This window comes from Pseudomonas mosselii (assembly GCF_003205295.1).
Classification (GTDB): domain Bacteria; phylum Pseudomonadota; class Gammaproteobacteria; order Pseudomonadales; family Pseudomonadaceae; genus Aquipseudomonas; species Aquipseudomonas mosselii_B.
In genome coordinates this window covers 1-56,115 of record NZ_QJRP01000026.1, presented here as the reverse complement: position 1 = coordinate 56,115, position 56,115 = coordinate 1, and the positions used below count along the sequence as shown (strand labels likewise).

The following is a 56,115-nucleotide window of genomic DNA, read 5'->3' as shown; positions in this document are numbered from 1 at the left end:
CTTTCACCGGCATCTGGACGCGCGCAGCGACACCTTGGTCGGCCATAGCCTGGGCGCCGCCATCGCCCTGAAGCTGGCCGCCCAGCGCCCCAGCGTGCGCAAGCTGGTGCTGATCTGCCCGGCGGTCTACCCCGACGCAGCCCATGCAACGCCCTTCGGGCCGGCCTTCAGCGAGGCCATCCGCAAGCCTTTTGCCTTCCTCGACTGCGACAGCTACGCCTTCCTGCGCCAGTTCCAGGGCCGGGTACTGCTGGTGATCGGCGAATACGACGGGCTCAACTCCAAGGTCCACGGCCAGGGGCCCGGAACCTCGGCCGGTACCCGGCGGCTGGCGGGCGTCGAGCGCTACAGCCCGATTCCCGAGGAGGTGACCCACACCTTGCTGCGCTCGGTGCCGGCGCCCCATGTGGAATGCCTGATGCTCACCGACTGCGACCATGGCATCGCCGCGCACCTGCGCGACCGGCCCGAGGTGGCGGACCAGGTGGCAGAAGCGGTGGCGGCGTTCATTCTCGACTAGCCCTGCGGCGCCCATCGCAGGGCAAGCCCGCTCCCACGCATCAATGCGCCATCAATGCTGGCTCACTCGATCTCGAACAACCCGTTGCTGACCATCCCCGCGCTCAGCCGGTCACGGATGTCGTCATCGATGCGCGGATCGTCCGGGCGGTACAGCTTGATCTGCCGGAAGGCGTTGATGCGGTTGATCTCCTCGCCCAGGTATTCCCACACCACCCGGGTGCACGCCGGATTGCGCCGATCACCGCTGGAGACCCCGGTCTTGAGGCCGTTCAGGCGGCTGATACGGCTCTTGAAGCTGGGAATGAGGACGGTCTGGCTCATCTCGTTGAGGGTGAGCGACTCGTAGTCGATCAGGAACATCCGGTCCTGCAGCTGGAACGCCGCGCCGAGGTAGCGACAACGCACCTCGGCGTGCTGGTCCAGGCCGCTGCTGCGCTCCTGGCGTTCCTGGCGCTCGAACAGGAAACTGCCGCGCTCCTCCCACAGGTGCACCAGCGACACCAGGATCGAGCCCGGCACCGACATGCAGTTGGAGTATTCGAAGTAATAGCCGCAATAGCGCGACAGGTTTCCGGCTTCTTTATGCAGCGGCTTGAACAGTTCGCTGATCGGGTCGTCCTGAGAACCGACCCGCTGATCCTGGTTGCGTGCGCCGATCAAGCGGGCGAACTGTTCGGGCGGCAAACCCAACTCGTAATCCTCGACACCGAAGAAGTCGCCGATGCGCTTGAGGTTGTAGGCCGTCGGACGGCTCTGGCCGCTCAGGTACTTGTTGAACTGCGCGCGGTTGATCGACAGCTGCCGGCAAACCTCGGAGATAGAGCGGTAGTGACTGCAGGCCAATTTGAGGTTGATAGCGAAGTGATCGCCCATGATGCGCGGGTCCGGATGATGCGAGTGACGCCATTCTAGCATCAAGTCGCACCAAAATGGAGCAACCCGCGAAATTGTAACCACAGTTGTCATAGCCAACCATGCGCCCCCAATGAAAAGCGGTGCGCCTGCCGCCCGCTGGTCTTTCCACGCGAAGAATAAGAATCGAGGTCATTTTCCAATGCTCGAAGCACTCAACGATTTCCTTTCGGGGAAGCTTCTCATCGTGCTGATTGTCGGTCTCGGCAGCTACTTCACGATCCGCTCGCGGTTCGTCCAGTTCCGCCATTTCGGCCACATGTTCGGTGTCTTCAAGGAATCCCTTCGCGGCCAGGCAGGCCAACTGAGCTCGTTCCAGGCCCTGATGCTGAGCCTGGCCGGTCGCGTCGGCGCCGGTAACATCGCCGGTGTCGGTATCGCCGTGACCCTCGGCGGCCCAGGCGCCGTGTTCTGGATGTGGGTCACCGCGCTGGTGGGCATGTCCAGCAGCTTCTTCGAGTGCACCCTGGCCCAGGTCTACAAGCGCGCCGATGGCGACGGCCTGTACCGCGGCGGCCCGGCGTACTACATCCAGCACGGCCTGAAGCTGAAAAGCATGGCGATCGTGTTCTCGATCCTGCTGCTGGTCACCTACGGCTTTGCCTTCATCGGCCTGCAGTCGTACACCGTGACCCACTCGCTGCAGAACGCCTTTGCTTTCGATCCGAAGCACACCGGTATCGTCCTGGCAGCCCTGCTGGCCCTGACCTTCATCGGCGGTATCAAGCGCATCGCCGCGGTATCGGACCTGCTGGTACCGGTCAAGACCTTGGCCTACATCGGCGTGACCCTGTACGTGATCGGCACCCAGATCGAACACGTCCCGGCCATGCTGGAAACCATCTTCAAGAGCGCCTTCGGCCTCGACCCTGCGTTTGCAGGCCTGCTGGGCAGCGCCATCGTCATGGGCGTGAAGCGTGGCGTGTTCGCCAACGAAGCAGGCCTGGGCAGCGCGCCAAACGTCGCCGCCGTGGCCGCCGTGAAACACCCTGGCGCCCAGGGCGTGGTCCAGGCCTTCAGCGTGTTCCTCGACACCTTCGTGATCTGCACCTGCACCGCGCTGCTGATCCTGCTGTCGGGCTTCTACACCCCGGGCTTCGAAGGTGACGGCATCGTCCTGACCCAGAACTCGCTGGCCGCCGTGGTTGGTGACTGGGGCCGCGTGTTCGTCAGCGTCGCGCTGTCGCTGTTCGTCTTCACCTGCATTCTCTACAACTACTACCTGGGCGAGAACAGCCTGCAGTTCCTCAGCCGCAACCGCGCCGTGCTGATGACCTTCCGCGGCCTGGTGCTGGCGCTGGTGGTGTGGGGTTCGACGCAGGACCTGTCGACCGTGTTCGCCTTTGCCGACATCACCATGACCTGCCTGGCGTTCGTCAACCTGATCGCCCTGGCCATGCTGTTCAAGGTCGGCCTGCGCGTGATGCGCGACTACGACGCTCAGCGCAAGGCCGGCATCAAGCAGCCGGTGTTCGACTCCAGCAAGTTCACCGACCTGGACCTGGACCGGGCCGCCTGGCCGGCCAATCCGCAGGCTGAAACAGCCACTGACAAAGCCGCCGTTCAGGCGCACGCTCAGCGCTGATATTCTCCCCTGCCCCAGCCGCCCCGTCCGTGGGCGGCTGACTCTTCTTTCGCTACATCGCTACGGAATCCTCCCATGCGTGCAGTCAAGAATCTTCTCGTCCTTTACACCGGTGGCACCATCGGCATGTTGCAGACCGCCGAAGGCCTCGCGCCGGCCGGTGGCTTTGAAACGCGCATGCGCGACCACTTCGCCAGCTGCGGCGATGCGCCGAAGGTGAAATGGTCACTGCGTGAGCTGAACCCGCTGATCGACAGCGCCAACATGCAACAGGCCAACTGGCTGGCGATGCGCGATGTCATCGTCGAGGCGGTCGAGCGTGACGGCCACGACGGCGTGCTGGTGCTGCATGGCACCGACACCCTGGCCTACAGCGCCGCAGCCCTGTCGTTCCTGTTGCTGGGCTTGCCAGCGCCGGTGCTGTTAACCGGCTCCATGCTGCCGGCCGGCGCGCCGGACAGCGATGCCTGGGCCAACCTGGTCGGAGCCCTGAACCTGTTCGAAAACGGCCTGGAGGACGGCGTGCAGCTGTACTTCCACGGTCAGCTGCTGCACGGCTGCCGCGCCTCGAAGCTGCGCAGCGAGGCGTTCGACGCCTTTACCGTGTTGCCCCGCCATCGTGACGGCGAGCGCGCCCCAGAACTGCCGAACCGACTGGACTATCGCCAGCCGCGCCAGCCGGTCAAGCTGGCGGTCATGCCGGTGTTCCCAGGCTTGGCAGCCGAGCACCTGCGTGGCCTGTTCGACAGCGGCATCCAGGGTCTGGTGCTGGAGTGCTACGGCAGTGGTACCGGGCCGTCCGACGACCAGGCGCTGCTCGATGTGTTGCATGACGCCCGCCAGGGTGGCGTGATGATCGTCGCCATTAGCCAGTGCCCGGAAGGCTCGGTGGTGTTCGACACCTACGCGGCCGGCAGCCGCCTGCGCGATACCGGGCTGGTGAGTGGGGGGGGTATGACCCGCGAGGCGGCGCTGGGCAAGCTGTTTGCGCTGCTGGGCGCAGGGTTGGACGTGCAGGCGGCAGAACATTGGTTCGCGCTGGACCTGTGCGGCGAGCGCGCCTGAATCGCAGATCTTCCGTTCGCCATCGCGGGGCAAGCCCGCTCCCACAAATCCTGGGAGCGGGCTTGCCCCGCGATCGTTTCAGCATCTGGAAAAGTGGCGGAAGGCAGCGGGAGTCGAACCTGCCCGGGAACGGCTGCCGTCCCCAACCGGGTTTGAAGCCCGGCCGCGCCACCGGGCGCGATTGCCTTCCTTGAAATCAGGGCCCGTGTTACGACTGGGCCAGGGCGCTGTCGACGCGGATATGACGCAGGTCGCCAACTCGTCGGGTCAAGCCAACGCGGTCGAAATACTCGAGAATCTGCACCGTGCGCTTGCGACCGATGGCCAAACCATCGCGAAACGCCGCGACCTGCACTATCGGCGATGTCTCGGCCTGACGCAACAGCAGCTCCGCCATGCGTTTGAGCGTCGTCTCCGGGTAAAACAGGTCACGCACCACCTGGTGCACCAGGCCCAACCGGGCAAGCTTGCGCAACAACAGGCGCACGTCCGCCTCGTCGCAGCCCTCCTCGCCGGCCAGGGTCCGTACCCATGGCGGATCGAACTCGCCCGCCAACAGGCGGGGCAACAGACGCGCCCACAACACGGTATCCGCCTCGCTCAGCTGGACCCGGTGATCCGGCAGGTGCAGCCATGGACCACTGCTGCTGATCGCGCCTTCGCCCAGCAACTCATCCAACAGGCTGACAAACGCGGGCCGCTCCAACGGCAATGCGGTAAAGCGGCGCAGTCGGTCACGGTCCGGGCCAAGCTGATCAGGCTCCTGTTCATGGAATTGCGCCAGGCGCTCCAGCATTTGTCGCTTGAGCGCCTGCCACTGTAGGCGATCAAACAGCAACTGACCTTGACGCGTGGCAATCACCAGCACCGCATCCGGCAACTGCCAGGTCTCACGCAGGCGATTGAACTGGCGCTCCAGACGCTGGGGCTCAAGCCCGCCTGGGGCTGCCTCCAGCAAGGCCGGTAACGCCCGCTCGAGGCTGTCGGCATTGCGCAGCACCTGCAACTGGCGCAAGCGCGCCTCGCTGCGTCGCTGCCGGCTCGGTGCGAATGGGTCGAGTACACGGCCACCACCCAGCGTGCGCTGGGCGCGCTGGTCGCGCAGAACCAGACGATCTCCATGCACTGTCTGCAACGGTGCATTGAGCAGCAGTTGGGCGAACATGCGCTGGCCGGCCTCGAGCCGTTCCCCTTCGAGCAACGCGACCCGGGCAGTGACATCCTGGGTCCCCAGGTGCACGTGCACCGCGCTGAAGTGCTCGAACACGCGTGTTTCTCCCGCCAGCAAGGTGAGGTCGATATCGACTCGCACGCTGGGTGCATGCAACCACTCAGGTAACAGCCAGTCGCCGCGATGTACCTGCTCGGCCGAGAGCTTTTCCGCGCTGATGTTCAATGCCACCCGCTGCCCTGCCTCGGCTACCAATGCCGCCTGGTTCTGCGCATGCAGGCCACGCACCCGCACCGGTTTGCCTACCTTGCCCAACAGCAAGGTGTCGCCGACGCTGACCTGCCCGGCCAGCGCCGTGCCGGTGACCACCACCCCTGCCCCGGAAACCGCGAAGGCCCGGTCCACGGCCAGGCGGAAACCGCCGCGTACGCTGCGCTGGCGAACATGCGCCTCGGCCGCCAGCAAGGCCTTGCGCAGGATGTCGACCCCCGCGCCGGACAGGCTCGAAACCGGAAATTGCCTGGACCCGGCATAGGGCCCAGGCGCGAGCAGTTCGGTGACCTGGGCCTGGACTTCGATCAACCGCGCCGACTCGACCCGGTCGCATTTGCTGATGACCACCAGCGCCTGAGGAATGCCCAACAGTTCGATGATCGACAGGTGCTCGCGAGTCTGCGGCATCACCCCGTCGTCGGCGGCGACCACCAGCAGCACCAGGTCAATACCATGGGCGCCGGCAAGCATGTTGTGGATAAAACGTTCGTGGCCTGGCACATCGATGAACCCCGTCAGCCATGCACCTTCAGCCAGCGCGGCATAGCGGTAGCCGAGGTCGATGGTCATGCCCCGGGCGCGCTCCTCCTGGCGCGTGTCGCCGGCCTGGCCGGTCAGGGCCTGGAGCAGCGCGGTCTTGCCGTGGTCGATGTGGCCGGCGGTACCGACGATCACTGCACAGGCCCCAGTTGCAACGCCGGCAGCTGCGCCAGCCACTGGGCCTCGTCGTCCAGCTGGCGCAGGTCGAGCCACAGGGCATCGTCATCGATGCGACCCAGTACCGGCACCGGCAGGTCGCGCAGCGCCCGCTCCAGTACATGCAGGCTGCGCCCGCGCAGTTTCTTCGACACCTGCGGGCGCAGGCACAAGGCCGCGCTGGGCAGGCGCGCCACAGGTTGGCTGCCGCTGCCGATCATGCCCAGGGCTGGTTCGACACTGACTGCCCATTGCGCCCCCAGCCGCGCGGCCAGTTCAGGCGCCAGGCGCTCGGCCTGGGCGGCAATTTCGGGCTGGGGCCGGGTGAGCAGGCGCAGGCTCGGCAGGCGCTCGGCCAGGCGGTCCGGATTGCGGTACAGCGCCAGCACCGCTTCGAGCGCCGCGAGGGTGATCTTGTCCACCCGCAGGGCACGCTTGAGCGGGTTCTTCTTGATCTTCGCGATCAGCTCCTTGCGCCCGACGATGATCCCCGCCTGCGGCCCGCCGAGCAGCTTGTCGCCACTGAAAGTGACGATGTCGGCCCCATCGGCCAGGGCCTGGCGCACGGTCGGCTCGGCCGGCAGGCCCCAGCGGGTCAAGTCGAGCAAGCTACCGCTGCCCAGGTCTTCTAGCAGCGGCAGCTCATGTGCATGGGCGATGCGCGCCAGTTCCGCGGTGGGCACCTGGGTAGTGAAACCCTGGATGCTGTAGTTGCTGCAGTGCACACGCATCAGCAGGCCGGTGCGCGGGTTGATCGCGCCTTCGTAGTCGCGGGCGTGGGTGCGGTTGGTGGTGCCGATCTCGTGCAGCTTCACCCCGGCGCGGGCCATGATGTCGGGTATGCGGAAGGCGCCGCCGATCTCGATCAGCTCGCCACGGGAGATGATGCCTTCCTTGCGTGCGCCCAGGCTGTTGAGCGCCAGCAGCACGGCAGCGGCGTTGTTGTTGACCACGGTGACGGCCTCGGCACCGGTCAGCTCGCGAATCAGGCCTTCGATCAGGTCGTCGCGGTCGCCGCGCTTGCCGGTGTTGAGATCGAACTCCAGGTTCAGCGGATAGCGGGCGGCGGTCTGCATGGCCTGGACCGCTTCCTCGGGCAGCAAGGCCCGTCCCAGGTTGGTGTGCAGCACCGTGCCGGTGAGGTTGAACACCCGGCGTACCTGGCTGCGCTGCTGGATGGCCAGACGTTCGCCGGCTCGGCCCAGGAGGACTTCGGCGGTCAGTTCGGCGGCACTCAGTTGACCGAGGCGAGCTGGCTCGCGCAGGTCGTCGAGCAGTTGGCGCAAAGTTGCCAACACCGCATCGCGGCCATGGCGATCGATCAGGGGCGCGCTGACCAGGTGGCGCAGCAGGGTGTCGATGGAGGGCAGGCGTGGGGTGTCGCTGGCGAGGGTTGAAGACATTCAGGTACTACCTTGAACTGATCCGTTGTCCTTTCTGGCCCATTCGCGGGTAAACCCGCTCCCACAGGTACAGCACCGGCCATGATGCCAGCGCACTTCCTGTGGGAGCGGGTTTACCCGCGAAAAGGGCTACTCGGTAATGCAGTGTAGACACTACCCCGGCGCCAGCAGCAGATTCGGCGCCAGCCGCTGGAAGCCCTCCTCGTCCAGCCGCATGTCCAGCGCCAGGCTCGCCAGGTCGTCGGCCAGCGGCTCGGCCGCGGCGTCGTTCTCCAGGTAGCACTGCTTGAGGTATCTCTGGCAACCCGGGCAGCACTCGGCGCGCAGCGGCGCCTTGCCCGGCGCATGGCGGTCATCCTCGAGGTTGCTGTAGCGCAGGTCCTTGCTCGACTCGCAGTACACGCACTTGACCCGAACCACATGCCATTCGCAGGCACACAAGGAGCAGGCCAGGTAGCGCAGGCCATTGTGCCGCCCCCGGTTACGCACCACGCCGGCCATCGCCGGCGAGCCACAGGCCGGGCACTGGGCCAGGCTGCTGGCGGGCTTGAGCTCCGCCTCGGGCAAGGCCAGCAGCCAGCTGGACCACGCTGCCTGCAACGCGGCGCCGATAAAGGGCACCAGCGCCGCCGGTACCGCGTCGTACTGGCCGCCGAGCAGGGCGATGCCCCAGCCTTTGCGTTGCGTCTCATCGCTGCCACGCAATGTCCCCAGCGCGTCCGCCAGCGGCCCATCAGGTTCCGCCGAAAAATGCTCGAGCAATGCCTGCAGCCAGACCAGCCACGGCCCTTCACGCACCAGGCTGTCAGCCGCCAGCGGCGGCAGGCCATGACTTATGCACAGGCGCTGGCGCGCTTCGGCCACCGGCAGCCCGGCGGGTGGTTTATCCACAAGCTGCTGCTGAATCCGGCACAGCCGGGCCATCAACCGCAGATAGTCGCCCAAGGCATTGCCCTCGGCCAGTTGCTCAAGCCGGGCGGCGCGCACCTCGAAGAGGTGGTCGGCGGGCAAATGCAGGAACGGCGGCATCACTGCCGACGCTTCGATCTGCCCGGGTTCGAGAATCGTGCTCAAACGGTCATCCTTCTTTTCCACCGTGGTTGTGCGGCGTCTTGTCGCCGGTCACGTCCCGGTACCACAGTTCATGGTGCTTGCGTGCCCAGGCGCGGCTCACCCAGCCATGCAGCATGGCGCCGATCGAGCCCTTGATCCAGATCCCGGCATAGATGTGCACGATGATGCTGAGGATCAGCACGAACGCCGCCAGGGCATGCAGCAGCGCGGACAGGCGAATGACGTCGATACCGAACCATTGGCTGAAGTACGCGCGCCAGATCACCACGCCGCTGACCAGCAGCACCAGCATGCAGGCCAGCAAGGTCCAGAACAGCAGCTTCTGCCCGGCGTTGTACTTGCCGATCGGCGGCACGCCCTCTTCCTTGTTGAGCATCACCCGGTCGATGCGGCGCAGCCACAGGCGGTCGTTGGCGGTGATGAAGTTGGCGCGCCAGAAGCGCAGCACCAGCCCGAGGAAGAACACGAACATGGCCACGCCGATGAACGGGTGGAGGATCCGCGTCCACGGCCCGCCGCCGAACAGGTGGCTGAGCCAGAACAGCGCCGGGTGGAACAGCGCCAGCCCCGAGAGGCCGGCGAGCACGAACAGGATCGCCACGACCCAGTGGTTGCTCCTCTCATTGGCGTTGTAGCGCAGGATAGGCTTGTTGTCGTTCATGGCCGCTGCTCCCCCTGCCCGCCCGGGCGGTTCGGATCATAGACATGCACCGCCGGGTCCACCTGGTGGACCGTGTCATCCACAGGCGTCGGGTGTTCGTCCTCCTCGACCTTCTGCGGCCCCACGCGCACATAGTGGAAGAACCCGGCCAGCACCGCCGCGCCCATGGCCAGCAGCGCCAGCGGTTTGCTGAAGCCCTTCCACAGCCCCACCAGCGGGCTGATCACAGGCTGGTCCGGCAGGCCGGCGTAGATCCGCGGTGTGTCGGCGTGGTGCAGCACGTACATCACATGGGTGCCACCGACCCCGTCCGGATCGTACAGCCCGGCGTTCTCGTACCCCCGCGACTTCAGGTCGACGATGCGCTCGTCGGCATGCACCTTCATCTCCTCCTTGCTGCCGAAGACGATCGCCCCGGTCGGGCAGGTCTTCACGCAGGCCGGCTCCAGGCCCACGCTCACGCGGTCGGAACACAGGGTGCATTTATAGGCCTTGTGGTCCTTCTGCGAGATGCGCGGGATATTGAACGGGCAGCCGGTGATGCAGTAGCCGCAACCGATGCAGTGGTCCTGGTTGAAGTCGACGATACCGTTGGCGTGCTTGATGATCGCCCCCGGGCTCGGGCAGGCTTTCAGGCAACCTGGCTCGGCACAGTGCATGCAGCCGTCCTTGCGGATCAGCCACTCCAGGTTGCCGTCGTCGCGCTCGTGCTCGGTGAAGCGCATCAGGGTCCAGGTCTCGGCGCTGAGGTCCTGGGGGTTGTCGTAGGTGCCGTGGTTGTGGCCGACCTCGTCACGCAGTTCGTTCCACTCCGAGCACGCCACCTGGCAGGCCTTGCAGCCGATACACTTGGTGGTGTCGATCAGCTTGGCGACTTCCTGCTGCTGGCGTACCGAGGGCGGTACGGTGGTGGTGGCCGAGCGGGCGATGATGTCTTGGCTGGCCATCAGAGTTTCTCCACTTTGACGAGGAACGACTTGGACTCCGGCGTCTGCGTGTTGCCATCACCGAGGAACGGCACCAGGGTGTTGGTCAGGAAGCCGTGCCGCGTGCTGCCAGTGAAGCCCCAGTGCAACGGGATGCCGATCTGGTGCACGGTCTGGTTGTTGACCTGCAGCGGACGGATCCGCTTGGTCACCACCGCCACCGCGTCGATAAAGCCGCGCTTGCTCGACACCCGCACCCGATCGCCGGCCTTGATGCCCTTCTCGTTCGCCAGCACCTCGCCGATCTCGACGAACTGCTCGGGCTGGGCGATGGCGTTGAGCCGGCAATGCTTGCTCCAGAAGTGGAAGTGCTCGGTCAGCCGGTAGGTGGTCGCCGCATGGGGGAACTCGTCGTGGGTGCCGAGGGTGTCCCACACCGAATCGAAGATCCGTCCGGCCGGGTTGCTGGTGGCCTTCTTGTTCTGCGGATGCAGCGGGTTGATGCCGATCGGCGTCTCGAACGGCTCGTAGTGCTCGGGGAACGGACCCTCGGCCATCTTGTCGATGGCGAAGAACCGCGCCACGCCCTCAGGGTTCATGATGAACGGGTTCATCCCCGCTTCCGGCGGCGAGTCGACCTTGAAGTCCGGCACGTCGGTGCCGGTCCAGGCCTTGCCGTTCCACCACACCAGGCGCTTCTTCTCCGGGTCCCACGGCTTGCCTTGCGGGTCGCTGGAAGCACGGTTGTAGAGGATGCGCCGGTTGGCCGGCCAGGCCCAGGCCCAGTTCTGCACCTGATGCATGCCGTACGGGTCGCTGTTGTCGCGCCGGGCCATCTGGTTGCCCTGCTCGGTCCAGCTGCCGGCGAAGATCCAGCAGCCGGACGCGGTGCTGCCGTCGTCCTTCATCTGGGCGAAACCGGCCAACTGCTGGCCGGCCTTGAGCGTGGCACCGGTGGCGTCGGTGAGATCGCTGACCGCCCAGCCGTTCATCTCCTTGGCCAACTCCTCGGGCGAAGGCTCTTCAGGCACCTTGTACGGCCAACTGATGTTGAGCATCGGGTCGGGGTAGGCGCCGCCTTCGGCCTGGTAGCGCTTGCGCAGGCGCAGGAACAGCTCGCTCATGATGCGCACGTCGGTACGGGTCTCGCCCGGACCGTCGGCGCCTTTCCAGTGCCACTGCAGCCAGCGGCTGCTGTTGACCAGCGAGCCGTCCTCCTCGGCGAAGCAGGTGGTGGGCAGGCGGATCACCTCGGTCTGGATGTTGGCGGTGTCGACGTCGTTGAACGGGCCGGCGTTGCGCCAGAACTCCGAGGTCTCGGTGGCCAACGGGTCCATGATCACCAGCCACTTGAGCTTGGCCAGGGCCGCGGTGACGCGGTTCTTGTCCGGCAGCGCGGCGATCGGGTTGAAGCCCTGGCACATGTAGCCGTTGACCTTGCCTTGGCCCATCATCTCGAACATGCGCAGCACGTCGTAGGCCGGCACGTCGAGCTTGGGCAGCCAGTCGTAGCCCCAGTTGTTGGCGGCGGTGGCGTTGGCGCCGTACCAGGCCTTCATCAGGCTGACGTGGAACTTGCCGTAGTTCTGCCAGTACGACAGCTGCCCCGGGCGCAGCGGTTTGGAGGCGCGCTTGTCGATGTAGGCGGTGTAGTCCTGCTCGGCATCACCGGCCAGGGTCAGGTAACCCGGCAGCGAGTTCGACAGCAGTCCCAGGTCAGTCAGGCCCTGGATGTTGGAGTGGCCGCGCAGGGCGTTGACCCCGCCACCCGGCATGCCGACGTTGCCCAACAGCAACTGCACCATGGCCGCACTGCGGATGATCTGCGCGCCGATGGAGTGCTGGGTCCAGCCCAGGGCGTAGAGAATCGTCATGGTCTTGCCCGGCACCGAGCAGGTGGCGATCTCTTCCCAGATCTTCATCATCTGGTCCTGAGGCATGCCGCAGGTCATGCTCGCCAGCTCCGGCGTGTAGCGGCTGTAGTGCTGCTTCATCAGCTGGTAGACGCAACGCGGATGCTGCAGGGTCGGATCGACCTTGGCGAAACCGTCCTCGCCCAGCTCGTAGCCCCAGCCGGACTTGTCGGCGTACACGCGCTTGGCCGCGTCGTAGCCGCTGAACAACCCGTCTTCGAAGCCATAGCTGTCTTTGACGATGAACGACACGTCGGTGTAGTTGCGCACGTACTCGTGCTGGATCTTGTCGTTGCTCAGCAGGTAGTTGATCAGCCCGCCCATGAAGGCGATGTCGCTGCCGGTACGAATCGGTGCGTAGTAATCGGCCACCGAGGCGGTACGGGTAAACCGCGGGTCGACCACGATCAGCCGCGCCTTGTTGTGCGCCTTGGCTTCGGTCACCCACTTGAAGCCGCACGGGTGCGCTTCAGCGGCGTTGCCGCCCATCACCAGGACCAGGTTTGCGTTGGCGATATCGGACCAGTGATTGGTCATCGCGCCACGGCCATACGTCGGGGCAAGACTTGCCACCGTCGGGCCGTGTCAGACACGCGCCTGGTTATCGAACCCCAGCATGCCCAGCGAACGGATCACCTTGTGCGTCATGTAACCCGCTTCGCTGGAAGCGGCGGACGCGGCGAGGAAGCCGGTGGTGAGCCAGCGGTTGACCGTCTGGCCCTGGGCGTTCTTCTCGATGAAGTTGGCGTCACGGTCCTGTTTCATCAGGTCGGCGACACGGTCGAGGGCTTCGTCCCAGTCGATACGGGTCCACTCGCTGCTGCCCGGTTTGCGCACCTCGGGGTACTTGAGGCGGCTGGGGCTGTGGATAAAGTCCAGCAGGCCGGCGCCTTTCGGGCACAGGGTACCGCGGTTGACCGGATGGTCCGCGTCGCCCTCGATATGGATGATGTTCTGTTTGACGTTCTTACCCGCGTCACCCTGGCTGTACATGATCAGGCCGCAGCCGACCGAGCAATAAGGGCAGGTGTTACGGGTTTCTTTGGTATGCGCCAACTTGAAGTGGCGCACCTGCTCGGCGAACGCGGGTGTCGGGGCCATGCCCAACGCCGCAAGGCTCGAGCCTCCAAGGCCGACGGCGGCGACCTTGAAGAATTGCCGACGGTTGAGATCCATCGTGCACTCCTGATCAGGTTCTCGGGCGCGCGGGACTTGGCCGGCGCCTCAGGGACTTCACGGTGACGGTGGACAGACACCGCCAACTGTTAAGCCTAGTCAAGAATTTGGGAAGTGGGATGACCTGAATCATGGAAAGGTAATGCAATCCCACATCAGGATCGGAAGAGGACTACACCGCAAACCAGCTTTTGCTTGCTAGGTTGCGGAATCCACATGGACGAGGCACGTATGGATGAACACGAAGCATTCCCTGGTCGGGCTCTTGCTCGCCCTCTCGTTGCACGTAACGCCAACACTGGCGGCCCCACCCAACCGGCCTGACGCCCCTGCCATTTCGCCCATCAGCGCTGAGAAAGCGCGAAGCATGGCCGCAGCCGCCGAGCGTGCCGCCCGCGCCCAGGGCTTCGCCATCGTCATCAGCATTGTCGACAACCATGGCAACCTGAAGCATTTCCATCGCATGGATGGCACCAGTAGCGGCAGCATCCAGGTCGCGCAGCTCAAGGCCGAGACATCCGCCCGCTTCCCTCTGTCGTCCCGCTCGCTCGGCGAGCGCAGCGCCGCGCTGCCGGCCAATCCCTACGCCTCGCTCCCCGGGTTCACCCTGCTGGAAGGCGGCCTGCCGATCATGGACGCGAACGGCAGGCATATCGGCGGCATCGGTATCAGCGGAGCAACGCCGGAACTGGACGCCCAATTTGCCAGAACGGCACTCGAAGAAGGCTGACGTCTTGTCAGAGCACCGGCTTCAGACAAAAAGAAACCCGCTTCAGGTATGAAGCGGGTTTCTTGTTTCAGCTCTGTATACACAGGGGCACCATTGGCGCCTCCAGGAAGTATCAGAACGGAATATCGTCGTCGAAGCTGTCGAAGTCCGCGGCTGGCTGTGGAGCCGGCTGTTGCGGCGCCGGGCGCTGTGGCGCCTGCTGCGGACGCGGGGCTTGCTGGCGCGGAGCCTGGTTGTACTGCTGCTGGCCACCCTGGTTGTAGTTGTTGCCACCACCCTGGTTGTATTGGTCACCACCACCCTGTTGACCCTGCGGACGACCACCGAGCAGCTGCATGGTGCCGTTGATGTCGACGATGATCTCGGTGGTGTAGCGCTTGATGCCGTCCTTTTCCCACTCGCGGGTCTGCAGCTTGCCTTCGATGTAGCACTGTGAACCCTTGCGCAGGTACTCGCCGGCAATCTCGGCGACCTTGCCGAACAGCGAGACACGGTGCCACTCGGTACGCTCGACCTTCTGGCCCGACTGCTTGTCGGTCCACTGCTCGCTGGTGGCCAGGCTCAGGTTGGTCACGGCGTTACCGTTGGGCAGGTAGCGGACTTCGGGATCCTGACCGCAGGTACCGACCAGAATGACTTTGTTAACCCCACGGGCCATAACGTTCTCCTAGGCTTCGCACGCCGCAGAGGCTGGGTTCACCAGACGCTCGAGGGTCGCACGGTCCAAAATTTTCGTATCCAGTTTGATATAGATGGCGGCTTCTTCTGCCACCACCACGGCGTCGGTCACACCCGGCACGGCCATCAGGCGCTCGGTCAGCCCGGCTTCCCGGACCGCTTCCGGCGTCAGCGGCATGCGCAGGCTGGTCACGTACGGCGGCTCGTTCATGCGCAACGCAGTGAGCAACCACAGGACGCACAACACGGCACATCCCAGGAACACCATGCTCAAGCCTCCGTGCTGGAACAACCAGCCACCGAGGATGCCTCCCAGTGCGGCGCCGAGGAACTGGCTGGTGGAGTACACCCCCATCGCCGTCCCCTTGCCACCGGCAGGCGACACCTTGCTGACCAGCGAAGGCAAGGATGCCTCCAGCAGGTTGAATGCAGTAAAGAATACCACGGTGCCGATCACCAGTCCGCGCAAGTTGTCAGCCCACTGCCAGAAGAACACCTCCACCAGCAGCAGGACACTGACCGCGCCGAGCAACACGCGTTTCATCTTGCGCTTCTTTTCCCCGTAGATGATGAAGGGGATCATTGCAAAAAATGAAACCAGCAACGCGGTCAGGTATACCCACCAGTGCTGTTCCTTGGGCAGCCCGCCGCGCTCGACGAAGGCCAGGGGCAGCGCCACGAAGCTGGCCATCAGGATGGCGTGCAGCACGAAGATGCTGATGTCCAGGCGCAGAAGGTCCGGATTGCGCAGGGTCGGGCCGAGGGCTTGACGGGCGACACCGGACTCGCGATGGGTCAGCACGTTGTGCGAACTGGGCACGACAAAGGCGATCAGGCCGATGCCGACCAGGGCAAGTCCTGCGGTGGCAAGGAACAATCCTGACAAGCCAAAGGCGCGGGTCAACAGCGGGCCGACCACCATCGCCACGGCGAACGACAGGCCGATGCTCATGCCGATCATGGCCATGGCCTTGGTCCGGTGCTGCTCGCGGGTCAGGTCGGAGAGCAACGCCATCACCGCCGCGGAAATCGCCCCCGCGCCCTGCAGGATGCGCCCGGCGATCACCCCCCAGATGGAATCTGCCTGGGCCGCCAGCACGCTGCCCAGGGCGAAGATGATCAACCCCACGTAGATCACCGGACGGCGGCCGATGCGGTCGGAAATCATCCCGAACGGAATCTGCAGCACGGCCTGGGTCAGGCCGTAGGCACCGATGGCCAAGCCGATCAGCGCGGGGGTGGCACCGGCCAGGTCCATGCCGTAGGTGGCCAGCACCGGGAGCACCATGAACATGCCCAGCATACGAAAGGCGAAGACCAGGGCCAGGCCGCTGGCGGCGCGGGTTTCGCTGCCACTCATGCGCTCGTTGTGGGTGTCGTGCATGGATTAACCTCGTGTGAACCGGCGGCGATTCTATCAGTCCGACGCCTTGGCGGCATATACGCGACGCTTTGCCGCGTAATGGCAGCGCGCCGTATACTCCTTTGTTTATGCCCGCCGAGCGAGGCCGTAGTGGACAAGATCCTGATCCGTGGGGCGCGTACCCACAACCTGAAGAACATCGACCTGACCCTGCCCCGGGACAAACTGATCGTGATCACCGGCCTGTCCGGATCCGGCAAGTCCTCGCTGGCGTTCGACACGCTGTACGCCGAAGGCCAGCGCCGCTACGTCGAGTCGCTGTCGGCCTATGCCCGGCAGTTCCTGTCGATGATGGAAAAGCCCGACGTCGACACCATCGAAGGCCTGTCGCCGGCGATCTCCATCGAGCAGAAGTCGACCTCGCACAACCCACGCTCGACCGTTGGCACCATCACCGAGATCTACGACTACCTGCGCCTGCTCTATGCCCGCGTCGGCACCCCGCGCTGCCCGGACCACGATATCCCGCTGGAAGCGCAAACGATCAGCCAGATGGTCGACCTGGTGCTGGAAAAGCCCGAAGGCAGCAAGCTGATGCTGCTGGCTCCGGTGATCCGCGAGCGCAAGGGCGAGCACCTGGCGGTGTTCGACGAGCTGCGCGCCCAGGGCTTTGTCCGCGCCCGGGTCAACGGCAAGCTCCATGAGCTCGACGAACTGCCCAAACTGGATAAACAGAAGAAGCACAGCATCGATGTGGTGGTCGACCGCTTCAAGGTCCGCGCCGACCTGCAGCAGCGCCTGGCCGAATCGTTCGAGACCGCGCTCAAGCTGGCCGACGGCATCGCCCTGGTCGCGCCGATGGACGACGAGGACGGCGAGGACGTGATCTTCTCGGCGCGCTTCGCCTGCCCGGTGTGCGGCCATGCGATCAGCGAGCTGGAGCCCAAGCTGTTCTCCTTCAACAACCCGGCCGGTGCCTGCCCGACCTGTGACGGCCTGGGGGTGAAGCAGTTCTTCGACACCAAGCGCCTGGTCAACGCCGAGCTGACCCTGGCCGAAGGCGCGATACGTGGCTGGGACCGGCGCAACGTCTATTACTTCCAGATGCTCGGTTCACTCGCCGCGCACTACGGCTTCAGCCTCGAGGAACCGTTCGGCGAGCTGTCGGCCGAGCACCAGAAGGTCATCCTGCAAGGCAGCGGCAAGCAGAGCGTCGATTTCAAGTACCTCAACGACCGTGGCGACATCGTCAAGCGCTCGCACCCCTTCGAGGGCATCGTGCCCAACCTCGAGCGCCGCTACCGTGAGACCGAGTCGGCTACCGTGCGCGAGGAACTGGCCAAGTTCCTCGGCACCCAGCCCTGCCCCGACTGCCGCGGCACCCGCCTGCGCCGCGAGGCCCGCCATGTGTGGGTCGGCGAGAAGACCCTGCCGGCGGTGACCAACCTGCCGATCGGCGAAGCCAGCAACTACTTCGGCGAGCTGACCCTCACCGGGCGTCGTGGCGAGATCGCGGCGAAGATCCTCAAGGAGATCTGCGAGCGCCTGCAGTTCCTGGTCAACGTCGGCCTCGATTACCTGACCCTGGACCGCAGCGCCGACACCTTGTCTGGCGGCGAGGCCCAGCGTATCCGCCTGGCCAGCCAGATCGGCGCGGGCCTGGTCGGGGTGATGTACATCCTCGATGAACCGTCCATCGGTCTTCATCAACGGGACAACGACCGCTTGCTGGCCACCCTCAACCACCTGCGCGACCTGGGCAACACGGTGATCGTGGTGGAACACGACGAGGACGCCATCCGCCTGGCCGACTATGTGGTGGATATCGGCCCGGGCGCTGGCGTGCATGGCGGCCAGATCGTCGCCGAAGGCTCGCCCGAGGAAGTCATGGCGCACCCCGACTCGCTGACCGGCAAATACCTGTCCGGGCGCAAGAAGATCGTCGTTCCGGCCAAGCGCACCCCGCGCAACAAGAAGCTGTCGCTCAAGCTCAAGGGCGCGCGCGGCAACAACCTGCAGAACGTCGACCTGGAAGTGCCGATCGGCCTGCTGACCTGCGTAACCGGCGTGTCTGGCTCGGGCAAGTCGACGCTGATCAACAACACCCTGTTCCCCCTCGCCGCCACCGCGCTCAACGGCGCGAGCAGCCTGGAGGCCGCGCCGCACGCCAGCGTCGATGGCCTGCAGCACCTGGACAAGGTGGTGGATATCGACCAGAGCCCGATCGGTCGCACGCCTCGGTCCAACCCGGCGACCTACACCGGCATCTTCACGCCGATCCGCGAGCTGTTCGCTGGCGTGCCGGAGTCGCGTTCCCGTGGCTACGGCCCGGGGCGCTTCTCGTTCAACGTCAAGGGCGGGCGCTGCGAGGCCTGCCAGGGCGATGGCCTGATCAAGGTGGAAATGCACTTCCTGCCGGATATCTACGTGCCCTGCGACGTGTGCAAGAGCAAGCGGTACAACCGCGAAACCCTGGAGATCAAGTACAAGGGCAAGAACATCCACGAGGTGCTGGAAATGACCATCGAGGATGCCCGCGAGTTCTTCGACGCGGTCCCGGCCCTGGCGCGCAAGCTGCAGACGCTGATGGATGTCGGCCTGTCTTACATCAAGCTGGGGCAATCGGCGACCACCCTGTCGGGTGGCGAGGCGCAGCGGGTCAAGCTGTCACGCGAGCTGTCCAAGCGTGACACCGGCAAGACCCTGTACATCCTCGACGAACCAACCACCGGCCTGCACTTCGCCGATATCCAGCAACTGCTGGACGTGCTGCACCGCCTGCGTGACCACGGCAATACCGTGGTGGTGATCGAGCACAATCTGGATGTAATCAAGACCGCCGACTGGCTGGTGGACCTGGGGCCGGAGGGCGGCTCCAAGGGTGGGCAGATCATTGCCTGCGGTACGCCGGAAGAGCTGGCCGAGAAGAAGCAGTCGTATACCGGGCATTACCTCAAGCCGCTGCTGGAGCGCGACCGGGCTTAACGGCAATGGGGCTGCTTTGCAGCCCTTTCGCGACACAAGGCCGCTCCTACAGGCGATCGCAAATATCTGGATTTATGCGATCGCCGGTAGGAGCGGCCTTGTGCCGCGAGAGGGGCGCAAAGCGCCCCCGCCTTTACATCTGCGACTGCAGGTAGTTCTCCAGGCCAATGGCCTTGATCAGCCCCTGCTGCTTCTCCAGCCAGTAGGTGTGATCTTCTTCGGTATCGGCCAACTGCGCGCGCAGGATGTCGCGGCTAATGTAGTCCTTGTGCAGCTCGCACAGCTCGATGCCCTTGCACAGCGCGGCGCGGACCTTGTACTCAAGCTTCAGATCGGCCTCGATCATCTCCGGCACGGTGCTGCCCACTTCCAGGTCATCGGCGCGCATGTCCGGAGTGCCTTCGAGCATGAGGATACGGCGCATCAGGGCATCGGCGTGCTGCGTCTCTTCTTCCATCTCGTGGTTGATACGCTCGTAGAGCTTGTTCAAGCCCCAGTCTTCGTACATCCGCGAGTGAATGAAATACTGATCGCGTGCTGCCAGTTCGCCCTTCAGCAACGTGACGAGGTAGTTGATTACGTCCGGGTGACCTTGCATCGCCCTGATTCTCCCTGTGAATACGTCTATGGGACATAGTGTGAACCAGGTTTTGCTGGCGGTCACTGAAAAACGCGCAATTAGAAGCAAATAATCGGCTAAACAGTAGTGATATTCATTGAAAAACCGCCCAAATGAGGGCGGTTCTTCTTATCACTTCGACTTAGGCGAGATTCACGCCCAAGGCCTTGGCGATGCCTTCTCCGTAGGCCGGGTCAGCCTTGAAGAAGTACTGCAGTTGGCGCTGGACGACATCCTCGCTGACGCCCGCCATGGTGCCGGCGATGTTGCCGATCAACAGTGCCTTCTGTTCATCACTCATCAGGCGGAACAGCGCGCCGGCGTGGCTGTAGTAGTCGTTGTCTTCGCGGTGGTCGTAGCGGTCCGCCGAACCGTTCAGGGCCAATGCGGGCTCTGCATGGCGCGGCGACTGCTTCGGTGCCTGCGCGTAGCTGTTGGGCTCGTAGTTCGGAGCACTGCCGTAGACGCCAGTGGCCATGGAGCCATCACGCTGGTAGCTGTGCACCGGGCAGCGTGGTGCATTGACCGGCAAGTGCTGGTGGTTGGTACCTACGCGGTAGCGGTGAGCATCGGCATAGGCAAACACGCGTCCCTGCAGCATGCGGTCCGGCGACAGGCCGACCCCGGGCACCATGTTGCTGGGACCGAACGCCGCCTGCTCGACTTCGGCGAAGTAGTTGAGCGGGTTGCGGTTGAGTTCCAGCACGCCGACCTCGATCAACGGGTAGTCCTTCTGCGACCAGGTCTTGGTCACGTCGAAGGGGTTCTCGTCACGGCTGGCGGCCTCGGCTTCGCTCATCACCTGGATGCACACGCTCCAACGCGGGAAATCACCGCGCTCGATGGCCTGGAACAGGTCGCGCTGGGCGTAGTCCGGGTCGCTACCCGCCAGGCGGGCGGCCTCGGCTGGCGCCAGGTTCTTGATACCCTGCTGGGTCTTGAAGTGCCACTTGACCCAGGTGCGCTCACCCTTGGCGTTGATCAGGCTGTAGGTGTGGCTGCCGAAACCGTGCATGTGGCGGTAGCCGTCCGGGATGCCGCGGTCGGAGAACAGGATGGTGACCTGGTGCAGCGCCTCGGGCGAGTGCGACCAGAAGTCCCACATCATCTGCGCGTTCTTCAGGTTGGTCTGCGGGTGACGCTTCTGGGTGTGGATGAAGTCGGGGAACTTGAGCGGATCACGGATGAAGAAAACCGGGGTGTTGTTGCCGACGATGTCCCAGTTGCCTTCCTCGGTGTAGAACTTCACCGCGAAACCTCGCGGGTCGCGTTCGGTGTCCGCCGAACCGCGTTCGCCACCCACGGTGGAGAAGCGCAGGAACGTCTCGGTCTGCTTGCCAATACTGTCGAACAGCTTGGCACTGGTGAGTTCGGTGATATCGCGGGTGACGGTGAAGGTACCGTAGGCGCCGGAGCCCTTGGCGTGCACGCGACGCTCAGGGATGTTCTCGCGGTTGAAGTGGGCGAGCTTCTCGACCAGGTGGAAATCGTCGAGCAGCAGCGGGCCACGTGGGCCTGCGGAACGGGAATTCTGGTTGTCGGCTACGGGCGCGCCGCTTGCGGTGGTGAGAATCTTGCTCATGGGCTCTCCTGATCGGTCTTGAACTGCCGGCTAATCGGCTTGGAGAGAGTATTGTCGACCCGAGTTACAAGAACAAATTCATTACCTGACTTACATCAATAGAAAATAACAATTCATAAGACAACAAAAAACCGGGCCTAGGCCCGGTTCTTTGCAGCAGACAGAACGTCTTACTCGGCAGCTTCTACAGCACCACCGACCGGACGATCAACCAGCTCGACGTACGCCATAGGCGCGTTGTCGCCAGCGCGGAAACCGCACTTCAGGATGCGCAGGTAGCCGCCCTGACGGGTGGCGTAACGCTTGCCCAGGTCGTTGAACAGTTTGCCAACGGCGGACTTCGAACGGGTACGGTCGAAGGCCAGACGACGGTTGGCAACGCTGTCTTCCTTGGCCAGGGTGATCAGCGGCTCGGCAACGCGGCGCAGTTCCTTGGCTTTCGGCAGGGTGGTTTTGATCAGCTCGTGCTCGATCAGCGACACTGCCATGTTCTGGAACATAGCCTTGCGGTGAGAGCTGGTACGGCTCAGGTGACGTCCACTTTTACGATGACGCATGATTCATTCCTTACCAAACACTACGTTCGGTGATTACGACGATCAGGCAGTCGCCTTGTCGTCTTTCTTAAGACTTGCAGGCGGCCAGTTGTCGAGGCGCATGCCGAGGGAAAGACCACGGGAGGCCAGGACGTCCTTGATTTCAGTCAGGGACTTCTTGCCCAGGTTAGGAGTCTTCAACAGCTCTACTTCGGTACGCTGAATCAGGTCGCCGATGTAGTAGATGTTCTCCGCCTTGAGGCAGTTGGCCGAACGTACGGTCAGTTCCAGGTCGTCAACCGGGCGCAGCAGGATCGGATCGATCTCGTCTTCCTGCTCAACCACAACTGGCTCGCTGTCACCTTTGAGGTCGACGAACGCGGCCAACTGCTGTTGCAGGATGGTCGCGGCACGACGGATAGCCTCTTCAGGATCCAGGGTACCGTTGGTTTCCAGATCGATGACCAGCTTGTCCAGGTTGGTACGCTGTTCAACACGGGCGTTCTCGACCACGTAGGCGATACGACGCACCGGGCTGAACGAAGCGTCCAGCTGGAGACGGCCAATGCTGCGGCTTTCGTCTTCGTCGGTCTGACGGGAGTCGGCCGGCTCGTAACCGCGACCACGAGCTACGGTGAGCTTCATGTTCAGGGCGCCGTTGGACGCCAGGTTCGCGATTACGTGATCGGGGTTGACGATCTCGACATCGTGATCCAGCTGAATATCGGCAGCGGTAACCACCCCCGAACCCTTTTTCGACAAGGTCAGCGTAACTTCGTCACGACCGTGCAGTTTGATAGCCAGGCCTTTCAGGTTCAACAGGATTTCAATGACGTCTTCCTGAACACCTTCGATCGCGGAGTACTCATGGAGTACGCCGTCGATCTCGGCCTCGACTACTGCACAGCCAGGCATGGAGGACAACAGGATGCGGCGCAGCGCGTTGCCCAGGGTATGGCCGAAGCCACGCTCGAGAGGCTCGAGCGTGATCTTGGCGCGGGTTGGACTGACAACCTGCACGTCGATGTGACGGGGTGTCAGAAACTCATTTACCGAAATCTGCATGGATGCACCTATTTTCTAGCCCTTACTTGGAGTAGAGCTCGACAATCAGGTTTTCGTTGATGTCGGCGGACAGGTCGCTGCGAGCAGGAACGTTCTTGAAAACGCCCGACTTTTTAGCAGCATCCACGTCTACCCACTCAACGCGGCCACGCTGGGCGCACAGTTCAAGGGCTTGAACAATGCGCAGCTGGTTCAGCGACTTCTCGCGAACCGAGACCACGTCACCCGGACGAACTTGGTAGGATGGAATGTTCACAGTCTTACCGTTGACGCTGATCGCTTTGTGCGAAACCAGCTGACGGGACTCGGAACGAGTCGAGCCGAAGCCCATACGGTAGACGACGTTATCCAGACGGCACTCGAGCAGTTGCAGCAGGTTCTCACCGGTTGCGCCTTTTTTCGAGGCAGCAGCCTGGTAGTAACCGCGGAACTGACGCTCCAGAACACCGTAGATACGACGGACTTTTTGTTTCTCGCGCAGCTGGGTACCGTAGTCGGACTGACGGCCACGGCGCTGGCCGTGGATACCTGGGGCTGCTTCGATGTTGCACTTCGATTCCAGAGCGCGAACGCCGCTCTTCAGGAACAGGTCAGTGCCTTCACGGCGAGACAGTTTGCATTTTGGACCAATGTAACGTGCCATTTATCTGTCTCCTGATTACACGCGACGCTTCTTCGGCGGACGGCACCCGTTATGCGGGATTGGCGTCACGTCGGTGATGCTGGCGATCTTGTAGCCGCAGCTGTTCAGTGCACGAACGGCGGATTCACGACCTGGACCTGGACCCTTGACGTTGACGTCGAGGTTCTTCAGACCATATTCCAGCGCAGCTTGACCAGCACGCTCAGCAGCGATCTGGGCTGCGAACGGGGTGGATTTGCGCGAACCACGGAAACCCGAACCACCGGAAGTAGCCCAGGACAGTGCGTTGCCCTGACGGTCGGTGATGGTCACGATGGTGTTGTTGAAAGACGCATGGATGTGGGCGATGCCATCAACCACTGTCTTTTTGACTTTTTTACGAGGACGAGCAGCAGGTTTTGCCATGTCTATATTCCTGGGCGATTACTTGCGGATCGGCTTACGCGGGCCCTTACGGGTGCGTGCGTTGGTCTTGGTGCGCTGACCGCGAACCGGCAGACCTTTACGATGACGCAGGCCGCGGTAGCAACCCAGGTCCATCAAGCGCTTGATCTTCATGTTGATGTCACGACGCAGGTCACCTTCGGTGGTGAACTTCGCAACTTCGCCACGCAGGGTTTCGATTTGCTCGTCGCTCAGATCCTTGATCTTTGCGGCTGGGTTTACACCAGCATCCGCACAGATTTTCTGCGCGGTAGTGCGACCGACACCATAGATGTAGGTCAGCGAGATAACAGTATGCTTGTTATCTGGAATGTTGACGCCTGCAATACGGGCCATTCAGTGGGACTCCAATTGACAGCTACCTACGCCCCGGAAGCCAAGAAATAGGGCGCGAGATAATATCGCTGTAGAAACGAATAATCAACCCAGCAGCACACTAGCTGCTGGGTTTGAAGCGCGGATCACACTCAGCCTTGGCGCTGCTTGTGACGCGGTTCCGCGCTGCAGATCACGCGCACGACGCCTTCGCGTCGAATGATCTTGCAGTTGCGGCACAGCTTTTTCACCGATGCACGAACTTTCATTACCGACTCCTCGAACCTTAGGGGGCTAAATCAGCGCAGCAGACCGCTGCCGCCGTAGCCTTTCAGGTTGGCTTTCTTCATCAGGGATTCGTACTGGTGCGAAACGAGGTGCGATTGTACTTGGGACATGAAGTCCATCACAACCACTACCACAATCAGCAACGAGGTCCCGCCAAGGTAGAACGGCACGTTTGCTGCCACCACCAGGAACTGGGGCAGAAGGCACACGGCCATCATGTAAAGAGCACCGAACATGGTCAGACGGGTCAGGACGCCATCAATGTAGCGCGCCGACTGCTCACCAGGACGGATACCCGGAATAAAGGCACCGGACTTCTTCAGGTTTTCCGCTACGTCTTTCGGGTTGAACATCAACGCTGTGTAGAAGAAGCAGAAGAAAATGATCCCTGCACTAAACAGCAGAATGTTCAACGGCTGACCAGGAGCGATCGACTGCGAGATGTCCTGCAGCCAGCCCATACCTTCGGACTGACCGAACCAGGCACCCAGCGAAGCCGGGAACAGCAAGATGCTGCTCGCGAAAATGGCCGGGATTACGCCCGCCATGTTCACCTTCAGCGGCAGGTGGCTGGTCTGCGCAGCGAAGACCTTGCGGCCCTGCTGACGCTTGGCGTAGTGAACGGCGATACGACGCTGACCACGCTCAATGAACACCACGAAGCCGATAATCGCTACTGCCAGCAAACCGATAGCGACCAGGGCGAAAATGTTGATATCGCCTGTGCGCGCAGACTCGAAAGACTGCCCGATTGCTCTCGGAAGACCGGCAACGATACCTGCGAAGATCAACATCGAGATACCGTTGCCCACACCGCGCTCGGTAATCTGCTCGCCGAGCCACATCATGAACATCGCGCCCGCCACGAAGGTGGAAACAGCGACGACATGGAAGCCCAGGCCCGCAGAAAACGCCACGCCCTGGTTGGCCAGGCCAATGGACATGCCAATGGCTTGAACCAGCGCCAGGATTACGGTGCCGTAGCGGGTGTACTGGCTGATCTTGCGACGGCCAGCTTCACCTTCCTTCTTCAACTGTTCCAGCTGCGGGCTGACAGCGGTCATGAGCTGCATGATGATCGATGCCGAGATGTACGGCATGATCCCCAGTGCAAAGATGCTCATGCGCTCCAGCGCGCCACCGGAAAACATGTTGAACAAGCTAAGAATGGTCCCCTCATTCTGCCGGAACAGATCCGCGAGACGGTCCGGGTTAATGCCTGGCACTGGGATGTGCGCGCCAATCCGATAGACGATGATCGCCATGAACAGAAAGCGCAGACGAGCCCAGAGTTCCGACATCCCGCCCTTACCGAGCGAAGAGAGAGCACCTTGCTTAGCCATTTATTCCTCGAACTTGCCGCCAGCTGCTTCGATAGCCGCACGTGCACCTTTGGTGACGGCGATACCCTTGAGGGTGACTGCGCGAGTGACTTCGCCCGACAGCATGATTTTCACACGCTGTACGTGCTGGCCGATCACGTTGGCGTCCTTGAGGGACTGAACGGTGATCAGATCGCCTTCCACCTTGGCCAGCTCGGACAGACGCACTTCGGCGCGGTCCATGGCTTTCAGGGAAACGAAGCCGAACTTCGGCAGGCGACGGTGCAGCGGCTGTTGACCGCCTTCGAAGCCTGGAGCGATGGAACCACCGGAGCGGGAGGTCTGACCTTTGTGACCACGGCCACCGGTCTTGCCCAGACCGCTACCGATACCACGGCCCGGACGGTGCTTCTCGCGACGGGAACCCGGCGCTGGACTCAGATCATTGAGTTTCATCGATTAACCCTCGACCTTCAGCATGTAGTAAGCCTTGTTGATCATCCCGCGGTTCTCGGGAGTATCCTGGACTTCTACAGTGTGACCGATGCGACGCAGACCCAGACCCTTAACGCACAGTTTGTGGTTAGGCAGACGGCCGGCGGTGCTTTTGATCAGCGTTACTTTTACGGTTGCCATGATCAGAAGATCTCCTCAACAGTCTTGCCGCGCTTGGCAGCAATGGACTCAGGGGATTGCATGGCTTTCAGACCCTTGAAGGTGGCGTGAACCACGTTCACCGGGTTGGTCGAGCCGTAGCACTTGGCCAGGACGTTCTGAACGCCAGCAACTTCCAGGACGGCACGCATTGCGCCACCGGCGATGATACCGGTACCTTCCGAGGCAGGCTGCATGTAGACCTTCGAGGCGCCGTGGGCGGCCTTGGTGGCGTACTGCAGGGTGGTGCCCTTCAGGTCAACCTGAATCATGTTGCGACGAGCAGCTTCCATGGCTTTCTGGATCGCGGCAGGTACTTCGCGCGATTTGCCACGGCCAAAGCCAACACGACCTTTGCCATCACCTACCACGGTCAGCGCGGTGAAGGTGAAGATACGGCCGCCTTTTACGGTTTTGGCTACGCGGTTAACTTGAACCAGCTTCTCGATGTAGCCTTCGTCGCGCTTTTGATCGTTATTTGCCATAACTTAGAACTCCAGCCCGCCTTCACGAGCAGCATCAGCCAGCGCCTTGACGCGGCCGTGGTACTTGAAGCCGGAACGGTCAAAGGCAACTTGAGATACACCGGCGGCTTTCGCACGCTCAGCTACCAGCTTGCCAACCTTAGTGGCCGCGTCGATGTTGCCGGTGGCGCCATCACGCAGTTCTTTGTCCAAGGTCGAGGCGCTTGCCAGAACCTTGCTGCCGTCGGCCGAGATGACCTGGGCGTAGATGTGCTGCGAGGAGCGGAACACGCACAGACGCACGGCTTCGAGCTCGTGCATTTTCAGGCGTGCTTTGCGAGCGCGACGCAGTCGAATAACTTTTTTGTCGGTCATTTGCTAGGCCCTACTTCTTCTTGGCTTCTTTACGACGGACTACTTCATCCGCGTAACGCACACCCTTGCCCTTGTAAGGCTCTGGCGGACGGAAACCGCGGACTTCAGCGGCCACCTGACCCACCAGCTGCTTGTCGATACCCTTGATCAGGATGTCGGTCTGGCTTGGGGTTTCAGCGGTGATACCGGCTGGCAGTTCGTAATCCACTGGGTGCGAGAAGCCCAGAGCCAGGTTCAGGACGGTGCCTTTAGCCTGAGCCTTGTAACCAACACCGACCAGCTGGAGCTTGCGCTCGAAGCCTTGGCTTACGCCCTGGACCATGTTGTTCACCAGGGCGCGGGTAGTACCGGCCATGGCGCGAGCTTGCTGGTCACCGTTGCGAGCAACGAAACGCAGCTCACCAGCTTCTTCGGTAACTTCAACAGACGAGTGAACGTTCAGTTCGAGAGTGCCCTTGGCACCCTTCACCGAAAGCTGCTGGCCGGCGAATTTGACTTCGACGCCTGCTGGCAGCTTAACGGGGTTCTTAGCGACGCGAGACATGCCTATCTCCCCTTAGAACACTGTGCACAGAACTTCGCCGCCGACACCGGCAGCGCGCGCAGCGCGGTCAGTCATCACACCTTTGTTGGTGGAGACGATAGACACGCCCAGGCCGCCACGTACTTTCGGCAGCTCGGTAACGGCCTTGTACTGGCGCAGACCAGGACGGCTGGTACGCTTCAGCTCTTCGATGACCGGACGGCCTTCGAAGTACTTCAGCTCGATCGACAGGGAAGGCTTGGCTTCGCCGGTCACTTCGTAGCTGGCGATGTAGCCTTCGTCTTTCAGTACTTTGGCAACCGCGACCTTCAGGGTGGAAGAAGGCATGCTTACGACAGACTTTTCAGCCATCTGGGCATTACGGATGCGAGTTAGCATGTCCGCTAACGGGTCCTGCATACTCATGGGCTAGATGCTCCTGATACAAGAATTATTAGCCTTGCGGCTATCACAACCACCCGAGCAGGCAGGGCAAAAAACCCAGGCTCAGGTGAGCCGGTCATTCTAGACACAAGGCAGAAACGAAACAAGCCCCATATAGGGGCTTGTTTCGTTGCGAGGTCACCGACGGTCGGAAGATTGCTCCCCTCGCGCCGGTGTCACGCCAACCGGGATTACCAGCTGGCCTTGACCAGACCTGGCACGTCACCGCGCATGGCGGCTTCGCGCAGCTTGTTACGGCCCAGGCCGAACTTACGGTATACACCGTGCGGACGACCGGTCAGGCGGCAACGGTTACGCAGGCGCGAAGCGCTGGCGTCACGCGGTTGCTTCTGCAGGGCGACAACGGCAGCGAAACGCTCTTCTGGAGAGGCGTTCAGGTTGACGATGGTCGCTTTCAGCTCAGCGCGCTTTTTAGCGAACTTGGCTACCGTGAGCTGACGCTTCAGCTCGCGGTTCTTCATGCTCTTCTTGGCCATTTTCCTACTCCAATCAGTTGCGGAACGGGAACTTGAAAGCACGCAGCAGAGCGCGGCCTTCGTCGTCCGAACGAGCAGTGGTGGTCAGGGTGATGTCCAAACCGCGCAGAGCATCGATCTTGTCGTAGTCGATTTCCGGGAAGATGATCTGCTCTTTCACGCCCATGCTGTAGTTGCCACGGCCATCGAAGGACTTGGCATTCAGGCCGCGGAAGTCGCGAACCCGAGGCAGGGAGATCGCCAGCAGGCGGTCCAGGAACTCGTACATCTTGTCGCTACGCAGGGTCACCTTGACGCCGATCGGCCAACCTTCACGGACTTTGAAGCCCGCGATGGATTTACGAGCGAAAGTCACGACCGGCTTTTGACCGGTGATCTTTTCCAGGTCGGCAACAGCGTGCTCGATGACTTTCTTGTCGCCGATCGCTTCGCCCAGACCCATGTTCAGGGTGATTTTGGTAACGCGCGGAACTTCCATCACGTTCGACAGCTTAAGTTCTTCCTTAAGCTTGGGAGCGATTTCGTTCCGGTAAATCTCTTTCAGTCGTGCCATGGTCTTCTACCTAGCAGTGTTCAAGCATCAACCGCTTTTTGGGTCGACTTGAAGACACGAATTTTCTTACCGTCTTCTACTTTGAAACCAACGCGGTCAGCCTTGTTGGTTTCGCCGTTGAAGATGGCAACGTTGGAAGCGTGCAGAGGCGCTTCTTTCTCGACGATACCGCCCTGGACGCCCGCCATCGGGTTAGGCTTGGTATGACGCTTGACCAGGTTCACACCACCGATGACCAGACGGTCATCAGCCAGAACCTTCAGCACCTTACCGCGCTTACCTTTGTCCTTGCCGGCGATCACGATGATCTCGTCGTCACGACGAATCTTTTGCATGTCGGATCTCCTTAAAGCACTTCTGGGGCGAGCGAGACGATCTTCATGAACTTCTCGGTACGAAGTTCACGGGTCACTGGCCCGAAGATGCGAGTGCCGATCGGCTCTTGCTTGGTGTTCAGCAGAACAGCAGCGTTGCCGTCGAAACGAATGATGGAACCGTCAGCGCGACGTACACCGTGACGGGTACGGACGACAACAGCGGTCATCACCTGGCCTTTCTTGACCTTACCGCGCGGAATTGCTTCCTTGACGGTTACTTTGATGATGTCACCGATGCCGGCGTAACGACGGTGGGAACCGCCGAGCACCTTGATGCACATGACGCGACGAGCGCCGCTGTTATCGGCCACATCGAGCATGGATTGAGTCTGAATCATAAAATTTCTCCGACCCCTAGCCCTTAGACTTCAACAGCGCGTTCGAGGACTTCAACCAGTGCCCAGGACTTGGTCTTGGCCAGCGGACGGGTTTCACGGATGGAAACCTTGTCGCCGATCTTGCACTGGTTGGCTTCGTCGTGCGCGTGCAGCTTAGTCGAACGCTTAACGTATTTACCGTAGATCGGGTGCTTTACGCGACGCTCGATCAGAACGGTGATGGTCTTGTCCATTTTGTCGCTGACGACACGGCCAGTCAGCGTACGGACGGTTTTTTCAGCTTCAGCCATGATCACTTACCTGCCTGCTGGTTGAGCACAGTTTTCACGCGAGCGATGTCACGCTTAACTTGCGAGAGCAGGTGCGACTGCCCCAACTGGCCAGTTGCTTTCTGCATGCGCAGATTGAACTGGTCGCGCAGCAAGCCGAGCAGTTGCTCATTCAGTTGCTGTGCGGATTTTTCACGAAGTTCATTCGCTTTCATCACATCACCGTCCGCTTAACAAAGGAGGTGGCGAGAGGCAGCTTTGCAGCGGCCAGGGCGAAAGCTTCGCGCGCCAGCTCTTCAGAAACACCCTCGATCTCGTACAGGACTTTGCCTGGCTGAATCTGGGCAACCCAGTATTCCACGGAACCTTTACCTTTACCCATACGAACCTCGAGAGGCTTCTTGGTAACCGGCTTGTCCGGGAAGACACGGATCCAGATCTTGCCGCCACGTTTTACGTGACGGGTCAGGGCACGACGTGCCGACTCGATCTGGCGAGCGGTGAGACGACCGCGGGCGACAGCTTTCAGAGCGAACTCGCCGAAGCTGACCTTGCTACCGCGCAGTGCCAGACCACGGTTGTGGCCGGTCATCTGCTTGCGGAATTTTGTACGCTTTGGTTGCAACATTTGGCGTACCCCTTACTTAGCAGCTTTTTTACGAGGCGCTGGTGCTTGAGGCTTCAGCTCTTCCTGGCGACCACCAATTACTTCGCCTTTGAAGATCCAAACCTTCACACCGATCACACCGTAGGTGGTGTGAGCTTCGTAGGTGTTGTAGTCGATATCGGCACGCAGGGTGTGCAGAGGCACACGACCTTCGCGATACCACTCGGTACGTGCGATCTCGGCACCGCCGAGACGACCGCTCACCTGGATCTTGATGCCCTTGGCACCAATACGCATGGCGTTCTGTACGGCGCGCTTCATGGCGCGACGGAACATAACGCGGCGCTCCAGCTGCTGGGCAACGCTCTGAGCAACCAGCATGGCGTCGAGTTCCGGCTTGCGGATCTCTTCGATGTTGATGTGCACAGGCACACCCATCTGCTTGGTCAGGTCCTGACGCAGCTTCTCAACATCTTCACCTTTCTTGCCGATAACGATACCGGGACGAGCGGTGTGGATGGTGATGCGTGCAGTTTGAGCCGGACGATGAATATCGATACGGCTTACGGACGCGCTTTTTAGTTTGTCCTGGAGGTACTCGCGAGTTTGCAGATCCTTCAGCAGGTAATCTGCGTAAGTCGCGCCGTCTGCGTACCAGACGGAGGTGTGCTCCTTGACGATTCCCAGGCGAATGCCAGTGGGATGTACTTTCTGACCCATCTGATCGACTCCGTTACTTGTCCGCAACCTTGACAGTGATATGGCAAGACCGCTTGACGATGCGATCAGCACGGCCTTTGGCACGTGGCATGATGCGCTTCAGCGAACGCCCTTCGTTGACGAAGACGGTGGAGACCTTCAGGTCATCAACGTCTGCGCCTTCGTTGTGTTCGGCGTTGGCAACGGCCGACTCGAGGACTTTCTTCATGATTTCAGCGGCTTTTTTGCTGCTGAAGGCCAACAGGTTGAGCGCTTCGCCCACCTTCTTCCCGCGGATCTGGTCGGCGACCAAGCGGGCTTTCTGGGCGGAGATGCGAGCGCCCGACAACTTAGCGGCTACTTCCATTTCCTTACCCCTTAACGCTTGGCTTTCTTGTCAGCCACGTGCCCGCGGTAGGTGCGGGTACCGGCGAACTCGCCCAGTTTGTGGCCGACCATGTCTTCGTTCACGAGAACTGGGACGTGTTGGCGACCGTTGTGTACCGCGATGGTCAGACCGACCATTTGTGGCAGGATCATCGAACGGCGCGACCAGGTTTTAACTGGCTTGCGATCGTTCTTCTCCACCGCCACTTCGACCTTCTTCAACAGGTGAAGATCGATAAAAGGACCTTTTTTCAGAGAACGTGGCACTGTCGTATCCCTCTAGTTACTTGCGACGACGGACGATCATGTTGTCGGTACGCTTATTACCACGGGTTTTAGCACCCTTGGTTGGGAAGCCCCATGGCGATACCGGATGACGACCACCGGAGGTACGACCTTCACCACCACCATGCGGGTGGTCAACCGGGTTCATGGCAACACCACGAACGGTTGGGCGAACGCCGCGCCAGCGTTTGGCACCAGCTTTACCCAGCGAACGCAGGCTGTGCTCGGAGTTCGAGACTTCGCCCAGGGTCGCACGGCACTCAGCCAGGACTTTACGCATTTCACCAGAGCGCAGACGCAGGGTCACGTAGACACCTTCGCGAGCGATCAGCTGAGCCGAAGCACCAGCGGAACGAGCGATCTGAGCACCCTTACCCGGCTTCAGTTCGATGCCGTGAATGGTGCTACCTACTGGGATGTTGCGCAGTTGCAGGGAGTTACCGGCCTTGATTGGGGCCAGGGCACCTGCGATCAGCTGGTCGCCAGCGCTCACGCCTTTAGGGGCGATGATGTAGCGACGCTCGCCGTCTGCGTAGCACAGCAGGGCGATGTGAGCAGTACGGTTCGGGTCGTATTCGATACGCTCGACAGTGGCTGGGATGCCATCTTTATCGTTGCGACGGAAGTCGACCAGACGGTAATGCTGCTTATGGCCACCACCAACGTGACGAGTGGTGATGCGGCCATTGTTGTTACGACCACCAGACTTCGATTTCTTCTCGAGCAGCGGTGCGTGAGGAGCGCCTTTGTGCAGCTCCTTGTTGACCACCTTGACCACGAAACGGCGGCCAGGGGAAGTCGGTTTGCATTTAACGATTGCCATGATGCACCCCTTCCTTACTCAGCACTGCTGCTGAAATCGAGATCTTGGCCTGGCTGAAGGGAGACGATCGCCTTCTTCCAGTCATTACGCTTGCCCAGACCACGTGCGGTACGCTTGGTTTTACCCAGAACGTTGACAGTCGACACGTTTTCAACTTTTACGTTGAACAGGCCTTCGACAGCTTTCTTGATTTCCAGCTTGGTTGCATCGGTAGCAACCTTGAATACGAACTGGCCTTTTTTCTCAGCCAGAACGGTAGCCTTCTCGGAAACGTGCGGGCCAAGGAGGACTTTGAATACGCGTTCCTGGTTCATCCCAGCAGCTCCTCGAATTTCTTCACGGCCGAGACAGTGATCAACACTTTCTCGTATGCGATCAGACTGACCGGGTCGGAACCTTGAACGTCACGTACATCGACGTGCGGCAGGTTGCGAGCAGCCAGGTACAGGTTCTGATCAACAGCGTCGGAAACGATCAGAACATCGCTCAGACCCATGCCGTTCAGCTTGTTCAGCAGATCCTTGGTTTTCGGTGCTTCAACAGCGAAGTCCTGAACCACGACCAGACGGTCGCTACGCACCAGCTCAGCGAGGATGGAGCGCAGGGCTGCGCGGTACATCTTCTTGTTGAGCTTCTGCGAGTGATCTTGAGGACGAGCTGCGAAGGTTACACCACCGCCACGCCAGATCGGACCACGGGTAGTACCGGCACGAGCACGGCCAGTACCTTTCTGACGCCATGGGCGCTTACCGCCACCGGCCACGTCAGAACGGGTCTTCTGCTGCTTGGTGCCCTGGCGGCCGCCGGCCATGTAGGCCACGACTGCTTGGTGTACCAGCGTCTCGTTGAATTCGCCACCGAAGGTCAGTTCGGAAACTTCGATCGCCTGAGCGTCATTTACATTAAGTTGCATGTCAGTTTCCCCTTACCCGCGAGCCTTGACAGCCGGACGCACGACCACGTCGCCGCCAGTAGCGCCTGGGACGGCACCCTTGATCAGCAGCAGGTTGCGTTCAGCGTCTACGCGTACTACTTCCAGGGACTGAACAGTCACGCGCTCGGCGCCCATGTGACCGGACATTTTCTTGCCCTTGAATACACGACCAGGAGTCTGGCACTGGCCGATGGAGCCAGGGACACGGTGCGATACGGAGTTACCGTGGGTGTTGTCCTGACCACGGAAGTTCCAGCGCTTGATGGTACCGGCGAAGCCTTTACCTTTGGACTGACCGGTTACGTCTACCAGCTGGCCTGCAGTGAAGAGTTCAGCTTTGATCAGATCGCCAGCCTGGAAATCGCCTTCTTCAAGACGGAACTCCCAGACACCGCGACCAGCGGCAACGTTGGCCTTGGCAAAGTGGCCAGCCTGAGCGGCGGTCACACGCGAAGCACGACGCTCGCCGACAGTGACCTGCACTGCACGGTAGCCATCAGTTTCTTCGGTTTTGAACTGGGTGACGCGATTCGGCTCGATCTCAATGACCGTGACCGGAATGGAGACACCTTCTTCGGTGAAAATACGGGTCATACCCGCTTTTCGACCGACTACACCAATAGTCATGTTGTAAACCTCATGAGTGTACGGGGCTTTCACCCGCTATGGCCGCCCATTTCAGAGCGTTACACGACCAGACCGAAGTCTTAGCCGAGGCTGATCTGTACTTCCACGCCGGCCGCCAGATCAAGCTTCATCAGCGCGTCAACGGTTTTATCCGTTGGCTGGACGATGTCCAGAACACGCTTATGAGTGCGAATCTCGTACTGATCACGCGCGTCTTTGTTGACGTGCGGGGAGACCAGAACGGTGAAACGCTCTTTGCGGGTAGGCAGTGGAATTGGACCACGCACTTGTGCACCAGTACGTTTCGCGGTTTCCACGATTTCCTGGGTGGATTGGTCGATCAGGCGATGGTCGAAAGCCTTCAACCTGATACGGATTTGCTGATTTTGCATTGGATTTCAGACTCCAGGCTGTTCCCAACGGACGCACTACGCCCGCTAAAAGGAGGCGTGATTCTATAGACGCCCCAATTTAGTGTCAACCCAATAAAAAAAACCCCCGCTGAGCGGGGGTTTTTTCAATCGGTCGAGTGATTACTCGATGATTTTGGCCACGACGCCGGCGCCGACGGTACGACCGCCTTCACGGATGGCGAAGCGCAGACCGTCTTCCATTGCGATGGTCTTGATCAGGGTGACAGTCATCTGAATGTTGTCACCTGGCATTACCATCTCAACGCCTTCCGGCAGTTCGCAGTTACCGGTCACGTCAGTGGTACGGAAGTAGAACTGAGGACGGTAGCCTTTGAAGAACGGAGTGTGACGGCCGCCTTCTTCCTTCGATAGGACGTAGACTTCTGCGGTGAACTTGGTGTGCGGCTTGACCGAACCTGGCTTGACCAGAACCTGGCCACGCTCAACGTCGTCACGCTTGGTACCACGCAGCAGAACGCCGCAGTTCTCGCCAGCACGACCTTCGTCCAGCAGCTTGCGGAACATCTCAACACCGGTGCAGGTGGTGGTGGTGGTGTCACGCAGACCAACGATTTCCAGCGGATCCTGAACACGGACGATACCACGCTCGATACGACCGGTAACAACGGTACCACGACCCGAGATCGAGAATACGTCTTCGATCGGCATCAGGAACGGCTGGTCGATGGCACGAACTGGCTCAGGAATGTAGCTGTCCAGAGTCTCTACCAGCTTCTTGACAGCGGTAGTGCCCATTTCGTTGTCGTCTTTGCCTTCCAGGGCCATACGAGCGGAACCGATGATGATCGGAGTGTCGTCGCCTGGGAAGTCGTAGGTGGACAGCAGGTCGCGAACTTCCATCTCGACCAGTTCCAGCAGCTCGGCGTCGTCTACCAGGTCAGCCTTGTTCAGGAAGACCACGATGTACGGAACGCCAACCTGACGGGACAGCAGGATGTGCTCACGGGTTTGTGGCATCGGACCATCGGCGGCCGAGCAAACCAGGATCGCGCCGTCCATCTGGGCAGCACCGGTGATCATGTTCTTCACGTAGTCAGCGTGACCTGGGCAGTCAACGTGAGCGTAGTGACGAATGGTCGAGTTGTACTCAACGTGAGCGGTGTTGATGGTGATACCGCGCGCTTTTTCTTCCGGAGCCGAGTCGATCTTGTCGAACTCAACGATTGCCGAGCCGAAAACTTCGGAGCAAACGCGAGTCAGAGCTGCGGTCAGAGTGGTCTTACCGTGGTCAACGTGGCCGATGGTGCCGACGTTAACGTGGGGAAGGGAACGATCAAATTTTTCTTTAGCCACGACAGTGAACCTCTTGCCTAAAGGGGATTAGCCTTGTTTTTTAACGAGTGCTTCGACGATGTTCGACGGAGCTTCGGCGTATTTGGAGAATTCCATGGAGTAGCTTGCGCGACCCTGAGACATGGAACGAACGTCGGTTGCGTAACCGAACATCTCTCCGAGCGGTACCTCAGCAGTGATTACCTTGCCGGACACCGAGTCTTCATTACCCTGGATCATCCCGCGACGACGGCTCAGGTCACCCATCACGTCACCCAGGTAGTCTTCCGGGGTTACAACTTCGACCTTCATGATCGGCTCAAGCACCACGCCACCGCCCTTCTGGGCCAGTTGCTTGGTCGCCATCGAAGCGGCGATCTTGAACGCCATTTCGTTGGAGTCGACGTCGTGGTACGAACCATCGAATACCGTAGCCTTCAGGCCGAGCAGCGGATAGCCGGCAACAACGCCGTTTTTCATCTGCTCTTCGATACCCTTCTGGATCGGGGCGATGAATTCCTTAGGAATCACACCACCAACGACCTCGTTGGTGAACACCAGACCTTCGGTGATGTTGCCCTTCTCGTCAACGTCCGGCTCCGAGAAACGGATCCAGCAGTGACCGAACTGACCACGACCACCCGACTGACGAACGAACTTGCCTTCGATCTCGACGTTGGACTTGGTGATCTTCTCGCGGTACGAAACCTGCGGCTTGCCGACGTTGCACTCGACGTTGAATTCGCGCTTCATGCGGTCAACGAGAATGTCCAGGTGCAGCTCACCCATACCGGAGATGATGGTCTGACCGGTTTCTTCATCGGTCTTGACGCGGAACGACGGGTCTTCCTGGGCCAGCTTGCCCAGTGCGATACCCATCTTCTCCTGGTCAGCCTTGGTTTTCGGCTCTACGGAGAGCGAAATTACCGGCTCAGGGAAGTCCATACGCTCGAGGATGATCGGCTTGTCGGCGTTGCACAGGGTGTCACCGGTGGTGACGTCCTTCATGCCGATCAGAGCAGCGATGTCGCCAGCGCGTACTTCTTTGATCTCTTCACGCTGGTTGGCGTGCATCTGCACCATACGACCAACGCGCTCTTTCTTGCCCTTGACCGAGTTGATGACGGAGTCACCGGAGGTCAGGAAGCCCGAGTAGACGCGAACGAAGGTCAGAGTACCCACGAACGGGTCAGTGGCAATCTTGAACGCCAGGGCCGAGAACGGCTCGTTGTCGTCAGCAGGACGCTCATCGTACTGCTCTGGAGTGACTTCATCCTTCGGCACGTCGATCAGGTCAGGGTGGATACCCTTGATCGCCGGGATTTCGGTCGGAGCAGGCAGGAAGTCGATGACAGCGTCGAGAACCAGGGGAACGCCCTTGTTCTTGAACGAGGAACCGCAGACAGCAGGAACGATCTCGCTCGCCAGGGTACGGGCGCGCAGACCAGCCTTGATGTCTTCGACGGACAGGTCACCTTCTTCAAGGTACTTGTTCATCAGCTCTTCGTTGGCCTCGGCAGCAGCCTCGACCATGTTGCTGCGCCATTCGTTGGCCAGGTCCACCAGCTCGGCAGGAATCTCTTCCTCACGATAGGTAGTACCTTTGTCGTCGTCGTTCCAGTAGATGGCTTTCATCTTGATCAGGTCAACCTGACCCTGGAAGTCGTCTTCTGCACCGATAGCCAGCTGAACCGGGACCGGGGTGTGACCCAGGCGGTTCTTGATCTGGCCGACAACGCGCAAGAAGTTGGCACCAGCACGGTCCATCTTGTTCACGTAGACAACACGTGGAACGCCGTACTTGTTGGCTTGACGCCATACGGTTTCGGACTGCGGCTCAACGCCGGAGGTACCGCAGAACACAACGACCGCGCCGTCGAGTACACGCAGCGAACGCTCTACTTCAATGGTGAAGTCAACGTGGCCGGGGGTATCGATGACGTTTACGCGATAGTTGTCGTACTGACCACGGGAACCTTTCCAGAAGGTGGTAACGGCAGCGGAGGTAATGGTGATACCGCGCTCCTGCTCCTGCACCATCCAGTCGGTGGTCGCGGCGCCGTCATGCACCTCGCCCATCTTGTGGCTCAGACCTGTGTAGAACAGGATCCGCTCGGTAGTGGTGGTCTTGCCCGCGTCAACGTGCGCGCAAATACCAATGTTACGGTAGCGGTTAATTGCTGTAGTACGAGCCATAAAGCCCTCGCAAAATGATTGATGCTTGAATTAGAAGCGGTAGTGCGAGAACGCTTTGTTGGCTTCAGCCATACGGTGAACGTCTTCACGCTTCTTGACTGCAGCACCTTTGCCTTCAGCAGCATCCAGCAGCTCGCCAGCCAGACGCAGAGCCATCGACTTCTCGCCGCGCTTGCGGGCGTAGTCTACGAGCCAGCGCATTGCCAGAGCGTTACGACGGGATGGACGAACTTCAACCGGGACCTGGTAAGTGGCACCGCCGACACGGCGGGACTTTACTTCGACCAGCGGAGCGATGGCGTCGAGAGCTTTCTCGAAGATTTCCAGGGGGTCGCTGTTCTTGCGTGCTTTGACGGTATCCAGGGCACCGTAAACGATGCGCTCGGCTACGGCCTTCTTGCCGCTTTCCATCACGTGGTTCATGAACTTGGCGAGGATCTGGGATCCGTACTTCGGATCGTCAAGGATCTCACGTTTTGCTGCTACACGACGTCTTGGCATGATAAGCCCTCAAACGGTCTTCAGGTTAGCCCGGGACGTGGGTCTTCGACCCCTGCCCGACCTTACTCTTATCGACTCAAAAAAATGGATGTCTGCAAACGGCCGATTACTTCGGACGCTTGGTACCGTACTTCGAACGACCCTGGTTACGGCCTTTGACGCCCGAAGTATCCAGAGAGCCGCGAACGGTGTGGTAACGAACACCTGGCAAGTCTTTTACACGGCCGCCACGGATCAGGACGACGCTGTGCTCTTGCAGGTTGTGGCCTTCACCGCCGATGTACGAGGAAACCTCGAAACCGTTGGTCAGACGCACACGGCATACTTTACGCAGTGCCGAGTTAGGTTTTTTCGGCGTGGTGGTGTACACACGGGTGCACACGCCACGACGCTGCGGGCAGTTCTGCAGCGCAGGAACGTCGGACTTCTCGACCGAACGCTTACGCGGCTGACGTACCAGCTGGTTGATAGTTGCCATCTACTAGCTCCACTGATTGTCTTGCGACTCTATTGTCTTGCAAGAAAGCCAAAAATTGGCGAGACGGAGCCTCACCAAATTTAAGGGTACAAAAGTCTAAAGAGGATCTTGCACCCAGTCAAGACGAGGCCCCGGCCCTCCTCGTCCGATCATCGGCAACAATTCATGTCACCGATGATCGCTCGAGGCCAGCCGGGGCCCTGCCCTGTACTTAGTTACCGCTGGAATTCAGCGCTTCGGTCAGTGCGGCTTCCACCTCACTGGCACTTACGCGCAGCGGTTTGTCGGCATCACGGCGACGCTTGCGCTCGCTGTGGTAGGCCAGACCAGTACCGGCCGGGATCAGACGACCCACGACCACGTTCTCTTTCAGGCCGCGCAGGTAATCGCGCTTGCCGGTTACCGCCGCTTCGGTCAGTACGCGAGTGGTTTCCTGGAAGGAAGCCGCCGAGATGAACGATTCGGTGGACAGCGAGGCCTTGGTGATACCCAGCAGTACGCGGGTGAACTTGGAGATGAACTTGTCCTCGCCGGCGAGACGCTCGTTCTCTACCAGTACCTGGGTCAGTTCCATCTGGTCGCCCTTGATGAAGCTGGAATCGCCCGACTCGGAGATCTCGACCTTGCGCAGCATCTGACGCAGGATGGTCTCGATGTGCTTGTCGTTGATCTTAACGCCTTGCAGACGGTAAACGTCCTGGATCTCGTTGACGATGTACTTCGCCAGCGCGCTCACACCCAGCAGACGCAGGATGTCGTGCGGATCGCTCGGGCCGTCGGAGATAACTTCGCCGCGGTTTACCTGTTCGCCTTCGAAGACGTTCAGATGGCGCCACTTCGGAATCAGCTCTTCGTACGGATCGCTACCGTCGGTCGGAGTGATGACCAGACGACGCTTGCCCTTGGTCTCTTTACCGAACGCGATGGTGCCGCTGACTTCAGCCAGGATCGAGGCTTCTTTCGGACGACGCGCTTCGAACAGGTCGGCAACGCGTGGCAGACCACCGGTGATGTCACGGGTCTTCGACGTTTCTTGCGGGATACGCGCGATAACGTCACCGACGCCGATCTGGGCACCGTCAGCCACACCGACGAGGGCGTTGGCCGGCAGGAAGTACTGGGCAGGCACGTCGGTGCCTGGCAGGTACAGGTCCTTGCCGTTGGCGTCGACCATCTTGATCGCCGGACGGATTTCCTTGCCAGCGGCAGGGCGATCCTTGACGTCCATCACTTCAATGTTGGTCAGGCCGGTCAGTTCGTCGGTCTGGCGCTTGATGGTGATGTTTTCTTCCATGCCCACGAAGGTCACGGTACCTTTCAGTTCGGTAACGATCGGGTGGGTGTGCGGGTCCCACTTGGCGACAATGGCGCCAGCTTCGACCTTCTCACCTTCCTTGACCGAAATCACCGCACCGTACGGCAGCTTGTAACGCTCGCGCTCACGGCCGAATTCGTCGGCAATGGCCAGCTCACCCGAACGGGAAACTGCAACCAGGTTGCCGTCGGCACGCTCGACCTGCTTCAGGTTGTGCAGACGCACCATACCGCCGTTCTTCACCTGGACGCTGTCGGCAGCCGAGGTACGGCTTGCAGCACCACCGATGTGGAACGTACGCATGGTCAGCTGGGTACCCGGCTCACCGATCGACTGTGCAGCGATAACGCCGACAGCTTCACCGATGTTCACCTGGTGACCGCGAGCCAGGTCGCGACCGTAGCACTTGGCGCAGATGCCGTAGCGGGTTTCGCAGTTGATCGGCGAACGCACGATCACTTCGTCGATGCTGTTCAGCTCGATGAACTCGACCCACTGCTCGTCCACCAGGGTACCGGCCGGAACGATGACGTCCTCGGTGCCTGGCTTGAACACGTCACGGGCGATGACACGACCCAGTACACGCTCACCCAGCGGCTCTACAACGTCGCCGCCTTCGATGTGCGGGGTCATCAGCAGGCCCTGGTCGGTGCCGCAGTCGATCTCGGTAACCACCAGATCCTGCGCCACGTCTACCAGACGACGAGTCAGGTAACCGGAGTTCGCGGTCTTCAGTGCGGTATCCGCCAGACCCTTACGAGCACCGTGAGTCGAGATGAAGTACTGCAGTACGCTCAGACCTTCACGGAAGTTCGCGGTGATCGGCGTCTCGATGATCGAGCCGTCCGGCTTGGCCATCAGACCACGCATACCGGCCAGCTGACGGATCTGCGCAGCAGAACCCCGCGCACCCGAGTCAGCCATCATGTACATCGAGTTGAAGGACTCTTGCTCGACTTCCTTGCCCTCGCGGTCGACGACCTTCTCTTTCGAGAGGTTGGCCATCATCGCCTTGGACACTTCGTCGTTCGCCTTGGACCACAAGTCGATGACCTTGTTGTACTTCTCGCCCTGGGTAACCAGACCGGAGGCGTACTGGCTCTCGATTTCCTTCACTTCGTCGGTAGCGGTACCGATGATGCGGGCTTTCTCGTCCGGGATCACGAAGTCGTTGACGCCGATCGAGACGCCGGAGATGGTCGAGTAGGCAAAACCGGTGTACATCAGCTGGTCGGCGAAGATCACGGTCTCTTTCAGACCAACCACGCGATAGCACTGGTTGATCAGCTTGGAGATCGCCTTCTTCTTCATCGACTGGTTGACCACGTCGAACGGCAGGCCGGCAGGCACAACCTGGAACAGCAGCGCACGGCCGACGGTGGTGTCGACGATACGGGTGTTCTTGGTGATGCTGCCATCACGATCTTTCACGGTCTCGTTGATACGGACCTTGATTTTCGCGTGCAGGGCGGCTTCGCCGGCGCGGAATACGCGGTCGACTTCCTGCAGGTCGGCGAACACGCGACCTTCGCCCTTGGCGTTGATGGCCTCACGGGTCATGTAGTACAGACCCAGTACAACGTCCTGCGACGGAACGATGATTGGCTCACCGTTGGCTGGCGACAGGATGTTGTTGGTCGACATCATCAGCGCGCGCGCTTCGAGCTGGGCTTCCAGGGTCAGCGGCACGTGAACGGCCATCTGGTCACCGTCGAAGTCGGCGTTGTACGCGGCGCAGACCAGCGGGTGCAGCTGAATAGCCTTACCTTCGATCAGAACCGGCTCAAAGGCCTGGATACCCAGACGGTGCAGGGTCGGTGCACGGTTGAGCAGTACGGGGTGTTCGCGAATCACTTCGGCGAGAACGTCCCACACCTCTGGCAGCTCGCGCTCGACCATTTTCTTGGCGGCCTTGATGGTGGTCGCCAGACCACGCATTTCCAGCTTGCCGAAAATGAACGGTTTGAACAGCTCGAGGGCCATTTTCTTAGGCAGACCGCACTGGTGCAGACGCAGGGTCGGGCCTACGGTAATTACCGAACGACCGGAGTAGTCCACGCGCTTACCGAGCAGGTTCTGACGGAAGCGACCTTGCTTACCTTTGATCATGTCGGCCAGGGACTTCAGCGGACGCTTGTTCGAGCCGGTGATGGCGCGACCGCGACGGCCGTTGTCCAGCAGGGCGTCGACCGCTTCCTGCAGCATGCGCTTTTCGTTACGCACGATGATGTCCGGCGCCGACAGATCGAGCAGGCGCTTCAGACGGTTGTTACGGTTGATCACCCGACGATACAGGTCGTTCAGGTCGGAGGTCGCGAAGCGGCCGCCATCCAGCGGTACCAGTGGACGCAGGTCCGGCGGCAGTACTGGCAGGACGGTCAGGACCATCCACTCAGGCAGGTTGCCCGAGCCCTGGAAAGCTTCCATCAGCTTCAGGCGCTTGGACAGCTTCTTGATCTTGGTTTCCGAGTTGGTCTGCGGAATCTCTTCACGCAGGCGGCCGATCTCGTGCTCCAGGTCGATAGCGTGCAGCAGCTCGCGGACAGCCTCGGCCCCCATGCGGGCGTCGAAGTCGTCACCGAACTCTTCCAGCGCTTCGAAGTACTGCTCGTCGTTGAGCAGCTGGCCCTTCTCGAGGGTGGTCATGCCCGGGTCGATAACGACATAGCTCTCGAAGTAGAGCACGCGCTCGATATCACGCAGGGTCATGTCCATCAGCAGGCCGATACGGGACGGCAGCGACTTCAGGAACCAGATGTGGGCAACCGGCGAAGCCAGTTCGATGTGCGCCATGCGCTCACGACGAACCTTGGCCAGGGCGACTTCAACGCCGCACTTCTCGCAGATCACGCCACGGTGCTTCAGGCGCTTGTACTTACCGCACAGGCACTCGTAGTCCTTGACTGGGCCAAAAATCTTGGCGCAGAACAGGCCGTCACGCTCAGGCTTGAACGTACGGTAGTTGATGGTTTCCGGCTTCTTAACTTCACCGAACGACCACGAACGGATCATTTCAGGCGACGCCAGACCGATGCGGATGGCGTCGAACTCTTCGACTTGACCCTGGTTTTTCAGCAAATTCAGTAGGTCTTTCAAGGCCTTTCCTCCTGGCGGAGCAGGGAGCGGGCATTACCTGCCACACTCCCCTTCGCGTCACGTGTTATTCGGTTTCCAGATCGATATCGATACCGAGCGAACGGATCTCTTTGATCAACACGTTGAAGGACTCGGGCATGCCCGGCTCCATACGGTGATCGCCATCCACGATGTTCTTGTACATCTTGGTACGGCCGTTCACGTCGTCCGACTTCACTGTGAGCATTTCTTGCAGGGTGTATGCCGCGCCGTATGCCTCCAGCGCCCACACTTCCATCTCCCCGAAACGCTGACCACCGAACTGCGCCTTACCACCCAGCGGCTGCTGGGTAACCAGGCTGTAGGAACCAGTGGAACGCGCGTGCATCTTGTCGTCCACCAAGTGGTTCAGCTTGAGCATGTACATGTAACCTACGGTCACAGGACGCTCGAACTTGTTGCCGGTACGGCCATCGAACAGCACCATCTGGCCGCTTTCCGGCAGGTCTGCCAGTTTCAGCATGGCCTTGATCTCACGCTCCTTGGCACCGTCGAAGACCGGAGTTGCCATCGGCACGCCTTTCTTCAGGTTGTTCGCCAGGGCGAGGATCTCTTCGTCGGTGAACTCTTCCAGGTTCTCCTGACGACCACCGATCTCGTTGTAGATCTCGGTGAGGAAGGTGCGCAGTTCAGCGGCCTTACGCTGCTCTTCGATCATGCGGTCGATCTTCTCGCCCAGGCCCTTGGCCGCGAGGCCCAGGTGGGTTTCGAGGATCTGGCCGACGTTCATACGCGAAGGTACGCCCAACGGGTTCAGAACGACGTCGACCGGAGTACCGTTGGCATCATGCGGCATGTCTTCGACCGGCATGATCACCGAGACCACACCTTTGTTACCGTGACGGCCGGCCATCTTGTCGCCCGGCTGGATGCGACGACGGATTGCCAGGTAGACCTTGACGATCTTCAGTACGCCCGGAGCCAGGTCATCGCCTTGCTGCAGCTTGCGCTTCTTGTCTTCGAACTTGTCGTCCAGCAGGCGACGGCGATCGACGATGTACTGCTGAGCCTTTTCCAGCTGCTCGTTCAGTGCATCTTCGGCCATGCGCAGTTTGAACCACTGGCCGTGCTCCAGACCGTTCAGCACGTCATCGGTGATCACGGTGCCTTTCTTCAGGCCCGCGCCACCGTCGACCACCTGGCCGTTCAGGGCGGAACGCAGACGCTCGAAGGTCGCGCCTTCGACGATGCGGAACTCTTCGTTGAGGTCCTTGCGGATCTCGTCCAGCTGCATCTTCTCGATGGCCAGGGCGCGGCTGTCGCGCTCGACACCGTCTCGGGTGAAGACCTGGACATCGATGACGGTACCCTTGGTGCCGGTCGGCACGCGCAGGGAGGTGTCTTTGACGTCGCTGGCCTTCTCGCCGAAGATCGCACGGAGCAGTTTTTCTTCCGGCGTCAGCTGGGTCTCGCCTTTCGGAGTGACCTTGCCGACCAGGATGTCGCCAGCGCCGACTTCGGCACCCACGTAGACGATACCGGCTTCGTCCAGCTTGTTCAGCGCGGCCTCACCCACGTTCGGGATGTCCGCGGTGATTTCCTCTGGGCCAAGCTTGGTGTCACGAGCCACACAGGTCAGTTCCTGGATGTGGATCGTGGTGAAGCGGTCTTCCTGGACCACGCGCTCGGACAGGCAGATGGAGTCTTCGAAGTTGAAGCCGTTCCACGCCATGAACGCGATGCGCATGTTCTGACCCAGTGCCAGCTCACCCATGTCGGTGGACGGACCATCGGCCATGATGTCGCTACGCTGAACCTTGTCACCCTTGCTGACCAGCGGACGCTGGTTGATGCAGGTGTTCTGGTTGGAGCGGGTGTACTTGGTCAGGTTGTAGATATCCACACCTGCTTCACCGGTCTCGACCTCATCATCGTTCACGCGAACAACGATACGGCTGGCGTCGACCGAGTCGATCACACCACCGCGGCGAGCAACCACGCAGACACCGGAGTCACGGGCGACGTTGCGCTCCATGCCGGTACCTACCAGCGGCTTGTCGGCACGCAGGGTCGGCACAGCCTGACGCTGCATGTTCGAACCCATCAACGCACGGTTGGCGTCGTCGTGCTCGAGGAACGGAATCAGCGACGCTGCGACCGATACTACCTGCTTCGGCGAAACGTCCATCAGGGTGACGTCTTCCGGCGCCTTGACGGTGAATTCGTTCAGGTGACGAACGGCTACCAGCTCATCGATCAGCTGCTTCTTCTCGTTCATCGCGGCCGAAGCCTGGGCGATGACGTGATCGGCTTCTTCGATCGCCGACAGGAACACGATGTCGTCGCTGACAACGCCTTCCTTCACCACGCGGTACGGGCTTTCCAGGAAGCCGTACTGGTTGGTGCGGGCATAGGCCGCCAGGGAGTTGATCAGACCGATGTTCGGACCTTCAGGGGTCTCGATCGGGCACACGCGGCCGTAGTGGGTCGGGTGTACGTCACGGACTTCGAAGCCAGCACGCTCACGAGTCAGACCACCAGGGCCGAGTGCGGAGACGCGGCGCTTGTGGGTGATCTCGGAGAGCGGGTTGTTCTGGTCCATGAACTGCGAGAGCTGGCTCGAACCGAAGAACTCCTTCACCGCCGCCGCTACCGGCTTGGCGTTGATCAGGTCCTGCGGCATCAGGCCTTCGCTTTCGGCCATCGACAGGCGCTCTTTGACCGCGCGCTCTACGCGCACCAGGCCAACGCGGAACTGGTTCTCGGCCATCTCGCCGACGCAACGGACGCGACGGTTACCGAGGTGGTCGATGTCGTCGACGATGCCCTTGCCGTTACGGATATCGACCAGGGTCTTGAGGACCTCGACGATGTCTTCCTTGCTCAGCACGCCCGAACCTTCGATCTCGGTGCGACCGATACGACGGTTGAACTTCATGCGACCGACGGCCGACAGGTCGTAACGCTCGGCGCTGAAGAACAGGTTGTTGAACAGGGTCTCGGCGGCATCCTTGGTTGGCGGCTCGCCTGGACGCATCATGCGGTAGATCTCGACCAGCGCTTCCAGTTGGTTGCTGGTGGTGTCGATCTTCAGGGTATCCGAGATGAACGGACCGCAGTCGATGTCGTTGGTGTAAAGGGTCTCGACGCGGACAACCTGGGCCTTGGCGATCTTCACCAACAGGTCGGTGGTCAGCTCGGTGTTGCACTCGGCGATGATCTCGCCGGTGGCAGGGTGCACGATCGCCTTGGCGGTGGTGCGACCCAGCACGTATTCCAGCGGTACGTCCAGCTCTTTCACGCCAGCCTTTTCCAGCTGGTTGATGTGGCGCGCGGTGATACGGCGGCCTTGCTCGACGATGACCTTGCCGCTGCCGTCATGGATGTCCATGACCGCAACTTCACCACGCAGACGCTGAGGCACCAGTTCCAGGCTCAGTTTTTCGCCGGACAGGTGGAACACGTTGGTGGTGTAGAAGGTGTTGAGTACTTCTTCGGTGCTGTAGCCCAGCGCGCGCAACAGTACCGAGGCCGGCAGTTTGCGGCGACGGTCGATACGCACGAACACGCAGTCCTTCGGGTCGAACTCGAAGTCCAGCCAGGAACCGCGGTAAGGGATGATGCGCGCGGAGTACAGCAGCTTGCCCGAGCTGTGGGTCTTGCCACGGTCGTGGTCGAAGAACACACCCGGCGAGCGGTGCAGCTGAGATACGATCACACGCTCGGTACCGTTGATTACGAAGGTACCGTTCTCAGTCATCAGGGGGATTTCACCCATGTAGACTTCTTGCTCTTTGATGTCCTTGATCGCTTTGTTCGACGATTCCTTGTCGAAGATGATCAGGCGCACCTTCACCCGCAGCGGGACCGCGAAGGTCACACCGCGCAGGACACATTCCTTCACATCGAACGCCGGCTCGCCCAGGCGATAGCCGACGTACTCCAGGGCAGCATTGCCGGAGTAGCTGATGATCGGGAATACCGATTTGAAGGCCGCATGCAGGCCGACGTCGCGGAACTGATCCTTGGATGCTCCCGCCTGCAGGAATTCGCGATACGAATCCAGCTGGATGGCCAGGAGGTAAGGCACATCCATGACGTCCGGCAACTTGCTAAAGTCCTTGCGGATACGTTTTTTCTCAGTGTATGAGTAAGCCATCAGCATTCCCCAGCTTGGTCACCTGCTTGTTTGGCATCTCCCGGCGGGAGCAGCCGAAAATCGTGCAAACCTCTTGGTTTGCGCCACCCTCTTGGGTGTCTTGCAGCTCGTTATCGGGGCCGACCTGATCGGCCACCAATAACGGAAAAAGGCCGGTGGCATAAGCCACCAGCCATCAGCCCTTCGCTTAACGCTCGGACTGGAGTCGCAAAGTCGAAATTACTTCAGCTCGACTTTGGCGCCTGCTTCTTCCAGCTTCTTCTTAGCGTCTTCAGCGGCTTCTTTCGAAACGCCTTCAGCTACAACCTGAGGAGCGCCATCGACTTTCTCTTTGGCTTCTTTCAGGCCCAGACCGGTCAGCTCGCGAACGGCTTTGATCACGTTCACTTTCTTGTCGCCGGCTTCAACCAGAACAACGTTGAACTCGGTCTGCTCTTCAACAACGGCAGCAGCAGCAGCTGGGCCAGCAGCGGCAACAGCAGCGGTAACGCCGAAGGTTTCTTCCATGGCTTTGATCAGCTCAACAACTTCCAGAACGGTTTTCTGGCCGATTGCTTCGATGATTTGCTCGTTAGTCAGGGACATGACTTAAATCCTGTATTGGGGTGACAGCTTACGCAGCCATCAAATTAAACGAATGATTTTGAAAGAGTTTCGCGCGCCTTAGGCAGCGGTAGCTTCTTTCTGGTCGCGAATGGCTGCCAGAGTACGAGCCAGCTTGCTGGTAGCGCCTTGGATCACGCTCATCAGTTTCGCAATAGCTTCGTCGCGGGTCGGCAGGGTAGCCAACACGTCGATCTGGTTCGCTGCAATGAAATTGCCGTCAAACGCAGCTGCCTTGATCTCGAACTTGTCCTGACCCTTGGCGAACTCTTTGAACAGACGAGCAGCAGCGCCCGGGTGTTCGTTGGAGAAAGCAATCAGGGTCGGGCCTTTGAACGCGTCGTTGAGGATCGAGAATTCGGTGCCTTCAACAGCGCGCTTGAGCAGGGTGTTACGTACGACACGCACGTAAACGCCAGCCTCGCGGGCCTCTTTACGGAGTCCGGTCATTGCGCTTACAGTCACACCACGGGCATCAGCCACGACAGCGGACAGAGCGACTTTGGCAGCCTCGTTGACTTCAGCGACGATGGCCTTCTTGTCTTCGAGTTTAATTGCCACGGGTTTACTCCTGGTTTCTACCGTTTCATCTGGCCGGAGCCGGATGTCGTTTTGGTGTCTGATTCGCGAGCGAATCGGGAGCACCATCTGCGTAGGCTTGAGGTTTAAGGCTTGCGCCGCCTACGGTCTTGGATAGCCCCCGCCAGGCAGGGACCCCAATTTAATAGTCGGTGCGACCAGGTCGCACCGACCGAGCATTACACGTTCAGCGAGCTCTGATCGATGATCAGACCTGGGCCCATGGTGGTGCTCAGGGTAACGCGCTTGACGTAGATACCTTTCGAGGAAGCCGGCTTGATACGCTTCAGATCAGCGATCAGGGCTTCAACGTTTTCCTTCAGCTTGCCGGCTTCGAAGCCGATCTTGCCAACGGAGGTATGGATGATACCGTTCTTGTCGGTACGGTAGCGAACCTGACCAGCCTTGGCGTTTTTCACGGCAGTGGCTACGTCTGGGGTCACGGTACCGACTTTCGGGTTAGGCATCAGGCCGCGAGGACCCAGAACCTGACCCAGCTGACCTACAACGCGCATGGCATCAGGCGATGCGATGACGACGTCATAGTTCAGGTCGCCGCCTTTCATTTCGGCAGCCAGGTCGTCCATACCTACGCGGTCAGCGCCGGCAGCCAGAGCGGCTTCAGCAGCTGGACCCTGGGTGAAGACGGCAACACGTACGGTCTTGCCAGTGCCGTGTGGCAGCACGGTAGCGCTACGAACGACCTGGTCGGATTTACGTGGGTCTACACCGAGGTTGACGGCGATGTCGTACGACTCGACGAACTTGGCGGCCGGCAGCGAAGCCAGCAGGGTTGCGGCTTCTTCGAAGTTGTAGGCCTTGCCTGCTTCGATTTTCTCGGCGATAGCCTTTTGGCGCTTGGTCAGCTTAGCCATTACACACCCTCCACGTTCAGGCCCATGCTGCGGGCGGAGCCGGCGATGGTGCGTACAGCAGCGTCCATGTCAGCGGCGGTCAGATCGGCCTGCTTGGCCTTGGCGATCTCTTCCAGCTGAGCACGGGTAACGGTACCGACCTTGACGGTGTTCGGACGAGCCGAACCGCTGGTCAGGCCAGCAGCTTTCTTCAGCAGAACCGAGGCAGGGGTGCTCTTGGTCTCGAAGGTGAAGCTACGGTCACTGTAGACAGTGATGATCACTGGAGTCGGCAGACCTGGCTCTTGACCCTGGGTACGGGCGTTGAAGGCCTTGCAGAATTCCATGATGTTCACACCGTGTTGACCCAGTGCTGGACCAACGGGCGGGCTTGGGTTGGCCTGGCCGGCCTTTACTTGCAGCTTGATGTAAGCCTGAATCTTCTTAGCCATGAGCTACTCCAAATTCGGGTACGAACGCCTGATGGCTCCCCGTATGACTTGCGTTTTATCCCAGTGACGACAAAACCCCGCAGCACATAGGGCTGCGGGGTATGGGATGCTGCGTTCCGCTAGACCTTTTCGACCTGGCTGAACTCGAGCTCCACCGGGGTGGAGCGACCGAAAATGAGCACTGCAACCTGCAGGCGGCTCTTTTCGTAGTTAACTTCTTCGACACTGCCATTGAAGTCGGCGAACGGACCGTCAATGACGCGAACCACTTCACCCGGCTCGAACAGCGTCTTCGGCTTCGGCTTGTCACTGCCGTCGGCAACGCGACGCAGGATAGCCTCAGCTTCTTTATCGGTGATCGGCGCAGGCTTGTCTGCGGTACCACCAATGAAACCCATGACCCGAGGGGTATCCTTGACAAGGTGCCAAGTCCCTTCGTTCATTTCCATCTGGACCAGTACATAGCCAGGGAAGAACTTACGCTCGCTCTTGCGCTTCTGGCCGTTGCGCATTTCGACGACTTCTTCGGTCGGGACCAGGATCTCGCCGAATTCGTCTTCCATGCCAGCCAGCTTGACGCGCTCGATCAGGGAGCGCATTACATGCTTCTCGTAACCCGAGTAAGCATGCACAACATACCAACGCTTAGCCACGAGACACCCTTAGCCAACGATCAAGGAGACCAACCAGCCGAGCAGGGAATCAAGACCCCACAGCAGCAGCGCCATGACCAGAACTACAGCCACGACAATCAGCGTGGTCTGAGTGGTTTCTTGGCGGGTCGGCCACACGACTTTACGGATCTCGGTACGAGCTTCCTTCGCCAGCACAAAGAACGACTTGCCTTTGGCGGTCTGCAGGGCAACGAAGCCAGCGACAGCAGCCAGGGCAAGCAGGACAAGTACGCGATACAGGATCGGAGAAGCGGAGTAATACTGATTACCCACGACACCAACGACTACCAATGCGACAACAGCGAGCCACTTGAACAGATCAAAACGCGATTCTTGGGCTTCAGTTTTGGGAGTCATCGAGGAGGATCCTGTGAGAAGAAAGCCATCACACCGAGGTGAATGGCAGGTCAGGAGGGAATCGAACCCCCAACCTACGGTTTTGGAGACCGTCGCTCTGCCAATTGAGCTACTGACCTATAACGCTATATCAGGCCGGCCATTATACCGGCCTGATCAAGTAAATCAACTACTTATTCAATAATTTTCGCTACGACGCCGGCGCCGACGGTACGACCGCCTTCACGGATGGCGAAGCGCAGACCGTCTTCCATCGCGATGGTCTTGATCAGGGTGACAGTCATCTGGATGTTGTCACCTGGCATTACCATCTCAACGCCTTCCGGCAGTTCGCAGTTACCGGTCACGTCAGTGGTACGGAAGTAGAACTGAGGACGGTAGCCTTTGAAGAACGGAGTGTGACGGCCGCCTTCTTCCTTCGATAGGACGTAGACTTCTGCGGTGAACTTGGTGTGCGGCTTGACCGAACCTGGCTTGACCAGAACCTGGCCACGCTCAACGTCGTCACGCTTGGTACCACGCAGCAGAACGCCGCAGTTCTCGCCAGCACGACCTTCGTCCAGCAGCTTGCGGAACATCTCAACACCGGTGCAGGTGGTGGTGGTGGTGTCACGCAGACCAACGATTTCCAGCGGATCCTGAACACGGACGATACCACGCTCGATACGACCGGTAACAACGGTACCACGACCCGAGATCGAGAATACGTCTTCGATCGGCATCAGGAACGGCTGGTCGATGGCACGAACTGGCTCAGGAATGTAGCTGTCCAGAGTCTCTACCAGCTTCTTGACAGCGGTAGTGCCCATTTCGTTGTCGTCTTTGCCTTCCAGGGCCATACGAGCGGAACCGATGATGATCGGAGTGTCGTCGCCTGGGAAGTCGTAGGTGGACAGCAGGTCGCGAACTTCCATCTCGACCAGTTCCAGCAGCTCGGCGTCGTCTACCAGGTCAGCCTTGTTCAGGAAGACCACGATGTACGGAACGCCAACCTGACGGGACAGCAGGATGTGCTCACGGGTTTGTGGCATCGGACCATCGGCGGCCGAGCAAACCAGGATCGCGCCGTCCATCTGGGCAGCACCGGTGATCATGTTCTTCACGTAGTCAGCGTGACCTGGGCAGTCAACGTGAGCGTAGTGACGAATGGTCGAGTTGTACTCAACGTGAGCGGTGTTGATGGTGATACCGCGCGCTTTTTCTTCCGGAGCCGAGTCGATCTTGTCGAACTCAACGATTGCCGAACCGAAAACCTCGGAGCAAACGCGAGTCAGCGCTGCAGTCAGAGTGGTCTTACCGTGGTCAACGTGGCCGATAGTGCCGACGTTAACGTGAGGTAGCGAACGATCAAACTTTTCCTTAGCCATCGATACAGTCCTCCGCAGAAGAAATAGTCATACAGCCTATAAAACAAAGGCAGATATTTTCATATCTGCCTTGTTTATATGGAGCTCTTGAGCGGATTTGAACCGCTGACCTCACCCTTACCAAGGGTGTGCTCTACCAACTGAGCTACAAGAGCGAAACACTTTGTGCAACAACAGCAAACTTGGAGCGGGTAGCGGGAATCGAACCCGCATCATCAGCTTGGAAGGCTGAGGTTCTACCACTAAACTATACCCGCGGAGCTTGCGGCTCTCGCTAAAACTGGTGGAGGGAGAAGGATTCGAACCTTCGAAGCTCTCGCAACGGATTTACAGTCCGTCCCCTTTGACCGCTCGGGAATCCCTCCAGATGTGGCCGGCATTCTATTTGTCTGCCGTCCTAGTGTCAAGCGTTTTTTCAAATTTTTTCAATCAAATCTGAAACTTAGCTGCTTTGACACCGCCTCCAGCTCTACCACCTCGGTGGTGTTCCCTGTGAAGCGGGCGCCATTCTATCAAGCTATTCAGCAGTTGCAATACCCTCGCACAAAATAATTTTGTGTTTTAAGTCTTTGAAATCCTTGGAAAGAGTCGAGAGCACCGCAGGGTCCAACAAACGCTCGCTTTCAGGGGCTACCTTGAGCCAGAAACCCTCGGCTCCCGGCAGCTGCCCAACCACCGGCAGGGCGGCGATATCCAGGCTGAGCAGGCGCTGACGCAGGGCATCGAGCTGCTCGCGTGCGGCCAGCCCGCCCACCACCAGGCATTCGTCGCGCCGCCTGGCCGGTGCCGCGGCCCCGGTCTCGCGCAGCAGGCGTATTTCCTGCTGGGAACCTTTGTACAACGATAACGGGGCGACTTCCTTGACCTTAAGTGGAGCCTCCTGCTGATGCCATACGTAATAGACGACGTTGAGCACCACCAACAGCAGAAATAACCAGCGCATAGTCACCTCGACTCAATTGGGCAGGCCATGGCCAGGCCGACAAAGACCAGATCCGGCACGATGCGCGCCTGCGGTGCGGCGTCCTGCACCAGCGGCGCATCGCCCCCAGTCAGGAAGACCGTGAAGTCCTCACCCCAAAGCCCCCTGGCCTGCTCGATCTGGGTACGGGCAAACCCCTGGAGCATGAGCACGCAACCACGCTCGACCGCTTCGACCGTGGAGCGCCCCGGTGCCAGGCTGCCCAGGGCACGCTCGGCCGAGGCATCGTCATAGCGGATTCGCCGGGTGTGGGTGCGCAGCTGGCTACGCATCAGCGGCATGCCCGGACAGATATACCCACCGAGGTGCTCACCGTCGGCCGCGACATAGTCGGCCTTGGCCGCAGTACCGAAGTCGATGACCAGGCAGGCGCGACCCGCCAGGTGATAGGCGCCCAGCGCGCCGAGCCAGCGATCCATGCCCAGGCGCTGGTAGTCCTCATAGCCATTGCGAACGCCGGCCATTTCTTTCACCGGCTGGGCCACGCGTACTTCGACCCCGAACGAAGACAGGATCAACGCGCACAGCGCCGAAGTTTCTTCTTCACTGCGCACACTGACCATGCGACAGCCGATCAGGCGCAGGGATGAAAGCGCCGCAACGGCCGCAACCAGCGCCTGGTCGGAGTCGACGATACCGCCACCATTCATGGTGGCGTCGTCCGCATGGATGACGCGCCACTTGATGAAACTGTTTCCGCAATCGAGCTCAAGAATCATCACGCAACCTCAGACTGAGCTCGCCACCGCTGAAGCTCTTTTCCACACCATCCACCTCGAGACGCAAGCCGCCTTGTCCATCCACGCCCAACGCCACCCCATCTACGCGAGTGGTGCCGGCGACCAGCGAGACTCTCCGCCCCTGCCACAGGTGCGCCTGCTCCCATTCTTCCTGGAACGCGGCGAAACCATAGCGGCGATGACGAGCCAGCTCGTGCTGCAACTGCTGGCTGAGCTCCGCCACCAAGCGGTTACGGTCCACCAGCTGTCCGGTCTCGCCGCGCATGGAGGTCCAGGGTTGGTCGATCTGTTCCCCGCCCTGCATGTTCACGTTGATACCGATACCCAGCACCACATGGCAGACATCCGCCGGATCGCCGACCAGTTCCAGGAGGATGCCGGTGATCTTGCGCCCGCTGGCCAGGACATCATTGGGCCATTTCAGCCCGACATCCTTCAGGCCGAACGTCTTCAGCGTGCGCATGACCGCCAGGCCAACCACCAGGCTCAAGCCCTCGAGCTGACGCATGCCACCATCGATGCGCAGTACCAGGCTGTAATAGAGGTTTTCGGCGAATGGACTGACCCATTGTCGACCACGACGTCCGCGCCCGGCGCTCTGGCGCTCGGCCAGCACCAGGAACGGCGCGGCTTGCCCCTGGGCGGCGAGCCTCAGACCCTCGGCATTGGTGGAGTCGATGGTGTCGTGAATGAAGGCCGGCCACGGCTCACCCTCCGAAAACCCGGCTATCGCCTGCGATTCAAGCAGGTTCAGCGGCGCTGCCAGCTGATAGCCACGGCCACGGACCTTGTGAATGGTCAGGTTCAGTTCGCTCTCAAGGTGCTGCAGCTGCTTCCAGACGGCGCTGCGGCTTACCCCGAGGGCGGCCCCCAGGGCTTCACCGGAATGGAACCGGCCATCCTTGAGGAGATTCAACAACTTCAGCATGCCAGTCTCGACTTGGAATAAGGCTGGCATGATAGCCACGCCCCGAGGGCTTGCATAGGAAAAGGGCTACCGCCAGACCCACAGCCGACGCGAACCCTGTAGGAGCGGCCTTGTGTCGCGAAAGGGGCGCGCAGCGGCCCCAGGGTCTTGAGTATGTCTCAGGACTGTCGGGGCTGCTGCGCAGCCCTTTCGCGACGCAAGGCCGCTCCCACAGGGGGAGGTGTGGCGTTGGTTTTGAAACGCGGAAAAGACAAAACCCCTACCTGCTCGCGCAGATAGGGGTTTTGCGAAATGAATCTTGACGATGACCTACTCTCACATGGGGAAACCCCACACTACCATCGGC

The 56,115-nt window shown here is 60.6% G+C and carries 60 protein-coding genes and 5 tRNA genes (1 of these 65 only partly in view); 5 read left to right on the top strand and 60 right to left on the bottom strand.

Going from position 1 to position 56,115, the window contains the following annotated elements; all coding sequences use genetic code 11:
- Positions 1-520 carry the 3' portion of an alpha/beta hydrolase gene (locus DMX06_RS20310; RefSeq protein ID WP_258378895.1) on the top strand. The gene continues 308 nt to the left of window position 1, outside the view, so the window shows 520 of its 828 coding nt (coding positions 309-828); its start codon lies off the left edge, out of view; its stop codon occupies positions 518-520.
- Positions 521-582: 62 nt separating this feature from the next.
- On the opposite strand, the gene DMX06_RS20305 is transcribed toward DMX06_RS20310, so the two are convergent.
- Positions 583-1,395 (bottom strand): helix-turn-helix domain-containing protein, encoded by an 813-nt coding sequence (locus DMX06_RS20305; protein ID WP_110739063.1) that lies wholly within the window; start codon positions 1,393-1,395, stop codon positions 583-585.
- A 181-nt stretch (positions 1,396-1,576) separates the two neighbouring features.
- Here DMX06_RS20305 and DMX06_RS20300 point away from each other — a divergent pair, with 181 nt between their 5' ends.
- Positions 1,577-3,019 carry an alanine/glycine:cation symporter family protein gene (locus tag DMX06_RS20300; RefSeq protein WP_050703570.1) on the top strand — a complete coding sequence of 481 codons (1,443 nt, stop codon included), beginning with the start codon at positions 1,577-1,579 and terminating at the stop codon, positions 3,017-3,019.
- 75 nt (positions 3,020-3,094) lie between these two features.
- Complete coding sequence (locus tag DMX06_RS20295; RefSeq protein ID WP_110739057.1) at positions 3,095-4,084, top strand: asparaginase; 990 nt, start codon at positions 3,095-3,097, stop codon at positions 4,082-4,084.
- Positions 4,085-4,178: 94 nt separating this feature from the next.
- Here the strand turns inward: DMX06_RS20295 and DMX06_RS20290 are convergent.
- From DMX06_RS20290 to fdnG, 7 genes are all read right to left on the bottom strand, one after another.
- Positions 4,179-4,274, bottom strand: a tRNA-Sec gene (locus DMX06_RS20290).
- Positions 4,275-4,292: 18 nt separating this feature from the next.
- Positions 4,293-6,203: a selenocysteine-specific translation elongation factor gene (gene selB, locus DMX06_RS20285; RefSeq protein WP_110739056.1), complete on the bottom strand. Its 1,911-nt coding sequence runs from the start codon at positions 6,201-6,203 to the stop codon at positions 4,293-4,295.
- Positions 6,200-7,627, bottom strand: a complete 1,428-nt coding sequence (gene selA, locus DMX06_RS20280; RefSeq protein ID WP_110739055.1) for an L-seryl-tRNA(Sec) selenium transferase — start codon at positions 7,625-7,627, stop codon at positions 6,200-6,202. The genes selB and selA overlap by 4 nt, the downstream gene beginning before the upstream one ends.
- Before the next feature lie 153 nt (positions 7,628-7,780).
- Complete coding sequence (fdhE, locus tag DMX06_RS20275; RefSeq protein ID WP_110739054.1) at positions 7,781-8,701, bottom strand: formate dehydrogenase accessory protein FdhE; 921 nt, start codon at positions 8,699-8,701, stop codon at positions 7,781-7,783.
- 4 nt (positions 8,702-8,705) lie between these two features.
- Positions 8,706-9,362, bottom strand: coding sequence for a formate dehydrogenase subunit gamma (locus tag DMX06_RS20270; protein ID WP_110739053.1), 657 nt, complete (start codon positions 9,360-9,362; stop codon positions 8,706-8,708).
- Positions 9,359-10,309, bottom strand: a complete 951-nt coding sequence (fdxH, locus tag DMX06_RS20265; protein WP_110739052.1) for a formate dehydrogenase subunit beta — start codon at positions 10,307-10,309, stop codon at positions 9,359-9,361. The genes DMX06_RS20270 and fdxH overlap by 4 nt, the downstream gene beginning before the upstream one ends.
- A complete protein-coding gene (fdnG, locus tag DMX06_RS20260) occupies positions 10,309-13,377 on the bottom strand; it encodes a formate dehydrogenase-N subunit alpha (RefSeq protein WP_146232223.1) in 3,069 nt (1,022 codons plus the stop codon). Before fdnG ends, fdxH begins: the two co-directional genes overlap by 1 nt.
- A gap of 235 nt (positions 13,378-13,612) precedes the next feature.
- Here fdnG and DMX06_RS20250 point away from each other — a divergent pair, with 235 nt between their 5' ends.
- Positions 13,613-14,107, top strand: coding sequence for a GlcG/HbpS family heme-binding protein (locus DMX06_RS20250; protein ID WP_110739049.1), 495 nt, complete (start codon positions 13,613-13,615; stop codon positions 14,105-14,107).
- Between the two features lie 112 nt (positions 14,108-14,219).
- On the opposite strand, the gene DMX06_RS20245 is transcribed toward DMX06_RS20250, so the two are convergent.
- Positions 14,220-14,765: a single-stranded DNA-binding protein gene (locus tag DMX06_RS20245; protein WP_028690243.1), complete on the bottom strand. Its 546-nt coding sequence runs from the start codon at positions 14,763-14,765 to the stop codon at positions 14,220-14,222.
- A 9-nt stretch (positions 14,766-14,774) separates the two neighbouring features.
- Positions 14,775-16,169, bottom strand: a complete 1,395-nt coding sequence (locus DMX06_RS20240; RefSeq protein WP_110739048.1) for an MFS transporter — start codon at positions 16,167-16,169, stop codon at positions 14,775-14,777.
- A 129-nt stretch (positions 16,170-16,298) separates the two neighbouring features.
- Here DMX06_RS20240 and uvrA point away from each other — a divergent pair, with 129 nt between their 5' ends.
- Positions 16,299-19,133 carry an excinuclease ABC subunit UvrA gene (gene uvrA / locus DMX06_RS20235; RefSeq protein ID WP_181427873.1) on the top strand — a complete coding sequence of 945 codons (2,835 nt, stop codon included), beginning with the start codon at positions 16,299-16,301 and terminating at the stop codon, positions 19,131-19,133.
- 133 nt (positions 19,134-19,266) lie between these two features.
- Here uvrA and bfr read toward each other — a convergent pair whose 3' ends face one another.
- From bfr to birA, 50 genes are all read right to left on the bottom strand, one after another.
- Complete coding sequence (bfr, locus tag DMX06_RS20230) at positions 19,267-19,731, bottom strand: bacterioferritin (RefSeq protein ID WP_110739046.1); 465 nt, start codon at positions 19,729-19,731, stop codon at positions 19,267-19,269.
- 163 nt (positions 19,732-19,894) lie between these two features.
- The gene (locus DMX06_RS20225) at positions 19,895-21,334 is read right to left on the bottom strand and encodes a catalase (RefSeq protein ID WP_110739045.1); all 1,440 of its coding nucleotides are present in this window, start codon (positions 21,332-21,334) and stop codon (positions 19,895-19,897) included.
- Positions 21,335-21,504: 170 nt separating this feature from the next.
- The gene (gene rplQ, locus DMX06_RS20220) at positions 21,505-21,891 is read right to left on the bottom strand and encodes a 50S ribosomal protein L17 (protein WP_003255451.1); all 387 of its coding nucleotides are present in this window, start codon (positions 21,889-21,891) and stop codon (positions 21,505-21,507) included.
- Positions 21,892-21,933: 42 nt separating this feature from the next.
- The gene (locus DMX06_RS20215; protein WP_003255452.1) at positions 21,934-22,935 is read right to left on the bottom strand and encodes a DNA-directed RNA polymerase subunit alpha; all 1,002 of its coding nucleotides are present in this window, start codon (positions 22,933-22,935) and stop codon (positions 21,934-21,936) included.
- A 22-nt stretch (positions 22,936-22,957) separates the two neighbouring features.
- Entirely contained in the window at positions 22,958-23,578 is a 621-nt protein-coding gene (rpsD, locus tag DMX06_RS20210; protein ID WP_023629185.1) for a 30S ribosomal protein S4, read from the bottom strand.
- 15 nt (positions 23,579-23,593) lie between these two features.
- The gene (gene rpsK, locus DMX06_RS20205) at positions 23,594-23,983 is read right to left on the bottom strand and encodes a 30S ribosomal protein S11 (protein ID WP_003255454.1); all 390 of its coding nucleotides are present in this window, start codon (positions 23,981-23,983) and stop codon (positions 23,594-23,596) included.
- A gap of 18 nt (positions 23,984-24,001) precedes the next feature.
- A complete protein-coding gene (gene rpsM, locus DMX06_RS20200; protein ID WP_003255457.1) occupies positions 24,002-24,358 on the bottom strand; it encodes a 30S ribosomal protein S13 in 357 nt (118 codons plus the stop codon).
- A gap of 131 nt (positions 24,359-24,489) precedes the next feature.
- A complete protein-coding gene (gene rpmJ, locus DMX06_RS20195; RefSeq protein WP_002555468.1) occupies positions 24,490-24,606 on the bottom strand; it encodes a 50S ribosomal protein L36 in 117 nt (38 codons plus the stop codon).
- A gap of 30 nt (positions 24,607-24,636) precedes the next feature.
- Complete coding sequence (gene secY / locus DMX06_RS20190) at positions 24,637-25,968, bottom strand: preprotein translocase subunit SecY (RefSeq protein ID WP_003255459.1); 1,332 nt, start codon at positions 25,966-25,968, stop codon at positions 24,637-24,639.
- Complete coding sequence (gene rplO, locus DMX06_RS20185; RefSeq protein ID WP_011531896.1) at positions 25,969-26,403, bottom strand: 50S ribosomal protein L15; 435 nt, start codon at positions 26,401-26,403, stop codon at positions 25,969-25,971.
- A gap of 3 nt (positions 26,404-26,406) precedes the next feature.
- Positions 26,407-26,583, bottom strand: coding sequence for a 50S ribosomal protein L30 (rpmD, locus tag DMX06_RS20180; RefSeq protein WP_028690238.1), 177 nt, complete (start codon positions 26,581-26,583; stop codon positions 26,407-26,409).
- Between the two features lie 2 nt (positions 26,584-26,585).
- Entirely contained in the window at positions 26,586-27,086 is a 501-nt protein-coding gene (gene rpsE, locus DMX06_RS20175) for a 30S ribosomal protein S5 (RefSeq protein ID WP_011531894.1), read from the bottom strand.
- 3 nt (positions 27,087-27,089) lie between these two features.
- Positions 27,090-27,440: a 50S ribosomal protein L18 gene (rplR, locus tag DMX06_RS20170; protein WP_023629183.1), complete on the bottom strand. Its 351-nt coding sequence runs from the start codon at positions 27,438-27,440 to the stop codon at positions 27,090-27,092.
- A gap of 10 nt (positions 27,441-27,450) precedes the next feature.
- Positions 27,451-27,984: a 50S ribosomal protein L6 gene (gene rplF, locus DMX06_RS20165; protein ID WP_110739044.1), complete on the bottom strand. Its 534-nt coding sequence runs from the start codon at positions 27,982-27,984 to the stop codon at positions 27,451-27,453.
- Positions 27,985-27,996: 12 nt separating this feature from the next.
- A complete protein-coding gene (gene rpsH / locus DMX06_RS20160) occupies positions 27,997-28,389 on the bottom strand; it encodes a 30S ribosomal protein S8 (protein ID WP_028690236.1) in 393 nt (130 codons plus the stop codon).
- Positions 28,390-28,598: 209 nt separating this feature from the next.
- Entirely contained in the window at positions 28,599-28,904 is a 306-nt protein-coding gene (gene rpsN / locus DMX06_RS20155; protein ID WP_011531890.1) for a 30S ribosomal protein S14, read from the bottom strand.
- Between the two features lie 13 nt (positions 28,905-28,917).
- Positions 28,918-29,457, bottom strand: coding sequence for a 50S ribosomal protein L5 (rplE, locus tag DMX06_RS20150; RefSeq protein WP_003255474.1), 540 nt, complete (start codon positions 29,455-29,457; stop codon positions 28,918-28,920).
- 20 nt (positions 29,458-29,477) lie between these two features.
- A complete protein-coding gene (gene rplX, locus DMX06_RS20145; RefSeq protein ID WP_003255476.1) occupies positions 29,478-29,792 on the bottom strand; it encodes a 50S ribosomal protein L24 in 315 nt (104 codons plus the stop codon).
- An 11-nt stretch (positions 29,793-29,803) separates the two neighbouring features.
- Entirely contained in the window at positions 29,804-30,172 is a 369-nt protein-coding gene (gene rplN / locus DMX06_RS20140; protein WP_008089810.1) for a 50S ribosomal protein L14, read from the bottom strand.
- Between the two features lie 23 nt (positions 30,173-30,195).
- Positions 30,196-30,462: a 30S ribosomal protein S17 gene (gene rpsQ / locus DMX06_RS20135; RefSeq protein ID WP_003255478.1), complete on the bottom strand. Its 267-nt coding sequence runs from the start codon at positions 30,460-30,462 to the stop codon at positions 30,196-30,198.
- 2 nt (positions 30,463-30,464) lie between these two features.
- Positions 30,465-30,656, bottom strand: a complete 192-nt coding sequence (gene rpmC, locus DMX06_RS20130) for a 50S ribosomal protein L29 (protein WP_002555481.1) — start codon at positions 30,654-30,656, stop codon at positions 30,465-30,467.
- Positions 30,656-31,069: a 50S ribosomal protein L16 gene (gene rplP, locus DMX06_RS20125; RefSeq protein ID WP_009397508.1), complete on the bottom strand. Its 414-nt coding sequence runs from the start codon at positions 31,067-31,069 to the stop codon at positions 30,656-30,658. The genes rpmC and rplP overlap by 1 nt, the downstream gene beginning before the upstream one ends.
- Before the next feature lie 12 nt (positions 31,070-31,081).
- Positions 31,082-31,768 (bottom strand): 30S ribosomal protein S3, encoded by a 687-nt coding sequence (rpsC, locus tag DMX06_RS20120; RefSeq protein WP_011531889.1) that lies wholly within the window; start codon positions 31,766-31,768, stop codon positions 31,082-31,084.
- A gap of 13 nt (positions 31,769-31,781) precedes the next feature.
- Positions 31,782-32,114, bottom strand: a complete 333-nt coding sequence (gene rplV / locus DMX06_RS20115) for a 50S ribosomal protein L22 (protein WP_003103908.1) — start codon at positions 32,112-32,114, stop codon at positions 31,782-31,784.
- 11 nt (positions 32,115-32,125) lie between these two features.
- Positions 32,126-32,401, bottom strand: coding sequence for a 30S ribosomal protein S19 (gene rpsS, locus DMX06_RS20110; RefSeq protein ID WP_003255482.1), 276 nt, complete (start codon positions 32,399-32,401; stop codon positions 32,126-32,128).
- A gap of 16 nt (positions 32,402-32,417) precedes the next feature.
- Positions 32,418-33,242 (bottom strand): 50S ribosomal protein L2, encoded by an 825-nt coding sequence (gene rplB, locus DMX06_RS20105; RefSeq protein WP_027915105.1) that lies wholly within the window; start codon positions 33,240-33,242, stop codon positions 32,418-32,420.
- 14 nt (positions 33,243-33,256) lie between these two features.
- Positions 33,257-33,556, bottom strand: a complete 300-nt coding sequence (gene rplW, locus DMX06_RS20100) for a 50S ribosomal protein L23 (protein ID WP_003255484.1) — start codon at positions 33,554-33,556, stop codon at positions 33,257-33,259.
- Positions 33,553-34,155: a 50S ribosomal protein L4 gene (rplD, locus tag DMX06_RS20095; RefSeq protein WP_003255485.1), complete on the bottom strand. Its 603-nt coding sequence runs from the start codon at positions 34,153-34,155 to the stop codon at positions 33,553-33,555. The genes rplW and rplD overlap by 4 nt, the downstream gene beginning before the upstream one ends.
- Before the next feature lie 12 nt (positions 34,156-34,167).
- Complete coding sequence (gene rplC, locus DMX06_RS20090; protein WP_011531887.1) at positions 34,168-34,803, bottom strand: 50S ribosomal protein L3; 636 nt, start codon at positions 34,801-34,803, stop codon at positions 34,168-34,170.
- Between the two features lie 80 nt (positions 34,804-34,883).
- A complete protein-coding gene (rpsJ, locus tag DMX06_RS20085; protein WP_003186070.1) occupies positions 34,884-35,195 on the bottom strand; it encodes a 30S ribosomal protein S10 in 312 nt (103 codons plus the stop codon).
- Positions 35,196-35,336: 141 nt separating this feature from the next.
- Positions 35,337-36,530, bottom strand: a complete 1,194-nt coding sequence (gene tuf, locus DMX06_RS20080) for an elongation factor Tu (RefSeq protein WP_003255489.1) — start codon at positions 36,528-36,530, stop codon at positions 35,337-35,339.
- 27 nt (positions 36,531-36,557) lie between these two features.
- Entirely contained in the window at positions 36,558-38,705 is a 2,148-nt protein-coding gene (gene fusA, locus DMX06_RS20075) for an elongation factor G (RefSeq protein ID WP_054893561.1), read from the bottom strand.
- 30 nt (positions 38,706-38,735) lie between these two features.
- On the bottom strand, positions 38,736-39,206 hold the full coding sequence (rpsG, locus tag DMX06_RS20070) for a 30S ribosomal protein S7 (RefSeq protein WP_003246741.1): 471 nt from the start codon (positions 39,204-39,206) through the stop codon (positions 38,736-38,738).
- Positions 39,207-39,312: 106 nt separating this feature from the next.
- A complete protein-coding gene (gene rpsL / locus DMX06_RS20065) occupies positions 39,313-39,684 on the bottom strand; it encodes a 30S ribosomal protein S12 (RefSeq protein WP_003255492.1) in 372 nt (123 codons plus the stop codon).
- Between the two features lie 211 nt (positions 39,685-39,895).
- Positions 39,896-44,095: a DNA-directed RNA polymerase subunit beta' gene (gene rpoC, locus DMX06_RS20060; protein WP_110739043.1), complete on the bottom strand. Its 4,200-nt coding sequence runs from the start codon at positions 44,093-44,095 to the stop codon at positions 39,896-39,898.
- A 64-nt stretch (positions 44,096-44,159) separates the two neighbouring features.
- A complete protein-coding gene (rpoB, locus tag DMX06_RS20055; protein WP_050703555.1) occupies positions 44,160-48,233 on the bottom strand; it encodes a DNA-directed RNA polymerase subunit beta in 4,074 nt (1,357 codons plus the stop codon).
- Between the two features lie 219 nt (positions 48,234-48,452).
- Positions 48,453-48,818 (bottom strand): 50S ribosomal protein L7/L12, encoded by a 366-nt coding sequence (gene rplL / locus DMX06_RS20050; protein WP_003255496.1) that lies wholly within the window; start codon positions 48,816-48,818, stop codon positions 48,453-48,455.
- A gap of 78 nt (positions 48,819-48,896) precedes the next feature.
- Positions 48,897-49,397, bottom strand: a complete 501-nt coding sequence (gene rplJ, locus DMX06_RS20045) for a 50S ribosomal protein L10 (protein ID WP_016715872.1) — start codon at positions 49,395-49,397, stop codon at positions 48,897-48,899.
- A gap of 197 nt (positions 49,398-49,594) precedes the next feature.
- Positions 49,595-50,290: a 50S ribosomal protein L1 gene (gene rplA / locus DMX06_RS20040; protein ID WP_028692260.1), complete on the bottom strand. Its 696-nt coding sequence runs from the start codon at positions 50,288-50,290 to the stop codon at positions 49,595-49,597.
- Positions 50,290-50,721: a 50S ribosomal protein L11 gene (rplK, locus tag DMX06_RS20035; RefSeq protein ID WP_028692261.1), complete on the bottom strand. Its 432-nt coding sequence runs from the start codon at positions 50,719-50,721 to the stop codon at positions 50,290-50,292. The genes rplA and rplK overlap by 1 nt, the downstream gene beginning before the upstream one ends.
- 119 nt (positions 50,722-50,840) lie before the next feature.
- On the bottom strand, positions 50,841-51,374 hold the full coding sequence (gene nusG, locus DMX06_RS20030; protein WP_011531880.1) for a transcription termination/antitermination protein NusG: 534 nt from the start codon (positions 51,372-51,374) through the stop codon (positions 50,841-50,843).
- Positions 51,375-51,383: 9 nt separating this feature from the next.
- Positions 51,384-51,752, bottom strand: a complete 369-nt coding sequence (gene secE / locus DMX06_RS20025; protein WP_110739042.1) for a preprotein translocase subunit SecE — start codon at positions 51,750-51,752, stop codon at positions 51,384-51,386.
- A gap of 43 nt (positions 51,753-51,795) precedes the next feature.
- Positions 51,796-51,871, bottom strand: a tRNA-Trp gene (locus tag DMX06_RS20020).
- Between the two features lie 54 nt (positions 51,872-51,925).
- Positions 51,926-53,119 (bottom strand): elongation factor Tu, encoded by a 1,194-nt coding sequence (gene tuf, locus DMX06_RS20015; protein WP_003255489.1) that lies wholly within the window; start codon positions 53,117-53,119, stop codon positions 51,926-51,928.
- 79 nt (positions 53,120-53,198) lie between these two features.
- Positions 53,199-53,274, bottom strand: a tRNA-Thr gene (locus DMX06_RS20010).
- A 28-nt stretch (positions 53,275-53,302) separates the two neighbouring features.
- Positions 53,303-53,376 (bottom strand) — tRNA-Gly (locus DMX06_RS20005).
- Between the two features lie 24 nt (positions 53,377-53,400).
- Positions 53,401-53,484 (bottom strand) — tRNA-Tyr (locus tag DMX06_RS20000).
- Positions 53,485-53,636: 152 nt separating this feature from the next.
- Complete coding sequence (locus DMX06_RS19995) at positions 53,637-54,062, bottom strand: hypothetical protein (protein ID WP_110739041.1); 426 nt, start codon at positions 54,060-54,062, stop codon at positions 53,637-53,639.
- A 2-nt stretch (positions 54,063-54,064) separates the two neighbouring features.
- Complete coding sequence (locus tag DMX06_RS19990) at positions 54,065-54,820, bottom strand: pantothenate kinase (protein WP_110739040.1); 756 nt, start codon at positions 54,818-54,820, stop codon at positions 54,065-54,067.
- Positions 54,810-55,769 (bottom strand): bifunctional biotin--[acetyl-CoA-carboxylase] ligase/biotin operon repressor BirA, encoded by a 960-nt coding sequence (birA, locus tag DMX06_RS19985; protein WP_110739039.1) that lies wholly within the window; start codon positions 55,767-55,769, stop codon positions 54,810-54,812. Before birA ends, DMX06_RS19990 begins: the two co-directional genes overlap by 11 nt.
- Between the last annotated feature and the right edge of the window lie 346 nt (positions 55,770-56,115).

Coding starts and splice junctions, on each gene's coding strand:
- DMX06_RS20305 (WP_110739063.1), bottom strand. CDS start 1,395: ATGGGCGATCACTTCGCTATCAACCTCAAATTGGCCTGCAGTCACTAC.
- DMX06_RS20300 (WP_050703570.1), top strand. CDS start 1,577: ATGCTCGAAGCACTCAACGATTTCCTTTCGGGGAAGCTTCTCATCGTG.
- DMX06_RS20295 (WP_110739057.1), top strand. CDS start 3,095: ATGCGTGCAGTCAAGAATCTTCTCGTCCTTTACACCGGTGGCACCATC.
- selA (WP_110739055.1), bottom strand. CDS start 7,627: ATGTCTTCAACCCTCGCCAGCGACACCCCACGCCTGCCCTCCATCGAC.
- DMX06_RS20270 (WP_110739053.1), bottom strand. CDS start 9,362: ATGAACGACAACAAGCCTATCCTGCGCTACAACGCCAATGAGAGGAGC.
- fdxH (WP_110739052.1), bottom strand. CDS start 10,309: ATGGCCAGCCAAGACATCATCGCCCGCTCGGCCACCACCACCGTACCG.
- DMX06_RS20250 (WP_110739049.1), top strand. CDS start 13,613: ATGAACACGAAGCATTCCCTGGTCGGGCTCTTGCTCGCCCTCTCGTTG.
- DMX06_RS20245 (WP_028690243.1), bottom strand. CDS start 14,765: ATGGCCCGTGGGGTTAACAAAGTCATTCTGGTCGGTACCTGCGGTCAG.
- DMX06_RS20240 (WP_110739048.1), bottom strand. CDS start 16,169: ATGCACGACACCCACAACGAGCGCATGAGTGGCAGCGAAACCCGCGCC.
- bfr (WP_110739046.1), bottom strand. CDS start 19,731: ATGCAAGGTCACCCGGACGTAATCAACTACCTCGTCACGTTGCTGAAG.
- DMX06_RS20225 (WP_110739045.1), bottom strand. CDS start 21,334: ATGAGCAAGATTCTCACCACCGCAAGCGGCGCGCCCGTAGCCGACAAC.
- rplQ (WP_003255451.1), bottom strand. CDS start 21,891: ATGCGTCATCGTAAAAGTGGACGTCACCTGAGCCGTACCAGCTCTCAC.
- DMX06_RS20215 (WP_003255452.1), bottom strand. CDS start 22,935: ATGCAGATTTCGGTAAATGAGTTTCTGACACCCCGTCACATCGACGTG.
- rpsD (WP_023629185.1), bottom strand. CDS start 23,578: ATGGCACGTTACATTGGTCCAAAATGCAAACTGTCTCGCCGTGAAGGC.
- rpsK (WP_003255454.1), bottom strand. CDS start 23,983: ATGGCAAAACCTGCTGCTCGTCCTCGTAAAAAAGTCAAAAAGACAGTG.
- rpsM (WP_003255457.1), bottom strand. CDS start 24,358: ATGGCCCGTATTGCAGGCGTCAACATTCCAGATAACAAGCATACTGTT.
- rpmJ (WP_002555468.1), bottom strand. CDS start 24,606: ATGAAAGTTCGTGCATCGGTGAAAAAGCTGTGCCGCAACTGCAAGATC.
- secY (WP_003255459.1), bottom strand. CDS start 25,968: ATGGCTAAGCAAGGTGCTCTCTCTTCGCTCGGTAAGGGCGGGATGTCG.
- rplO (WP_011531896.1), bottom strand. CDS start 26,403: ATGAAACTCAATGATCTGAGTCCAGCGCCGGGTTCCCGTCGCGAGAAG.
- rpmD (WP_028690238.1), bottom strand. CDS start 26,583: ATGGCAACCGTAAAAGTAACGCTGATCAAAAGCACCGCCGGCCGTCTG.
- rpsE (WP_011531894.1), bottom strand. CDS start 27,086: ATGGCAAATAACGATCAAAAGCGCGACGAAGGCTACATCGAGAAGCTG.
- rplR (WP_023629183.1), bottom strand. CDS start 27,440: ATGACCGACAAAAAAGTTATTCGACTGCGTCGCGCTCGCAAAGCACGC.
- rplF (WP_110739044.1), bottom strand. CDS start 27,984: ATGTCTCGCGTCGCTAAGAACCCCGTTAAGCTGCCAGCAGGCGTCGAA.
- rpsH (WP_028690236.1), bottom strand. CDS start 28,389: ATGAGTATGCAGGACCCGTTAGCGGACATGCTAACTCGCATCCGTAAT.
- rpsN (WP_011531890.1), bottom strand. CDS start 28,904: ATGGCCAAGAAGAGCATGAAGAACCGCGAGCTGAAGCGTCAGCTCACG.
- rplE (WP_003255474.1), bottom strand. CDS start 29,457: ATGGCACGACTGAAAGAGATTTACCGGAACGAAATCGCTCCCAAGCTT.
- rplX (WP_003255476.1), bottom strand. CDS start 29,792: ATGCAAAAGATTCGTCGTGACGACGAGATCATCGTGATCGCCGGCAAG.
- rplN (WP_008089810.1), bottom strand. CDS start 30,172: ATGATTCAGACTCAATCCATGCTCGATGTGGCCGATAACAGCGGCGCT.
- rpsQ (WP_003255478.1), bottom strand. CDS start 30,462: ATGGCTGAAGCTGAAAAAACCGTCCGTACGCTGACTGGCCGTGTCGTC.
- rpmC (WP_002555481.1), bottom strand. CDS start 30,656: ATGAAAGCGAATGAACTTCGTGAAAAATCCGCACAGCAACTGAATGAG.
- rplP (WP_009397508.1), bottom strand. CDS start 31,069: ATGTTGCAACCAAAGCGTACAAAATTCCGCAAGCAGATGACCGGCCAC.
- rpsC (WP_011531889.1), bottom strand. CDS start 31,768: ATGGGTCAGAAAGTACATCCCACTGGCATTCGCCTGGGAATCGTCAAG.
- rplV (WP_003103908.1), bottom strand. CDS start 32,114: ATGGAAGTAGCCGCTAAGTTGTCGGGCGCTCGCATCTCCGCCCAGAAA.
- rplB (WP_027915105.1), bottom strand. CDS start 33,242: ATGGCAATCGTTAAATGCAAACCGACTTCCCCTGGCCGCCGTTTCGTG.
- rplW (WP_003255484.1), bottom strand. CDS start 33,556: ATGAACCAGGAACGCGTATTCAAAGTCCTCCTTGGCCCGCACGTTTCC.
- rplD (WP_003255485.1), bottom strand. CDS start 34,155: ATGCAACTTAATGTAAATGACGCTCAGGCGATCGAAGTTTCCGAACTG.
- rplC (WP_011531887.1), bottom strand. CDS start 34,803: ATGACTATTGGTGTAGTCGGTCGAAAAGCGGGTATGACCCGTATTTTC.
- rpsJ (WP_003186070.1), bottom strand. CDS start 35,195: ATGCAAAATCAGCAAATCCGTATCAGGTTGAAGGCTTTCGACCATCGC.
- fusA (WP_054893561.1), bottom strand. CDS start 38,705: ATGGCTCGTACTACAGCAATTAACCGCTACCGTAACATTGGTATTTGC.
- rpsG (WP_003246741.1), bottom strand. CDS start 39,206: ATGCCAAGACGTCGTGTAGCAGCAAAACGTGAGATCCTTGACGATCCG.
- rpsL (WP_003255492.1), bottom strand. CDS start 39,684: ATGGCAACTATCAACCAGCTGGTACGTCAGCCGCGTAAGCGTTCGGTC.
- rpoB (WP_050703555.1), bottom strand. CDS start 48,233: ATGGCTTACTCATACACTGAGAAAAAACGTATCCGCAAGGACTTTAGC.
- rplL (WP_003255496.1), bottom strand. CDS start 48,818: ATGTCCCTGACTAACGAGCAAATCATCGAAGCAATCGGCCAGAAAACC.
- rplA (WP_028692260.1), bottom strand. CDS start 50,290: ATGGCTAAGCTGACCAAGCGCCAAAAGGCTATCGCCGAGAAAATCGAA.
- rplK (WP_028692261.1), bottom strand. CDS start 50,721: ATGGCTAAGAAGATTCAGGCTTACATCAAGCTGCAAGTAAAGGCCGGC.
- secE (WP_110739042.1), bottom strand. CDS start 51,752: ATGACTCCCAAAACTGAAGCCCAAGAATCGCGTTTTGATCTGTTCAAG.
- tuf (WP_003255489.1), bottom strand. CDS start 53,119: ATGGCTAAGGAAAAGTTTGATCGTTCGCTACCTCACGTTAACGTCGGC.
- DMX06_RS19995 (WP_110739041.1), bottom strand. CDS start 54,062: ATGCGCTGGTTATTTCTGCTGTTGGTGGTGCTCAACGTCGTCTATTAC.
- DMX06_RS19990 (WP_110739040.1), bottom strand. CDS start 54,820: ATGATTCTTGAGCTCGATTGCGGAAACAGTTTCATCAAGTGGCGCGTC.
- birA (WP_110739039.1), bottom strand. CDS start 55,769: ATGCTGAAGTTGTTGAATCTCCTCAAGGATGGCCGGTTCCATTCCGGT.